Annotated in this window: 56 protein-coding genes and 1 pseudogene (1 of these 57 only partly in view); 42 read left to right on the forward strand and 15 right to left on the reverse strand. The window is 69.3% G+C overall.

Annotation, left to right across the window (positions count from 1 at the left end; genetic code table 11):
• Nucleotides 1-182: 182 nt before the first annotated feature.
• Together KBZ13_RS00605 and KBZ13_RS00610 are read left to right on the forward strand one after the other, a co-directional pair.
• A complete protein-coding gene (locus KBZ13_RS00605; RefSeq protein ID WP_255005053.1) occupies nucleotides 183-2402 on the forward strand; it encodes a beta-glucosidase family protein in 2220 nt (739 codons plus the stop codon).
• Nucleotides 2403-2438: 36 nt separating this feature from the next.
• Complete coding sequence (locus KBZ13_RS00610) at nucleotides 2439-2636, forward strand: hypothetical protein (RefSeq protein ID WP_255005054.1); 198 nt, start codon at nucleotides 2439-2441, stop codon at nucleotides 2634-2636.
• A gap of 18 nt (nucleotides 2637-2654) precedes the next feature.
• On the opposite strand, the gene hslO is transcribed toward KBZ13_RS00610, so the two are convergent.
• Nucleotides 2655-3590: an Hsp33 family molecular chaperone HslO gene (gene hslO, locus KBZ13_RS00615; protein WP_255005055.1), complete on the reverse strand. Its 936-nt coding sequence runs from the start codon at nucleotides 3588-3590 to the stop codon at nucleotides 2655-2657.
• 15 nt (nucleotides 3591-3605) lie between these two features.
• Nucleotides 3606-4253, reverse strand: a complete 648-nt coding sequence (locus tag KBZ13_RS00620; protein WP_255005056.1) for an ABC transporter ATP-binding protein — start codon at nucleotides 4251-4253, stop codon at nucleotides 3606-3608.
• 70 nt (nucleotides 4254-4323) lie between these two features.
• On the opposite strand from KBZ13_RS00620, the pseudogene KBZ13_RS00625 reads away from it, so the two are divergent.
• From KBZ13_RS00625 to KBZ13_RS00645, 5 genes and pseudogenes are all read left to right on the forward strand, one after another.
• Nucleotides 4324-4758, forward strand: a pseudogene (locus tag KBZ13_RS00625) (DUF3531 family protein); the annotation flags it as partial.
• A 122-nt stretch (nucleotides 4759-4880) separates the two neighbouring features.
• Nucleotides 4881-5678, forward strand: coding sequence for a 16S rRNA (uracil(1498)-N(3))-methyltransferase (locus KBZ13_RS00630; protein WP_255005057.1), 798 nt, complete (start codon nucleotides 4881-4883; stop codon nucleotides 5676-5678).
• Nucleotides 5675-6844, forward strand: coding sequence for a phosphotransferase enzyme family protein (locus tag KBZ13_RS00635; RefSeq protein ID WP_255005058.1), 1170 nt, complete (start codon nucleotides 5675-5677; stop codon nucleotides 6842-6844). The genes KBZ13_RS00630 and KBZ13_RS00635 overlap by 4 nt, the downstream gene beginning before the upstream one ends.
• Nucleotides 6841-7407 carry a DOMON-like domain-containing protein gene (locus KBZ13_RS00640; RefSeq protein ID WP_255005059.1) on the forward strand — a complete coding sequence of 189 codons (567 nt, stop codon included), beginning with the start codon at nucleotides 6841-6843 and terminating at the stop codon, nucleotides 7405-7407. Before KBZ13_RS00635 ends, KBZ13_RS00640 begins: the two co-directional genes overlap by 4 nt.
• 27 nt (nucleotides 7408-7434) lie before the next feature.
• On the forward strand, nucleotides 7435-8193 hold the full coding sequence (locus tag KBZ13_RS00645) for a hypothetical protein (RefSeq protein WP_255005903.1): 759 nt from the start codon (nucleotides 7435-7437) through the stop codon (nucleotides 8191-8193).
• 24 nt (nucleotides 8194-8217) lie between these two features.
• On the opposite strand, the gene KBZ13_RS00650 is transcribed toward KBZ13_RS00645, so the two are convergent.
• Nucleotides 8218-9042 carry a carbohydrate ABC transporter permease gene (locus tag KBZ13_RS00650; protein WP_255005060.1) on the reverse strand — a complete coding sequence of 275 codons (825 nt, stop codon included), beginning with the start codon at nucleotides 9040-9042 and terminating at the stop codon, nucleotides 8218-8220.
• A 59-nt stretch (nucleotides 9043-9101) separates the two neighbouring features.
• Entirely contained in the window at nucleotides 9102-10778 is a 1677-nt protein-coding gene (locus KBZ13_RS00655; RefSeq protein WP_255005061.1) for a 2-isopropylmalate synthase, read from the reverse strand.
• A gap of 113 nt (nucleotides 10779-10891) precedes the next feature.
• Here KBZ13_RS00655 and KBZ13_RS00660 point away from each other — a divergent pair, with 113 nt between their 5' ends.
• The 3 genes from KBZ13_RS00660 to KBZ13_RS00670 are packed head-to-tail and all read left to right on the forward strand — an operon-like array spanning nucleotide 10892 to nucleotide 14516.
• Nucleotides 10892-12454 (forward strand): glycoside hydrolase family 57 protein, encoded by a 1563-nt coding sequence (locus KBZ13_RS00660; RefSeq protein ID WP_255005062.1) that lies wholly within the window; start codon nucleotides 10892-10894, stop codon nucleotides 12452-12454.
• Nucleotides 12454-13488, forward strand: a complete 1035-nt coding sequence (arsS, locus tag KBZ13_RS00665) for an arsenosugar biosynthesis radical SAM (seleno)protein ArsS (RefSeq protein ID WP_255005063.1) — start codon at nucleotides 12454-12456, stop codon at nucleotides 13486-13488. Before KBZ13_RS00660 ends, arsS begins: the two co-directional genes overlap by 1 nt.
• Nucleotides 13485-14516 carry an acyltransferase family protein gene (locus KBZ13_RS00670; RefSeq protein WP_255005064.1) on the forward strand — a complete coding sequence of 344 codons (1032 nt, stop codon included), beginning with the start codon at nucleotides 13485-13487 and terminating at the stop codon, nucleotides 14514-14516. The genes arsS and KBZ13_RS00670 overlap by 4 nt, the downstream gene beginning before the upstream one ends.
• Here KBZ13_RS00670 and crtL read toward each other — a convergent pair.
• A complete protein-coding gene (gene crtL / locus KBZ13_RS00675; protein ID WP_255005065.1) occupies nucleotides 14506-15786 on the reverse strand; it encodes a lycopene beta cyclase in 1281 nt (426 codons plus the stop codon). The genes KBZ13_RS00670 and crtL overlap by 11 nt on opposite strands.
• A gap of 11 nt (nucleotides 15787-15797) precedes the next feature.
• The gene (gene gyrA / locus KBZ13_RS00680) at nucleotides 15798-18482 is read right to left on the reverse strand and encodes a DNA gyrase subunit A (RefSeq protein ID WP_255005066.1); all 2685 of its coding nucleotides are present in this window, start codon (nucleotides 18480-18482) and stop codon (nucleotides 15798-15800) included.
• Nucleotides 18483-18528: 46 nt separating this feature from the next.
• On the opposite strand from gyrA, the gene KBZ13_RS00685 reads away from it, so the two are divergent.
• The 7 genes from KBZ13_RS00685 to rsmD all read left to right on the forward strand — a co-directional run bounded on the left by KBZ13_RS00685 (nucleotide 18529) and on the right by rsmD (nucleotide 24392).
• Nucleotides 18529-19683 (forward strand): homocysteine biosynthesis protein, encoded by a 1155-nt coding sequence (locus KBZ13_RS00685; RefSeq protein WP_255005067.1) that lies wholly within the window; start codon nucleotides 18529-18531, stop codon nucleotides 19681-19683.
• Between the two features lie 66 nt (nucleotides 19684-19749).
• On the forward strand, nucleotides 19750-20376 hold the full coding sequence (locus KBZ13_RS00690; RefSeq protein ID WP_255005068.1) for a CAAD domain-containing protein: 627 nt from the start codon (nucleotides 19750-19752) through the stop codon (nucleotides 20374-20376).
• 80 nt (nucleotides 20377-20456) lie between these two features.
• Nucleotides 20457-21620 carry a GuaB3 family IMP dehydrogenase-related protein gene (locus tag KBZ13_RS00695; RefSeq protein WP_255005825.1) on the forward strand — a complete coding sequence of 388 codons (1164 nt, stop codon included), beginning with the start codon at nucleotides 20457-20459 and terminating at the stop codon, nucleotides 21618-21620.
• A 189-nt stretch (nucleotides 21621-21809) separates the two neighbouring features.
• The gene (trxA, locus tag KBZ13_RS00700) at nucleotides 21810-22133 is read left to right on the forward strand and encodes a thioredoxin (protein WP_255005069.1); all 324 of its coding nucleotides are present in this window, start codon (nucleotides 21810-21812) and stop codon (nucleotides 22131-22133) included.
• Between the two features lie 62 nt (nucleotides 22134-22195).
• Complete coding sequence (locus KBZ13_RS00705; protein ID WP_255005070.1) at nucleotides 22196-23206, forward strand: LOG family protein; 1011 nt, start codon at nucleotides 22196-22198, stop codon at nucleotides 23204-23206.
• Nucleotides 23203-23841: an imidazole glycerol phosphate synthase subunit HisH gene (gene hisH / locus KBZ13_RS00710; RefSeq protein WP_255005071.1), complete on the forward strand. Its 639-nt coding sequence runs from the start codon at nucleotides 23203-23205 to the stop codon at nucleotides 23839-23841. The genes KBZ13_RS00705 and hisH overlap by 4 nt, the downstream gene beginning before the upstream one ends.
• A complete protein-coding gene (gene rsmD, locus KBZ13_RS00715; RefSeq protein ID WP_255005072.1) occupies nucleotides 23838-24392 on the forward strand; it encodes a 16S rRNA (guanine(966)-N(2))-methyltransferase RsmD in 555 nt (184 codons plus the stop codon). Before hisH ends, rsmD begins: the two co-directional genes overlap by 4 nt.
• Before the next feature lie 45 nt (nucleotides 24393-24437).
• Here rsmD and petG read toward each other — a convergent pair whose 3' ends face one another.
• On the reverse strand, nucleotides 24438-24551 hold the full coding sequence (gene petG, locus KBZ13_RS00720; protein WP_006041770.1) for a cytochrome b6-f complex subunit V: 114 nt from the start codon (nucleotides 24549-24551) through the stop codon (nucleotides 24438-24440).
• Nucleotides 24552-24627: 76 nt separating this feature from the next.
• On the opposite strand from petG, the gene KBZ13_RS00725 reads away from it, so the two are divergent.
• The 14 genes from KBZ13_RS00725 (at nucleotide 24628) to KBZ13_RS00790 (ending at nucleotide 36265) form a co-directional block, all read left to right on the forward strand.
• The gene (locus KBZ13_RS00725; RefSeq protein WP_255005073.1) at nucleotides 24628-25014 is read left to right on the forward strand and encodes a c-type cytochrome; all 387 of its coding nucleotides are present in this window, start codon (nucleotides 24628-24630) and stop codon (nucleotides 25012-25014) included.
• Nucleotides 25011-25769: an RNA methyltransferase gene (locus tag KBZ13_RS00730; RefSeq protein WP_255005074.1), complete on the forward strand. Its 759-nt coding sequence runs from the start codon at nucleotides 25011-25013 to the stop codon at nucleotides 25767-25769. Before KBZ13_RS00725 ends, KBZ13_RS00730 begins: the two co-directional genes overlap by 4 nt.
• 32 nt (nucleotides 25770-25801) lie before the next feature.
• Complete coding sequence (locus KBZ13_RS00735; RefSeq protein WP_255005075.1) at nucleotides 25802-26908, forward strand: serine hydrolase; 1107 nt, start codon at nucleotides 25802-25804, stop codon at nucleotides 26906-26908.
• Nucleotides 26905-28395: a DUF3370 domain-containing protein gene (locus tag KBZ13_RS00740; protein ID WP_255005076.1), complete on the forward strand. Its 1491-nt coding sequence runs from the start codon at nucleotides 26905-26907 to the stop codon at nucleotides 28393-28395. Before KBZ13_RS00735 ends, KBZ13_RS00740 begins: the two co-directional genes overlap by 4 nt.
• Nucleotides 28392-29480: a magnesium chelatase ATPase subunit I gene (gene bchI, locus KBZ13_RS00745; RefSeq protein ID WP_255005077.1), complete on the forward strand. Its 1089-nt coding sequence runs from the start codon at nucleotides 28392-28394 to the stop codon at nucleotides 29478-29480. The genes KBZ13_RS00740 and bchI overlap by 4 nt, the downstream gene beginning before the upstream one ends.
• 16 nt (nucleotides 29481-29496) lie before the next feature.
• A complete protein-coding gene (gene ruvC, locus KBZ13_RS00750; protein WP_255005078.1) occupies nucleotides 29497-29961 on the forward strand; it encodes a crossover junction endodeoxyribonuclease RuvC in 465 nt (154 codons plus the stop codon).
• The gene (locus KBZ13_RS00755) at nucleotides 29958-30557 is read left to right on the forward strand and encodes a 5-formyltetrahydrofolate cyclo-ligase (RefSeq protein ID WP_255005079.1); all 600 of its coding nucleotides are present in this window, start codon (nucleotides 29958-29960) and stop codon (nucleotides 30555-30557) included. Before ruvC ends, KBZ13_RS00755 begins: the two co-directional genes overlap by 4 nt.
• A 57-nt stretch (nucleotides 30558-30614) precedes the next feature.
• A complete protein-coding gene (locus tag KBZ13_RS00760) occupies nucleotides 30615-30836 on the forward strand; it encodes a hypothetical protein (RefSeq protein ID WP_255005080.1) in 222 nt (73 codons plus the stop codon).
• Nucleotides 30837-30978: 142 nt separating this feature from the next.
• Nucleotides 30979-31446: a hypothetical protein gene (locus KBZ13_RS00765; protein WP_255005081.1), complete on the forward strand. Its 468-nt coding sequence runs from the start codon at nucleotides 30979-30981 to the stop codon at nucleotides 31444-31446.
• 3 nt (nucleotides 31447-31449) lie between these two features.
• A complete protein-coding gene (locus KBZ13_RS00770; RefSeq protein ID WP_255005082.1) occupies nucleotides 31450-31872 on the forward strand; it encodes a SufE family protein in 423 nt (140 codons plus the stop codon).
• A 62-nt stretch (nucleotides 31873-31934) separates the two neighbouring features.
• Nucleotides 31935-33239, forward strand: coding sequence for a homoserine dehydrogenase (locus KBZ13_RS00775; protein ID WP_255005083.1), 1305 nt, complete (start codon nucleotides 31935-31937; stop codon nucleotides 33237-33239).
• A gap of 188 nt (nucleotides 33240-33427) precedes the next feature.
• A complete protein-coding gene (locus KBZ13_RS00780) occupies nucleotides 33428-33631 on the forward strand; it encodes a hypothetical protein (RefSeq protein WP_255005084.1) in 204 nt (67 codons plus the stop codon).
• Nucleotides 33632-33683: 52 nt separating this feature from the next.
• A complete protein-coding gene (locus KBZ13_RS00785) occupies nucleotides 33684-35249 on the forward strand; it encodes an ABC transporter substrate-binding protein (RefSeq protein WP_409995596.1) in 1566 nt (521 codons plus the stop codon).
• A complete protein-coding gene (locus KBZ13_RS00790; RefSeq protein ID WP_255005085.1) occupies nucleotides 35246-36265 on the forward strand; it encodes an ABC transporter permease in 1020 nt (339 codons plus the stop codon). Before KBZ13_RS00785 ends, KBZ13_RS00790 begins: the two co-directional genes overlap by 4 nt.
• Before the next feature lie 3 nt (nucleotides 36266-36268).
• Here the strand turns inward: KBZ13_RS00790 and KBZ13_RS00795 are convergent, their stop codons facing one another.
• Complete coding sequence (locus KBZ13_RS00795) at nucleotides 36269-37852, reverse strand: alpha/beta fold hydrolase (protein ID WP_255005086.1); 1584 nt, start codon at nucleotides 37850-37852, stop codon at nucleotides 36269-36271.
• A 47-nt stretch (nucleotides 37853-37899) separates the two neighbouring features.
• Here KBZ13_RS00795 and KBZ13_RS00800 point away from each other — a divergent pair, with 47 nt between their 5' ends.
• On the forward strand, nucleotides 37900-39066 hold the full coding sequence (locus KBZ13_RS00800) for an MFS transporter (RefSeq protein WP_255005087.1): 1167 nt from the start codon (nucleotides 37900-37902) through the stop codon (nucleotides 39064-39066).
• On the opposite strand, the gene KBZ13_RS00805 is transcribed toward KBZ13_RS00800, so the two are convergent.
• Nucleotides 39037-39249: a hypothetical protein gene (locus tag KBZ13_RS00805; protein WP_255005088.1), complete on the reverse strand. Its 213-nt coding sequence runs from the start codon at nucleotides 39247-39249 to the stop codon at nucleotides 39037-39039. The genes KBZ13_RS00800 and KBZ13_RS00805 overlap by 30 nt on opposite strands.
• A 72-nt stretch (nucleotides 39250-39321) precedes the next feature.
• On the opposite strand from KBZ13_RS00805, the gene KBZ13_RS00810 reads away from it, so the two are divergent.
• A complete protein-coding gene (locus tag KBZ13_RS00810; RefSeq protein WP_255005089.1) occupies nucleotides 39322-40635 on the forward strand; it encodes a glycoside hydrolase family 1 protein in 1314 nt (437 codons plus the stop codon).
• A gap of 87 nt (nucleotides 40636-40722) precedes the next feature.
• Nucleotides 40723-42918 carry a catalase/peroxidase HPI gene (katG, locus tag KBZ13_RS00815; protein WP_255005090.1) on the forward strand — a complete coding sequence of 732 codons (2196 nt, stop codon included), beginning with the start codon at nucleotides 40723-40725 and terminating at the stop codon, nucleotides 42916-42918.
• Nucleotides 42919-42934: 16 nt separating this feature from the next.
• Here katG and ychF read toward each other — a convergent pair whose 3' ends face one another.
• Nucleotides 42935-44026 (reverse strand): redox-regulated ATPase YchF, encoded by a 1092-nt coding sequence (gene ychF / locus KBZ13_RS00820; protein ID WP_255005091.1) that lies wholly within the window; start codon nucleotides 44024-44026, stop codon nucleotides 42935-42937.
• Nucleotides 44027-44132: 106 nt separating this feature from the next.
• Between ychF and KBZ13_RS00825 the strand changes: the two genes are divergently transcribed.
• Nucleotides 44133-45302, forward strand: coding sequence for an efflux RND transporter periplasmic adaptor subunit (locus KBZ13_RS00825; protein ID WP_255005092.1), 1170 nt, complete (start codon nucleotides 44133-44135; stop codon nucleotides 45300-45302).
• On the opposite strand, the gene wecB is transcribed toward KBZ13_RS00825, so the two are convergent.
• Nucleotides 45280-46332: a non-hydrolyzing UDP-N-acetylglucosamine 2-epimerase gene (gene wecB / locus KBZ13_RS00830; protein ID WP_409995597.1), complete on the reverse strand. Its 1053-nt coding sequence runs from the start codon at nucleotides 46330-46332 to the stop codon at nucleotides 45280-45282. The genes KBZ13_RS00825 and wecB overlap by 23 nt on opposite strands.
• A gap of 176 nt (nucleotides 46333-46508) precedes the next feature.
• Here wecB and KBZ13_RS00835 point away from each other — a divergent pair, with 176 nt between their 5' ends.
• Complete coding sequence (locus KBZ13_RS00835; protein WP_255005094.1) at nucleotides 46509-47759, forward strand: type IV pilus twitching motility protein PilT; 1251 nt, start codon at nucleotides 46509-46511, stop codon at nucleotides 47757-47759.
• Here KBZ13_RS00835 and KBZ13_RS00840 read toward each other — a convergent pair.
• Nucleotides 47739-47936, reverse strand: coding sequence for a high light inducible protein (locus KBZ13_RS00840; RefSeq protein ID WP_255005095.1), 198 nt, complete (start codon nucleotides 47934-47936; stop codon nucleotides 47739-47741). The genes KBZ13_RS00835 and KBZ13_RS00840 overlap by 21 nt on opposite strands.
• Before the next feature lie 25 nt (nucleotides 47937-47961).
• Nucleotides 47962-49038, reverse strand: a complete 1077-nt coding sequence (gene tsaD, locus KBZ13_RS00845; protein ID WP_255005096.1) for a tRNA (adenosine(37)-N6)-threonylcarbamoyltransferase complex transferase subunit TsaD — start codon at nucleotides 49036-49038, stop codon at nucleotides 47962-47964.
• A gap of 76 nt (nucleotides 49039-49114) precedes the next feature.
• Between tsaD and KBZ13_RS00850 the strand changes: the two genes are divergently transcribed.
• Together KBZ13_RS00850 and psaJ are read left to right on the forward strand one after the other, a co-directional pair.
• On the forward strand, nucleotides 49115-49594 hold the full coding sequence (locus KBZ13_RS00850; protein ID WP_255005097.1) for a Photosystem I reaction center subunit III: 480 nt from the start codon (nucleotides 49115-49117) through the stop codon (nucleotides 49592-49594).
• An 11-nt stretch (nucleotides 49595-49605) separates the two neighbouring features.
• Complete coding sequence (gene psaJ / locus KBZ13_RS00855) at nucleotides 49606-49722, forward strand: photosystem I reaction center subunit IX (RefSeq protein ID WP_255005098.1); 117 nt, start codon at nucleotides 49606-49608, stop codon at nucleotides 49720-49722.
• A gap of 83 nt (nucleotides 49723-49805) precedes the next feature.
• Here the strand turns inward: psaJ and gmk are convergent, their stop codons facing one another.
• A complete protein-coding gene (gene gmk, locus KBZ13_RS00860; RefSeq protein ID WP_409995598.1) occupies nucleotides 49806-50402 on the reverse strand; it encodes a guanylate kinase in 597 nt (198 codons plus the stop codon).
• A gap of 32 nt (nucleotides 50403-50434) precedes the next feature.
• Between gmk and KBZ13_RS00865 the strand changes: the two genes are divergently transcribed.
• Both KBZ13_RS00865 and tatC read left to right on the forward strand, forming a co-directional pair.
• On the forward strand, nucleotides 50435-52234 hold the full coding sequence (locus KBZ13_RS00865; RefSeq protein WP_255005100.1) for an NFACT family protein: 1800 nt from the start codon (nucleotides 50435-50437) through the stop codon (nucleotides 52232-52234).
• Complete coding sequence (gene tatC, locus KBZ13_RS00870; RefSeq protein ID WP_255005106.1) at nucleotides 52231-53118, forward strand: twin-arginine translocase subunit TatC; 888 nt, start codon at nucleotides 52231-52233, stop codon at nucleotides 53116-53118. The genes KBZ13_RS00865 and tatC overlap by 4 nt, the downstream gene beginning before the upstream one ends.
• Here tatC and KBZ13_RS00875 read toward each other — a convergent pair.
• A complete protein-coding gene (locus KBZ13_RS00875; RefSeq protein WP_255005109.1) occupies nucleotides 53115-53459 on the reverse strand; it encodes a DUF3067 family protein in 345 nt (114 codons plus the stop codon). The two genes, tatC and KBZ13_RS00875, sit on opposite strands and share 4 nt — an antisense overlap.
• Nucleotides 53460-53586: 127 nt before the next feature.
• Between KBZ13_RS00875 and petC the strand changes: the two genes are divergently transcribed.
• A complete protein-coding gene (petC, locus tag KBZ13_RS00880) occupies nucleotides 53587-54123 on the forward strand; it encodes a cytochrome b6-f complex iron-sulfur subunit (protein WP_255005114.1) in 537 nt (178 codons plus the stop codon).
• A 47-nt stretch (nucleotides 54124-54170) separates the two neighbouring features.
• Nucleotides 54171-54559, forward strand: partial view of a cytochrome f gene (petA, locus tag KBZ13_RS00885; protein WP_255005116.1) — the 5' end (the start) only. It continues 547 nt past the right edge of the window; only the first 389 of its 936 coding nucleotides appear in the window; it begins with the start codon at nucleotides 54171-54173; the stop codon falls past the right edge of the window.

Raw genomic sequence — 54559 nt, forward strand, 5'->3', positions numbered from 1 at the left:
CCCAACGGTTCAGGCGCCTCGATCCGAGCAGCGGATCTCAACCCGGGAACTGCTTTCAGTCCCAAGCCGGTCCGCGGAAGCCGCCAGCCTGCGCTCCACCGGCACAAACCCAAGCCAGCCTGGCTATGCCTGGGCCAGGCCCCACGCCCCTCCACCCACCACCGGGCTTTCTACGCTGAAACGTGAGCTCCACCACCATCCGCTCGGGCGCCCCGCTGGCCTCCATCGAGGCTGAAGCCCTCCGCCTGCTGGAGCAGCTGAGCCTCAGCGAAAAGCTCGCCATGCTCGATGGCGGCACCTCCTTCTGGCGGGGGATGGAGGCGATCATCCGCCGCGATGCGGGTCATCGCCAGAGCTGGCCCGCTGGCGTGGTGCCGCGCCTGGGGATCGGCGGGTTGCATTTCGTCGACGGACCACGCGGCGTGATCCTCGAAGGCGGCGCCACCACCTTTCCGGCCAGCATCAGCCGCGGCGCCTGCTGGGATCCGGAGCTCGAAGAGCGCATCGGAGCGGCCATGGGCCGGGAGGCCCGCAGCTTTGGCGCCAACCTGTTCGGCGGGGTATGTGTCAACGTGCTGCGCCACCCCGGCTGGGGCCGGGCCCAGGAGACCTACGGCGAAGATCCGCTGCACGTGGGATCGATGGGGGCGGCCCTGAGCCGCGGCGTGCAGCGCCACGCCATCGCCTGCGTCAAGCACTTCGCCCTCAACTCGATCGACAGTGCCCGCTTCCGCGTCGACGTGAGCGCCCGCGCGCGGGTGCTGCACGAGCTGTATCTGCCCCAGTTCCGCGCCTGCATCGAGGCTGGAGCGATGGCGGTGATGAGCGCCTACAACAGTGTCAATGGTCAGTGGTGCGGCCAGCACCCGGAGCTGCTCAGCACCATCCTCAAGCGGCGCTGGGGGTTCCGGGGATTCGTGCTCACCGACTTCATCTTCGGCCTGCGCGATGGGCCCGGGGCCGTGCTGGCCGGCCTCGACCTGGAGATGCCCTTCAAGATGGTGCTGGCCGCCAGCCTGGCCGAAGCGGTGGCCCAGGGAACGGTGCCGATCAGCCGCATCGACGATGCGGTCTTGCGCCAACTGCGCGCCCAGCTCGCCGTTCCCGCCGGTGACTACCCGCCCTCCCTGCGGGGCTGCGCCGCCCACCGCGCCCTGGCCCGGGAAGCCGCCACCAAGGCGATCGTGCTGCTCCGAAATCAAGACGCGGCGCTGCCGTTCAGCGGACTGCGCTCCCTGGCGGTGCTGGGCCGGCTGGCGGCCGTGCCCAACCTGGGCGATCACGGCTCCTCCGACACCCGACCGGCTTCGGTGCTGACGCCGCTGGAGGGTCTGCGGGCCGCCAATCCAGCCACGGCGATCCGTTACGACGACGGCTCAGAGCGGCAACGGGCCGCCGCCCTGGCCGCGGGGTGCGAGGCGGCGGTGGTGGTGGTCGGTCTGAACTGGAACGACGAGGGCGAGCACTTCAACCCCGGCGACATCGCCCCGATCCTCCAGCACCTGCCACCCCCGGGGCTCTTGCTGCGCTGGTTCGGGCGCGCCCGGCTGGCGCCGGTGTGGTCGCGCATCGCCCGGGCGATCGCCGCCTTCACTCACCACGGCTCCGGCCATGCGATTCCCGGCTTCGCCGCCGGCGATCGCACCGAGCTGGGCCTGGCGCCGGAGCAAGAAGCGCTGATCCTGACCGTGGCGGCCGCGAACCCGCGCACGGTCGTGGTGCTGATGGGCGGCGGCGCGATCCTCTGTGAACGCTGGCGATTGGCGGTGCCCGCGATCGTGCTGCTCGGCTACCCCGGCATGGAGGGGGGCGCGGCCCTCGCCGATGTGCTCTTCGGCCAGGTGTCCCCCTCGGGCCGCCTGCCCTTCAGCGTGCCCACCGACCACGACCATCTTCCCGACTTCGATCCCCGCGCCCAGCGGATCACCTACGACCTCTGGCACGGCTACCGGCGCCTGGGGCGCGATGGCCACACCGCGGCTTTCCCGTTCGGCTTCGGGCTCTCCTATGTCGGCTTCGAGCACACCGACGTGGTGGTGACGCTCGAGAGCAACGAGGCGTGCAACGACGGCTCCACCAGGCAGCTGAAGGTGGAGCTGACGGTGCGCAACACCGGCCTGATGGCGGCCGATGAGGTGGTGCAGGTCTACGCAGGCGTCCCCGCCCTGGCGGTGGAGCGTCCCAGACGGATGCTGGTGGGCTTCCAGCGGCTGCGGCTGGAGGCCGGCACAGCCGAGCGGGTGGTGGTGCTGATCCCCCTGCGGCACCTGGCCTACTTCGATGAGGGGCGCGATGCCTTCGTGGTCGAGGCCGGCCGACACCGGCTGCGCGTGTGCCGCCACGTCGAGGACGACGGCATCGGCGCCGACCTGGAGCTGACCGAGATGGTGCTGGGCCGCTGAGGGGAAGGCACTGGGGCGATGGCCGATGATCGCCCGATGGCGACCCCTTCCCTCGATCTCGATCCCGCCGACTGGCGCCGGGTGCGCGACGCGCTGCGCTACCTCGGCCGGGATCTGCACCACCGCTCCTATGGCGTCGAGGCCAGCCGGCGGGAGCTGCTCTGGGCCGAAATGGACGCCTGCCTCGCCCTGGCGGAGCGGATCGAGGCCGCCCAGCCGCAGGACCCCGGCTGAACGCCTCAACTCAACTGGTCAGGTCACTGAGGGCTCCAGCTCGGCGATCAGCTCGCGCAGCTCGCCTTCGTCCACCCGGTAGACCTCGTTGCAGAAATGGCAGGTGAGCTCGGCGTGGCCCTCATCGCGGAGCATCTCGCCGAGTTCATCACGGCCCAGCAACTTGAGGGCGTTGACGCTGCGGCGGCGGGTGCAGGGGCAGTGAAAACTCACGGCCTGCTGAGCCTCGGCGTCCTCCAGCAGCTGGGGATCCAGGTCGGGAAAGATGTCTTCCAGCAGGCGCTGCAGATCACCGGTGCTGGCGGCCAGCCGGGCACTGAAATCGCGGATCTCGCGGCAGCGGTCTTCCAGCAGGGCCACCAGGGCCGGCTCCTGGGCTGCCTTGGGCAGCACCTGCACCAGCACCCCGCCAGCACAGCGCACACCACTGCTGTCGATCTGCTCGCCCACGAACAGGGCCGAGGGGGTCTGCTCGGAGTGCAGCAGGTAGGAAGCCACGTCGTCGCCGATGCCGCCGCTCACCAGCTCCACCGTGCTGCTGAACGGTTCACCCGTGCCCAGATCCCGCACCACGTGCAGGTAGCCAGTGCCGGTGGCCTTGCGGAAATCGAAACGCACCGGCCCCTCGCCGTTCTCCCCTGCGGGGGACTCCACCAGGTCGAGCTCCAGGCCGGGGTTGCCCACATGGCCGCGCACCGTGCCATCGCGGCCCGCATCCACCGTCAGCCCCCGCAGCGGCCCATCCGACTGGATGCGCAGGTTCACCCTCCCGTGGCGCACCTTCATCGAGCTGGCCAGCAGCAGGCCGGCGGTCATTGCCCGGCCCAGCAGGACTGTGGCCAGGAACGAGAGCCCATGGCGGCGGCGGGCGTAGCGGCTGGTGACCGTGGTGTTGGCGGCCACCAGGCGGATCCCGCCACCGGCCGCGGTGGCCCGCACCAACTGATCCGCCATCGACGCTGCCCGCTCTCAGGGCATCGTACGGAGCGCCGGCAGGGGCCTGAGCGCTCCGCCCCGCAGCTCCCAGCCCCGCTCGATCAGTCCCCGGAACAGCTCCGGCTCGTGGGTCACCACCAGCAGCACCCGGCCGCTGCTGAGCTTCCCGATCAGCTGCAGCACCTCATCGCGCACCGACCAATCGAGGCCGGCGGTGGGCTCATCGAGCAGCAGCACCTTGGGCTCGCGCAGCAACTGCACCGCCAGGGCCAGCCGCCGCTGCTGGCCGCCGCTGAGCCGCTCCGGCGCCTGCTGCAGCGAGAGCGCCCCCAGCCCCACCTGCTCGAGCACCTCCTGCACGCGCTCGCTGGCCAGGCGCCGCTGGCCGAGCTTCAGCTCCTGGCCCACCGTGAGCCCGAGGAAATGGCGTTCGGGGAACTGAAACACCAGGCCGCAGAGCCAGCGCCGCTGGCGGCCCTTGAGGGCCTCGCCGTTCCAGAGGATCGAGCCGCTGCTGGGCTCCGCCAGGCCGCTGAGCAGCTCCAGCAGGGTGGTCTTGCCGCTGCCGCTGCGACCCGCCACCAGGGCCGGCTCCCCCTCTTGGAGCGTCAGGTTCAGGCCGGCGAGCACGGGCTCAGCCGCGGTGGCCGGGTGGTAACCCACCGAACGCAGTTCGAGCATGGCGCGGCCGTCGTGGTCCCAGCTTGCCTGCCGGCCGTGTTGGAGTGGGGGGCGCTGCCGATGCCCCGCCGTGGAGGTCCGCTTCCGCTCGATCGATCCGTTCAACTGCTGGCTGTGGCTGCGCTTTGAGCACCCGCCTGGCTCCGGAGAGCGCGGTTACCTCGACACCGTGTTCGACAGCTGGTTCGTGCTCGGCAAGCTCGGCGGCTTCAACGCCGAGACCCTGCAGGCCCACGAGGAGGGGGTCGACCTGGGCTGGATGGCCTACGACAACGACGAAGCTGAAGCGGCCCTGCCGGCCCTGATGCACAACCTGGGGCCCCTGGAGTACCGGGATAACTGGGGCCGCTGCTGGGTGGACCTGGGCACCAGTGACGCCCTGGCCCTCGATGTGCTGTTCAACGTGCTGCGCCAGCTCGACAACGACCTGGTGCGGATCGAGGAGCTGGTGGTCGGCGGCGTCAACGAGGACTGGCCGGTGGAGGACCAGCCCGACAGCCCCTTCATCGGCCTGAACCCGCGCTCGGACGAGGACCAGGACGAGAACGACGACGACGACGAGAACGACGACGATGACGAGCCAGGCACCGCCGGCGCTGCCAACCGCAACAGCGACCAGGGCTGAGCGTGGCCCGTGAACTGCGGCGCCTGCTGATCGATCCAGCGCGGCTCGCCCCCGAGCTGCCGCTCAGGCCTGAGGAAATCCGTTACCTGACGCGGGTGCTGCGCTATAGCCCGGGCGATCGGGTCGAACTCACGGATGGGGCCGGCGGCCTCTGGAGCGCGGTCCTGATCGGCAAGGATCGCCTGGCTCTGGAGCAGCCGCTCGGGCGGCCCCTGCGCCGGGAACCGCCGCCGGCCCTGCGCCTGGAGCTGGCGATCGCGGTTCCCAAGCGGGACATGGACCTGGTGGTGCGCATGGCCTGTGAGCTGGGGGTGGACCGGCTGCAGCCCCTGCGGGCGGAGAACAGCGCCCTGGTGGGCAGCCAAAAAAGCGAGCGCTGGGAGGCGATCCTGCGGGAGGCCAGCGAGCAGTGCGAGCGGCTCTGGTTGCCCGAGCTGGCGCCACCCGTGCCGGCTGCCCCCTGGCTGGGGGCCGCGGCCCAAGGGGGTGCGCTGCGCCTGCTGAGCACCACCCGTCAGCAGGGGTTGCCGCTGCTGGGTGAGGTGCTGAGTGAGCTTGGGCCGCAGCCTCCCGCCACCCTCTCCCTGGCCTGCGGACCGGAGGGGGGCTGGAGTGGGGCCGAAGAGGCGGCCGCCGGCGCCAGCGGCTGGCGGTTCGTGAGCCTGGGGCCCCGCATCCTGCGCTGCTCCACCGCGGCGGTGGCGGGCCTGGCCGTTCTCGACCACTGGCGTGCCGGAGCGGGCACGAGCCGGGGCGAAGACTGGGGCGAGAACAGGGGCGATCCAGCGGCGCTGCGATGATCCAGGCTCCGATCTCCGAGCGCAGCGCAGCCATGGCCGGGCCAGGGTCAGGATCCGTCGACCAGCAGGGCGCCCAGCTCCGGCGGATCGCCGCACGCTTTGCCCTCGGGGGCGCCATCGCCGCGATCGAGCCCCTGGGCAACGGCAACGTCAACGACACCTACCGCGTCACCCTGAGCGGGGACCGCGCGCGCCGTTTCGTGCTGCAGCGCCTGAACACCACGGTGTTCCCCCATCCGGAGCGGGTGATGGGCAACATCGCGGCCCTGGGGAACCACCTGGAGGGCCGCCTGGCCCAGGAGGCTGCCGGCCCCGGCCGCCGCTGGGAGGTGCCGCGGCTGATCGCCCCCCTTGGCGCAGAGAAGCACTGGGTGCAGGACGGCGACGACGTCTGGCGCCTCACCACCTACATCGAAGGCGCCCAAAGCCTGGAGACCGTGGCCACCGAGGCCCAGGCCTGGCAGCTGGGCTTCGGTCTGGGCACCTTCCATCGGCTGCTGAGCGATCTGCCGATCGAGGCTCTGGCCGACACCCTCGAAGGCTTCCACATCACCCCCGCGTACCTGGCGGCCTACGAACGGGCCCTGGCCTGCAGTACGGCGGCCTCCTGCGAGGAACTCAGCTTCTGCCAGGCCTTCGTGGCCGAGCGCAGCGCCCTGGCAGGGGTGCTCGAGACCGCCAAGGACCAAGGCGTCCTTCGGCTGCGGCCGATCCACGGCGATCCGAAGGTCAACAACGTGATGCTGGATACGGCCAGCGGCGCGGCCATCGCCCTGGTGGACCTGGACACGGTCAAACCCGGTCTGATCCACTACGACATCGGCGACTGCTGCCGCTCGGGCTGCAACCCCCTGGGGGAGGAAACCAAGGACTGGCAAGCCGTGTGTTTCGATCCCGGCCGCTGCGAGGCGATCCTGGCGGGCTACCTCAACGCCGCCCGGGGCTCCCTCACCACTGGGGACATCGCCTACCTGTTCGATGCGATCCGCCTGATCGCCTTCGAGCTGGGCCTGCGCTTCCTCACCGATCACCTGCAAGGCGACGTCTACTTCAAGACGCGAGAGGCGGGGCAGAATCTCGATCGAGCCCTGGTGCAATTTCAGCTCACCGCCAGCATTGAGGCCCAGGAGGAGGCGATTCGCTCCCTGATCGAGCGGCTGCGATGAGCGAGCTTTCCTTCCAGCTCCAGCGCTTCGACGATGGCCTGTCGTTCCCCTCGCTCGCGATCAGCGGCCAACTTCGGTGTGAGGGCCCCGATCTCTCCGTACGGTTCCTGCTCCGCGGTGACCTTGCTGAGCTCGTGATCGCCCCGAGTGCCGCCCGGCCCGAGCGCCGCGATGGCCTCTGGCAGACCACCTGCCTGGAGGTCTTCCTGGCCGCGGCGGGGCAGGAGCCCTACTGGGAGTTCAACCTCTCGCCCGGCGGCGATTGGAACGTCTACCGCCTGGAGGGCTACCGGCGCGATCTCAAACCAGAGGCGACCTTCAGCACCTTCCCCTTCGAAGTCAGCCACAGGGAAGAAAGTCTGGAACTGACGCTGAACTGCACGCTGCCTGAGCCTTTGGCCGCCCCGGTCCAGCTGGAGGCGGCGATCTGCGCCGTGATCGAGCCCCATTCGGGCCCGATCGGCTACTGGGCCCTGGCCCACCCAGCCCCTGAGCCCGATTTCCATCGCCGCGAAGCATTTCGGCTTCTCACTTCGCCTCCCACCAGCCCGATACCCGGCTAGGACGAAGGAAGAACCGTAGGCCGTGCCATGAGGATCCCCACCGCATTCACCTGCTGGAGAACCCTGACCCTGGCCGCCCTGGTGGCCAGCTTCTGTGCGCCGATCGCCGTCCAGGCCCGCGGGGGCGGGGGGAGAGGCGGCGGCGGTGCGGGTGTTGGCGGAGGCAGGGGCGTCAACCCAGGAGGGTTGGGAGGTCCGGCCTCAGGCGCTGGTGTGCGGCCAGGCGCGGGCGTTGGCGCCCCCGGTGCCGGATTCACCCGGGCCCCTGGCGTCAACCCTGGCGGTCTGGGCGGACCGGCCTCAGGCGCTGGGGTGCGACCCGGTGCGGGCTTCGGTGCACCGGGGGTGGGGCTCACCCGGGCGCCCGGGGCCCGGGGCGCCTGGAATCCCGCCTGGGGCCAGAGGGGGTATTGGGGCTCCCGGCCCTGGAGGGTCGGCTGGTATCGGGTGAATCCAGTGGCCTGGAACTGGTGGGGACCCAGTTCCCTCACCTGGGGCGCCACCAGTTTGGCGACCGCCGCCGCGGTCAGTTCCATGGTGGATCAGGCGGTGGCGGCCCAGGCCACCGCCTTCACGGTGCCCAGCACGAGCTATCAGCTTGACTACGCCTCCCTGCAGGCGGTGGCCCCCTACGGCGCCAGCTTCACCTACCTGGAGGGGGGGGCTCCCCTTGCCGGGCAGGTGGACTGCCAGCAGGGGTGGCTCAATGGCGCGCCACCGAGCTCGGCCGATCAGGCCCAGCTTCTCAATGCCGCCTGCCTGGTGGCCTACGGCAACGGCAGCTGAGGCCGGAAGCTCAGCCCTTCAGCCTCAGCCTTTGACCGCATCGCCGCTGGCGCTGGGCAGGATGAACCGCTGCAGGCCGATGAACAGCGCCAGCACCGGCAGGATCGAGACCACCGCACCGGCGGCCACCAGACGCCAATCGAGCGAAAAGCTGCTGGCCAGCTGCTGCAGTCCCAGGGGCAGGGTGTAGAGCTTGGGATCATCCAGGATGATCAGCGGCCAGAGGAAATCACTCCAGGTGCCGATGAACACGAACATCGCCAGGGTGATCAGATCGGCCCGGGCCGCCGGGATCATCACGTTCCACCATTCCCCCAGGGGCGTGCAGCCATCGATCCGGGCCGCCTCCTCCAGCTCCACCGGCACCCCCATGAAGCTCTGGCGCAGCAGGAAGATGCCGAAGGCGGTGGCCGCCTGGGGCAGGATCAGGGCCCAGAGCGTGTTGCGCAGCCCCAGCTGCACCATCAGCAGATAGAGCGGGATCATCACCACCTGAAAGGGAATCAGGATCGTCGCCACCACCAGGGCCAGCACCAGGCCGCGCCCCTTGAAGCGCAACCTCGCCAGGGGGTAGGCCGCCAGGGAGCAGAACAACAGATTGGCGATCACCGCTAGGGCGCTGACCACCGTGCTGTTGAGCAGGTACTGGCCCAGGGGGTTGTCGTTGAAGAGGCGGCCGTAGGCCTCCAGGCTGGGCTGCTGCGGCAGCAGGGCCGGCGGAGTGGTGAAGATGTCTTCGGCTGGACCCTTGAGCGAGGTGCTCAGCAGCCACAGCAGCGGCAACAGCATCAGCAGCGCCACCAGCAGCAGCGCCACCAACTGCAGGGCCCGGCCCAGGCTCGTGCCCATGCGCACCCCTCCCGACTGACCCGCTCGCAACTGACTCGACCCGATCCGGCCCGTCCCCATCAGACCCCCTGGCGCTCGGCCACGGGCAAGGGCGCTTTCTGGGGATGGAGTGGAACGCTCTGCTGACCCTGGACCAGCCGGTTGAGGGCGTTCACGAAGGCCTGGGCCGCCGCCACCACGATGTCGGTGTCGGCGGCGTGGCCGGAGTAGAGCACCCCCTGGTGCCGGAGGCGGATCGTCACCTCGCCCATGGCGTCGATGCCTTCGGTGACGCTCTTGACCGAGAACTCCACCAGCTCATTGGGCACCCGCGCCAGGGAATTCAGAGCCTGACAGACCGCATCCACGGGGCCGGTGCCGATCGAGGCCTCGGTGAGCTCGGCGCCATCGCTGGTGATCAGGGTGACGGTGGCGGTGGGCTGCAGGTTGGTACCCGTGCTCACCTGCACCAGCTTGAGGGTGAAACGTGCCTCGGCCTGCTGGATGTGCTCGCTGACGATCGCCTCAAGGTCGCGGTCGGTGATCTCGCGCTTGCGGTCGGCCAGCTCCTTGAAACGGGCAAAGGCGTCATCGAGGTCATCGCGCTCCAGGTTGTAGCCGAGCTCCTCCAGGCGGGCCCGGAAGGCGCTGCGGCCGCTGAGCTTGCCCAGCGACAGGCGGTTATCGGCCAGGCCGATGGTGCGGGCGTCGATGATCTCGTAGGTGAGGCGGTTCTTGAGCACCCCGTCCTGATGGATGCCCGACTCGTGGGCGAAGGCATTGGCGCCCACGATCGCCTTGTTGGGCTGCACCGCCATGCCGGTGAGGTTCGACACCAGCCGCGAGGTCTTGTAGATCTCCTCGGTGCGCACGCCCGTGAGCGGTTCAGTGCTGGTTTCGCTGCGGCCGAAGTAGGGGTTGAAGTAGGAACGGCGCACATGCAGCGCCATCACCAGCTCCTCGAGCGAGGCGTTGCCGGCCCGCTCGCCGATGCCGTTGATCGTGCACTCCAGCTGGCGGGCGCCGTTCTTGACAGCCTCCAGAAAATTGGCCACCGCCAGCCCCAGGTCGTTGTGACCATGGACGGAGATCACGGCCCCACCGATGTTGGGCACATGGCGGTCGATGCCGGCGATCAGGGCGCCGAACTCAGCCGGGGTGGCGTAACCGACCGTGTCGGGGATGTTGATCGTGGTGGCCCCAGCGGCGATCGCCGCCTCGATCACCTCGTACATGAACTCCGGATCGCTGCGGCCGGCGTCCTCGCAGGAGAACTCCACGTCGTCGACGAGGGAGCGGGCGTAGGCCACCATCTCGGGCACGATCGCCAGCACCTCGGCGCGGCTTTTGCGCAGCTTGTGCTCCAGGTGGATGTCGCTGGTGGCCAGAAAGGTGTGAATGCGCCTGCGGGCGGCCGGGGCGACGGCATCGGCGCAGGCCTTGATGTCGCCACGGGCGGCCCGGGCCAGGCCGCAGATCACAGGACCCTCCGGGGTGCCGACAGTGGCGGCGATGCGCTGCACGGCATTGAAATCGCCCGGGCTGGCGAAGGGAAACCCGGCCTCGATGATGTCCACCTTGAGGCGGGCGAGCTGCTGGGCGATCGCCAGCTTTTCTTCAAGATTGAGGCTGGCACCGGGGGACTGCTCGCCGTCGCGCAGGGTGGTGTCGAAGATCAACACCCGGCCTGGATCGCGGGCCCGGGGCGGCGCGAAGCCAGTGGGGCCAGGGGAGCTGGAGGCAACAGCGGAAGCCATGACCGCTACAAGTCGAAGTGAGTATGAGTTAAGTCAGTCTAGGGGCCGGTGGGCGCCCCGAAACCGGCCCCGGTCCGGGCGCCCTTAAAGTGCAGACCCTGCAACGGATGTCCATGGCCGCAGGCGATCTGGCCCTGGTCCTCCACGCCCATCTCCCCTACGTGCGCTCCAGTGAGCCCGGCTCCCTGGAGGAGGACTGGTACTTCCAGGCCCTGTTGGAAAGCTACCTGCCCCTGCTGGAGGTGCTCGAAGCCAGCGCCGCCGACCGTGCCCAAGCCCCGCGCCTCAGCCTCGGGCTCTCGCCCACGCTGCTCTCACTGCTGTCTGCCCCCGACCTGCGCGAGCGCTTCACCCCCTGGCTGAAACGGCGCCTGGAGTTGCTCAAGCGGGCCCCCGCCCAGCACCACGGGGCCGCCAGCGCCCTGGCGGCGCAGCTGGAGCGCAGCGTCCGCCAGTGGCGCGCCTGCAAGGGCGACCTGCTGCCGCGTTTCCGGCGTCTGCAGCGCCAGGGCGTGCTCGATCTGCTCACCTGCGCCGCCACCCACGGCTACCTGCCGCTGCTGCGCCACACCCCCGAGGCGGTACGCGCCCAACTGCTCAACGCCGTGCGGGAACACGAGCGCCTGCTCGGGGTACCCCCCCAGGGGATCTGGTTGCCGGAATGCGCCTACTACGAGGGTCTCGACCAGCTGCTCGCCAGCTGCGGCCTGCGCTACGCCGTGCTCGACGCCCACGGCCTGCTGCACGGCCTGCCCCGACCGCGCTATGGGGTCTATGCCCCCATCTGCTCCCCCGGCGGCGTCGCCTTCTTCGCCCGTGACGGCGACTCCACCCTGCCGGTCTGGTCCGCCAGCAGCGGCTACCCCGGCGATGGTGCCTACCGGGAGTTCCACCGCGACCTGGGCTGGGACCTCAGCGACGCGGTTCTGGCGGAGCAGGGCATCACCAGCCGCCGCCCCCTGGGGCTCAAGCTGCACCGGGTCACCGCCCAGGGTTGTCCGCTCGATCAGAAGCAGCCCTACGACCCCGCCGCCGCCCAGGCCAAGGCCGCCGACCACGCCGCCCGCTACCTGGCCGGACGCGCCGAGCAGCTGGCAGGATTACGGCAGGCCATGGAACGGCCGCCCGTGCTGGTGGCACCCTTTGACGCCGAGCTGTTCGGTCACTGGTGGTACGAGGGCCCCAGCTTTCTCGCCGAGCTGTTCCGGCAGGCCCCGGCCGCCGGCGTGGGCCTGGTGACCCTGCGACAGGTGCTGGAGCGCTCCAGTGATCTGCAGCTCTGCCGCCCCTCACCCTCGAGCTGGGGCCAGGGGGGCTACCACCACTACTGGCTCAATGAGAGCAACGCCTGGGTGGTGCCGGAATGGCACCGGGCGTCGGGCGCCATGGTCAGTCGGGTGAACCGCGGGGTGCGCAACGTCCGCGAGCAGGAACTGCTCGCCCAGGCGGGCCGGGAGCTGCTGCTGGCCCAGAGCTCCGACTGGAGCTTCATCCTGCGGGCGGGCACCACCACCGAGCTGGCGCGCACGCGGATCCAGCGCCACCTCGATCGCTTCTGGCGGTTGCTGGATGCGATCGAACGGGGTGTGGATCCACCGGCCCAGTGGCTGAAAGCCGTGAAGGCCGAGGACAGCCTTTTCCCGCTGCTCAGCGGCGCCGACTGGGCCAGCCACTGATGCGCCGTTCTCCCGCCCTCGAAGCCAACCAGCAGCGCCAGCTGCTGCGGGACGCGCTGCCGCAGGAAGCGAGCTTCACGGCCAACCTCGCCGGCCGTGATCTGGAGCCCCCCCGACGGGGAGGGCTGCGGGTGCTGCAGCTCAATCTGGGCCGCCTCTGCAACATGCACTGCCACCACTGCCACGTGGATGCGGGGCCCGATCAGGGCCACACCCAGATGGGCGATGCGGTCGTGGAGCAGTGCCTTTCGGCGATCGAGCGCCTGCGCCCCGAGGTGGTGGACCTCACCGGCGGTGCCCCGGAACTGCACGGCCGCTTCCGCGATCTGGTGCGTGCGGCCCGCTCCCTGGGCTGCCACGTGATCGACCGCTGCAACCTGACGGTGCTGCTGCTGCCGGCCATGGCGGATCTGGGGGCGTTCCTGGCGGCGCAATCGGTGGAGATCGTGGCCAGCCTGCCGGATCCCGAGGCCGGTCCCACCGACGCCCAGCGGGGCGAAGGCACCTGGGCCGCCTCGATCGAGGCGCTCCAGAAATTGAACGCCCTCGGCTACGGCCAGGGCGATCCCGCCCGGGCGCTCACCTTGATGAGCAACCCAGCGGGCACCCGGCTGCAGCAGCTCACATCCTGTGACGAGCAACGCTGGCAGCGCCAGCTGCTCGAGGCCCATGGGGTGCGCTTCGATCGCCTGATCGGCCTCAACAACATGCCGATCGCCCGTTTCCTGCAGCAGCTGCAGCGCGATGGCCACGTCAACTGCTACCTGAAGCTGCTGCAGGGGGCCTTCAACCCCGGGGCCCTGGGCGGCCTGATGTGCCGCGACACCCTCTCGGTGGCCCCCGATGGCCGCCTCCACGACTGCGACTTCAACCAGATGCTCGACCTGCCCCGCGCCGCTGACGGGAAGGGCGGAACCAGCCTCGCTTCGATCACCAACGCCGAGTTGGAGGGGAGCCCGATCACCTGGGGCAACCACTGCTATGGCTGCACCGCCGGCCAGGGCAGCTCCTGCGCCGGCGCCACGGCGGCATGACGACCCAAGGAGCAAGGAACCCGGGGATCGACCTGATCCGCAGCGTCTGCATCCTCTACATCGTGGGCTTCTGGCACCTGCTCGGCTACGCCCCTGCCATCGACGGCTACAAGAACGATCTGACCCATCGCCTGACCCTGGTGGTCCTCGGGCTCTTCATGTTCGTTTCTGGCCATCTGATCGGACGATCGAGAAACGCTGCAGCCAAAGGTTGGAGCTCGATTCCCAAGTTCTACAAGCGTCGACTGATCAGGATTTATCCCCCATATCTGCTGGCCCTGTTGCTGTTCAAGTTATGCGGCCTTCTTGAGAGTGGCCAGCTCCTTCCAGCTGTCTTTTTGGTCTCCAGTCTGATCGGCCACCAGCTGCGAACCCTCTGGTTCGTTGAGGTTCTGGTGGTGTTCTATCTGCTGGCTCCCTTTCTTCTGCTCCTGAGGCAAAGCACTGGTGCTGGAGCGTCACGGCTGAAGGGTGCTGCCCTACTGATGATGCTCATCGGCGCCGATGTACTGCTATCCAGAATGATCCCTCATTCGGATCCAAGGTTGTTCTTTTATTTCCCCGCCTTCGCCACTGGAGTGATCAGCGCCAGCTGGCCATCCACACAACCAATCGATGGCCCCTTACCTACAAGGATCAGCACCCTGACCTACATCATTCCTGCCTGCATCGCTGCGGTGGTGGTGTCGTTCGGGCATGGGGATTTTAACGAAAACAATCTGGCCATCTTCCCCCTGGCTCTGTTCGGACCTTGGGCCCTGTTCCTTGTTGTCAACCGCCTGGAAACGAGGCTTCGATTGCCGGGATTTCTTCTACAGCTGAGCCTTTCGAGTTACTTCCTCTATCTCTTCCACCGGCCGGTCTTCTGGGTGTTCACCTCCCTGATCTCTCCCTCAGGCGCCACGCTGCAACTGATCTATCTGTTGGTCGTCTGCTTGCCGGCGGCGATCACGACCGCCTGGCTGGGCCAGCGGCTCTACGACCGACTGTTGCGCCGGATCCAGGGATCTCCATCGATCACGGTTTAAGGACCCTACCCAGCAAGGCCAGCTCCCGCCCCTTCGCTTCCAGCAACCCCCAGCGCACGGAACCCGGGGCGCTGGCGAACAGCCGCAGCATCGCCGCCACCAGGGCCGGCAGGGGCAGGCTGTTGGTGAGAAACCCATACCACTGCTCGGCTGGCAGGGCGAAGAAGGTGGCGAAGAAAGCCCGCAGCTCACCCTCGGGGTAGCGCATCAACTTCTCCAGCCCGAAGCGGTAGAGGGCATGCTTGCGCCGCATCTCCAGCGGCCAGAGCCCCGCCCAGGCCCTGCGTGCTAACTCAGCGGTGGGCCGCTGGGGATCGGCCAGCCCCTCAGCGATCGCGCCGGCCAGGTCGGGGGCCCGCCGCAGCAGGGCGCCCACCAGGTAGCCGGAGGCAGGGTGCACCATCGAGGCCGCCCCACCGAAGCCCACCACAGGCTGATGCAGATCCGGCAGGGGCAGATTCATCGGAAACAGGCAGTGCTCCTCGTGCTGCACCTCCAGCACCTCCACCCCCCGGGCCGCCAGACGTCGCCTCAACCGCTCCTTCAGCGCGGCGAAGGGCAGCGGTGGGGCCAGGGCCAGGGAGGTTTCCTCCACGAAGTACACCCCATCGCCGTAATCCATGGCGTACAGGAAGGTGGGGGGCTCAAGGCGCTCGGCTGGGGTGAGGTGGCCGGTGCGGAAATCCATCAGCACGAACTGCCCCGGCTCCACCGGCGGCGCCGAGAAGCGCCCGACGATGCCGTAGGCGGCCTGGCCCGCCACCGGGCCCTCGCTGGGCCTGTGCACGAAGACCGGATCATGGCCGCTGGCATCCACCACCAATCGCGCCGAGAGCTCTTTGCCCTCTGCGGTGGTGACCACGGAATGGCATGGGGCGTGGTGAATCGACGCCGCCCGGCCCCGGTGCCAGACCAGCCCCGCCTCCTCACCCCGCTCCAGCCAGTGGCGCTGCAGCTTGTCCTTGTCGAAGAGGCCGTAGTCGCGGCCATGGGGACATGGGGTCTCTGCGAACCAGCTGAGGGTGTTCGACCAACGGTGGCCGAGCAGATGGGCCAGCCCCAGCCGGTCCACCTCCTCACCCCAGATGCCGTAGGTGTTGGGCCAGGGCGCCCTGGGATCCCCGAGCGCGAGTGCCGCCACGGTGACGCCCCGCTCCAGCAGGGCCGTGGCGATGGCCAGGGCCGCGGGTCCCGCCCCCACCACAAGCACATCGGCCCCAGCGGATTGATCGCCGTTGGTGGCGGGAGCCCCTGGGGCGTTTGAGCTCAAGGCCTGGATGCTCAGGCGTCCGGCAACGCGTCAGGGTCCTGGGAACCGCTGGGCTCGCCATCGGTGGCCCCAGGATCCATCGGCCCAGCCACCGTCGCCTCGTCACCTGTGGCTTCGCCGCCCGCGGCCTCGCCGGGCTCCTCCTCGGCCGCCGGGGGCACCAGCACCACCTCGGAGAGCCGGTCGCCGGAATCGAGCCGTTGCAGACGCACGCCGGTGGCCGCCCGCGACTGCTGTGGCACCGCATCGGCCTGCATGCGCACAATCACACCCTTCTCACTCACCAGCAGCAATTCCTCGCCGGCCCCCAGCACCTTGAGCCCCACCAGCACGTCACCGTCGCGGCGGAACTTGATCGCCCGCAGACCCAGTCCTGCGCGCTTCTGCAAACGGAACTGGTTCACCGGCACACGCTTGCCCAGGCCGCTGGCACTGGCCACCAGCACCCAGGGCCCCTCACTGGCGGTCGTCTCTTCAGACTCGCCATCAAGCTCCTCATCGGCTCCATCGCCGGAGCTGTTGGCAATCTGATCGGCGAGTTCCACCGGGAGCACATCCATGCTCACCAGTTCATCCCCCGGCCGCAGGGCCATGGCCCGCACCCCCCGCGCCGTGCGCCCCAGGGGCCGCAATTCTTCGTCGGTGATGCGGAAATGGATCGTCATCCCTTTGACCGAGCCGATCAGCACGCTGTCGCCGGGGAGGGCCAGGCGCACCCAGCGCAGGTCATCGCCCTCCTCAAGACCAATGGCGATCAGACCGTTGGAGCGGATGTTGGCAAAGGCCGACAGGCGCGTGCGCTTGATGTACCCGCCGCTGGTGAGCATCAGCAGTTGCACGTTGTCTTCGAAGGCAGTCACCGCCAGCAAGGACGTGATCTGCTCCTCGCGCGGGATCGGCAGCAGCTGAACGATCGGGGTGCCCTTGGCGGCGCGACTGGAGAAGGGCACCCGGTAGGCGGGCAGGGCATAGGCCACGCCGCGGTCGGAGAAGAGCAGCAAGGTGTCGTGGTCGTTGCAGCTGATGAACAGCCGCACCGCCTCCTCCCCCTGGCTCTTGGTGCCGGCCTTGCCGCGGGTGCCGCGGCTGGTGGCCTCGAACTCGCTCACCGGCATGCGCTTGAGGTAGCCGTTTTCGGTGAGCAGCACCACCGAACGCTCGTTGGCGATCAGGTCGATGTCTTCGAGGCCGCCTTCGAGATCCAGGATCTCCGTGCGGCGGGGGGAGTCGTAGCGGCTGCGGATCTGGCCCAGTTCCTCGGTGATCAGCCCCAGCACCCGTTCCCGGCGGCCGAGGATGTCGGTGTAGTCGGCGATCTTGGCGACCAGATCCGCGTGTTCCAGACGGATCTTGTCGGCCTCGAGGGCCGTGAGCCGTCGCAGCTGCATCTGCAGGATGGCGTCGGCCTGGATTTCGCTGAGGCCGTGGCGTTCCTGCAGCTGTTTCCGCGCTGTGGCGGTGTCGGCGGCGGCGCGGATCAGGGCGATGATCGGATCGAGTTGCTCGAGGGCCAGCAGCAGGCCCAGCAGAATGTGGTCGCGCTCCTCGGCCTTGCGCAGGAAATAACGCGTGCGCCGCTCGATGGTGGTGATGCGGAAATCGAGGAACACCTCGAGCATCTTGCGCAGGGTGAGCAGTACCGGCTCGCTGTTGACCAGCGCCAGCAGATGGGCCGAAAAATTGTTCTGCAGCGGGGTGAGCTTGAACAGGTTGTTCAGCACCACCTGGGGGTAGGCATCGCGGCGCAGTTCGATCACGATCCGCATGCCGTCGCGGTCGCTCTCATCACGGATGTCGGAGATGCCATCGAGCTTCTTGTCGTTGACCATCTCGGCGATGCGCTCGATCAGCGAAGCCTTGTTGGTTTGATAAGGGAGTTCGGTGATGATCACCGCGTCGCGGTCGGGGCGCCCTGGGACCTCAATCGTTTCGATCGCTGCCACCCCGCGCATGGTCACCGAGCCGCGGCCGGTCAGGTAGGTCTCGCGGATGCCTCGGCGCCCCAGGATCTGGCCGCCGGTCGGAAAATCGGGGCCGGGAATGATCGCCATCAAGGTGCGATCGTCGAGCTCCGGATTCTCAATCAAGGCCAGCAGGCCGTCGATCAGTTCGGTGAGGTTGTGGGGGGGAATGTTGGTGGCCATCCCCACGGCAATGCCGGAGGAGCCGTTGAGCAGCAGGTGGGGCACCCGCGCCGGCATCACGGTGGGTTCCTGCTGGGAACCATCGAAGTTGTCGATGTAATCGACCGTTTCAGCTTCGATGTCTTCAAGCAGGCTGTCGGTGGTGAGGGCCTGCAGGCGGGATTCCGTGTACCGCATCGCGGCTGGGGGATCGTTGTCGACCGAGCCGAAATTGCCGTGCCCATCGATCAGGGGCATGCGCATGGAGAAGTCCTGGGCCATGCGCACCAGGGCGTCGTAGACGGCTGTGTCTCCGTGGGGGTGGTACTTGCCGAGCACTTCGCCCACCACCCGGGCGCATTTCCGGTAGGGGCGATCACTGGTGAGGCCCAGTTCGTACATCGCATAGAGAATGCGGCGATGCACGGGTTTGAGGCCGTCGCGGGCATCGGGCAAGGCCCGTCCAACGATCACACTCATCGCATACTCCAGATAGGAGCGCGACATCTCAATGCGAAGGTCGGTCTGGATGATCCGCCCGTCGGATTCGCCGGGACCGGTTGGATCCGCCATGCATGACCATCTGAACCAACGATCAGTTTAACGAAACCCTGCGCCGATGCCTTTGCTGCCCCGCACGGAAGCCGAACTGCAGGAGCGCCAGCGCCGAGGGGATCTGCAGGTGCGTCCGGCGGCCGCCTACCGCGCCCTGGTGGCCGAGCTGGGGCTGGAGCAGGCCTACGCCAGCACCGATGTGGTCGTGGCCAGCAACGCGGAATTCACCGACCAGGCCACGCTGCAGCTCAGCCTGGGGCCCACGGACCCGCCGATTCGGGTGCGCGCGTTCCGCCTCGGCAATGTGGAGGGAGGGGGTGGCCATGGCGGCACCGACCTGCTGCTGCCGATCGGTGGAGGACTCAGCGAGCCCCAGCGACAGGGCGGTGCCCAGGTGCTGGCGGCCCTGCTGGCCGGTGAGGAGCTGGAACTGCTGGCCAGCGGCGAGGCCACGGCCCTCCATCCCCGCCGGGAACTGGAAACCCGCCTGAGCCTGGAGCGCATCGGCGCCGGCCGGCTGCTGCTGCATCGGGCGATCGGCGAGAACGGGGTGGTGGCGGTGAGCAGCGCCGAGGGGATCACCCGCAGCCCGTTCGGCCCCCTGCTGGGCCCCTACATCACGGCCCTCTACAGCTGTGGGGGAAGCGGCAGCATCGGTCTGACCATGCCGGGGCTGTCGTTGCTGGGGCCGGGCTCGCCGGTGCTGGTGGGTGGTGCCCTGGGCTGGGTGAGCGGCGCCGGCAGCGGCCATCTGCCGGACACCCGGCGGCTGCCCAGCGGCCACGCCCGCGTGCCCGGCGCCGTGGCGGCCGTGAGCGCCGACCTGCACGAGCTGCGCGCCGAATGGGTGCGGCCCACCTTCTTCGAGGGCCACGGCAGCGGCCTGCTGGTGGCGATCGCCGCCCCCGTCCCCTTGATCAACGCCACCGTGGCGCTGCAGGCGGCGGCGGAGAACGACCAGCTGGAAGCCCCGGTGCTGGATTTCTCGATCCCGCGGCGGGTCAAACCCGGTTTTGGCGGACTGCCCTACAGCCAGCTGCTCACGGGCCGGATTCAGGTGGATGGCCATGAGCTCAGCTGTGCCCCAGCCCACAGCCCGCGACTCGCCGAGGGCATTGCCGCCGAGCTGATCGAACGGCTGCGGGCGGGGCACTTCCCCCTGCGACTGCCGGCATGGCCGCTGAGCCGTCGCTCGGCCCTGATCCCCCTGGAAAGCTGATCCATGGCCGGGGGCCAAAGCGGGGAAACGCCGTAAGCTCCCCGGCGACGGCACCCCAGGCGACCGATGGTCGAATCCAGCGCCCCCGGGAACGGGGAGTCCACTCCGCCCACCTCCCCCTCGACGCCCTCCCCAACGCCCGCCACCCCAGAAATCGAATCCGTCGAAGCGGCAGACCCTGGCCAACCCCTGGCCGGCACCCATGGGGGCACCGCGACCGCCCCTGAAGCGACCACCGCTGAGCCGACGGGTGAACCGCCGATCGAGCCCGAAGCCGAATCCCCCGGCCTCCAGGTCAGCCCGGAGCCAGTCGCCACGGGCGAACCCACCTTCATCAGCAGCATCGAGGTGCCCGCCAGCCCCACGGCCGTTGGCGAGGGGGGCGAATGGGAGCTGTTGACCAGCAAGATCAGCCAGTGGTTGGAGGGCGGCCAACTACAGAGAAGCCTCCAAAGCGCGCGCACCCCCCTGCTGGCCCTTGGGGCCTTGATGGGCCTGGTGCTGGTGCTGCGGGTCTATGGGGCCCTGCTGGGGGCGATTGAGAGCCTGCCCCTGGTGAGCGGTCTGCTGGAGCTCGCCGGCGTGATCTGGCTGGCCCGCTTCGCCGCCGCCAACCTGGTGCGCAGCAGCGAACGCCAGAGGCTCCTGAGCGGGCTGCAGCGGCGCTGGAAGGCGTTTTTCGGCAACGACTGAGGCGTCCAGCCGCATCGGTTGCCTTGCGATTTGTAGCCAGGCCGGTTGATAGCTTGGCGCGACTGTCACAGCGCGCACCGGTGGACATTCAGCTAGGTCGTTCGCGAACCGTGCGTCGTGCCTATGGCATCGACGAAATCGCCCTTGTGCCGGGCGGACGGACCGTTGACCCCGAGGTCACCGACAGCCATTGGAGCATCGGCGGCTTCCGGCGGGAGATTCCGATCATCGCCAGCGCCATGGATGGCGTGGTCGATGTGGCCGTGGCCATCGAGCTCTCCCGCCTCGGTGCCCTGGGTGTCCTCAACATTGAGGGCGTCCAGACCCGCTACGACGATCCCAACCCCGTCCTGGATCGGATCGCGGCGGTGGGCAAGGAGGAGTTCGTGCCTCTGATGCAGGAGCTGTACAGCCAACCCGTGCGCGAAGACCTGATTCGTAAGCGCATCGCCGACATCAAGGCCGGTGGTGGCATTGCCGCCGTCAGCGCCACCCCCGTGGCCGCCCTGCGCTTCGGCCAGGCCATCGCCGAGGCCGGCGCCGACCTGCTGTTCGTGCAGGCCACGGTGGTCTCCACCGAGCACATCGGTCCCGAGGGCCGGGAAACCCTCGACCTGAGTGCTCTCTGCCGCGACCTGGGCGTCCCGGTGGCGATCGGCAACTGCGTCACCTACGAGGTGGCCCTGCAACTGATGCGAGCGGGAGCTGCGGCGGTGCTGGTCGGCATCGGCCCCGGAGCCGCCTGCACCTCCCGCGGGGTGCTCGGCGTGGGCATCCCCCAGGCCACGGCCGTAGCCGACTGCGCCTCCGCCCGAGACGATTACGAGCGCGAGAGCGGCCGCTACGTGCCGGTGATCGCCGATGGCGGCATCGTCACCGGGGGCGACATCTGCAAGTGCATCGCCTGCGGCGCCGACGCGGTGATGATCGGCTCCCCGATCGCCCGGGCGAGCGAAGCCCCCGGTCGGGGCTTCCACTGGGGCATGGCCACCCCCAGTCCGGTGCTGCCCAGGGGCACCCGCATCAAGGTGGGCACCACGGGCTCGCTGGAGAAAATCCTGCGCGGCCCGGCCGGCCTCGACGACGGCACCCAGAACCTGCTGGGGGCGCTGCGCACCTCCATGGGCACCCTGGGGGCCCGAAACCTTAAGGAGATGCAACAGGTGGAGGTGGTGGTGGCGCCATCACTGCTCACCGAAGGCAAGGTGTATCAGAAGGCCCAGCAACTGGGCATGGGCAAGTGATCCTCACCCAAAGACAGCTTCTAAACCACACGAGACGGGCGTAACCTGAGGACGTGGGGGCTACGGCTCGCACACTCCTCACACCCCCCAGCCCGGCGCGTCCGGGCCTTTTGTCTTTCACCTTGGCACCGGCGCGGGGATCTGCGGATAGGGGGTTGCTAGATTCGCGAAACCCTGATCTCCCCTCGGATGTCCAGCGCTGCTGCCGTCACCGACGCCTCCTTTGAGCTCGACGTGCTCAAGAGTGATGTGCCCGTGCTGGTGGACTTCTGGGCCCCCTGGTGTGGCCCCTGCCGCATGGTGGCTCCGATCGTCGAGGAGATCGCCAAGGAGTTCGAAGGCCGGATCAAGGTGTTCAAGCTCAACACCGACGAAAACCCCAACGTCGCCAGCCAGTACGGCATCCGCAGCATCCCCACCCTGATGGTCTTCAAGGGCGGCCAGAAGGTCGACACCGTCGTCGGGGCCGTGCCCAAGACCACCCTCTCCGGCACCATCTCCAAATACCTCTGAGTTCCCTCTCCACCCCGCCCCTGCCGCCCGGCCAGGGCCCCCTTGAGGCCCTGGACCGCCAGTTGCGGGGTCACCCCCAGCGCCGGCTGATCGAGCGGGCCCTGGTGAGCTTGCTTGAGATCAGCCGCGGTGAGTCCGACGAAGACAGCTGGCGCCTGATCAGTGGCGCCCTCGCCGACATCAGCGAGGCCCTTGCGGTCTTCCACTCCCGGCGAGCCACCCGCAAGATCACCGTGTTCGGCTCGGCCCGCACCGGGCCCAGCGATCCCGCCTATGCCGTCGCCGAAGAGCTGGCGGCGGCGGCGGTGGCTGAGGGTTTCGAGGTGATGACCGGTGCCGGCGGCGGCGTGATGGAGGCGGCCAACCGGGGGGCGGGCTGTGAGAGCAGCATCGGCCTGAACGTGGATCTGCCCTTCGAGCAGCACGCCAACCGCTACGTCAGTGGCTGCGATGGCCGCCTGCTGCACTTCCGCTATTTCTTCACCCGCAAGCTCTTCTTCCTGCGCGAGAGCGATGCCCTGGTGGTGCTCCCGGGGGGCTACGGCACTCTCGATGAACTGTTCGAGTCCCTCACCTTGATCCAGACGGGCCGCACCCCGCCGATCCCCCTGGTGCTCCTGGCCCCGGCGGGGGACGATTTCTGGGAAGGCTGGGAACAGCACATGCACGAAGGCCTCGCCAAGCGGGGGCTGATCTCCCCCGAGGACCACTCCCTGCTGATGCGGGCCCGCACCGCCCCCGAGGCGATCGCGCTGATCTGCCGCTTCTACCGGGTCTTCCATGCGGCCCAGTTCGGCGCTGATCGGCTGGAGTTGCTGCTGCACGTGCCCTTCCCCACGGCCCTGCTCCCCCCGTTGAACCACGCCTTCGCCGACCTGCTCGAGGAGGGATCGATCCAGGCCGGCGAGAGCTGCGACGACCGCGGCATCCTGCGGCCCTGCCTGCGGCTGCACATCGACAAGCGCCGCATCGGCCGGCTCTACCAGCTGATCGACCACCTCAATGCCCTGGATCTGCCCCCCAGCCAGGCGCTGGAGCATCCTGGCGAGCGCCTCTGCGCCGTCGAGTCATGAGCCGGATCGGCTTGATCGACTACGGCATGGGCAACCTCCATTCCGTCACCCGGGCCTTCGAGCGCCTCGGGGCCGAGGTGGTGCCGCTGCAGCGGGCCGAAGCCTTCGCGCACTGCCAGGCGCTGATCCTGCCGGGGGTGGGGGCCTTCGATCCGGCCATGGAGCGATTGCACCGCTCGGGCCTGGTGCCGGCCCTGGAGGCCTGGACCAGCGCCGGCCGCCCCTTGCTGGGGATCTGTCTGGGGCTGCAGCTGCTGTTCGAGGGCAGCGATGAAGGACAAGCCAAGGGCCTCGGTCTGATCAAGGGACGGGTGCGGGCCCTGCCCCGCAGCCCCGGCCACCCCGTGCCCCACATGGGCTGGGCGCCCCTGATTCCGGCGACCCCAAGCCCGCTGCTGCCAGCGGGGGGCGCAGCTGAGTGGGTCTACTTCGTGCATTCCTACGCCGCCGACCCCAGCGAGGCCTCCTGCGTCACCGCCCGGGTGGCCTTTGGCGAAACCCAGGTGACCGCGGCGCTCTGGCAGGGCCCGATAGCCGCCTGCCAGTTTCACCCGGAAAAATCCTCCAGCGATGGCCAGGCCCTGCTGCGGCGCTGGCTCGACTGGGTGGAGCGGTCCACAGCTGAAGCCCGATGAGTCTGCGGCTCAGTGGCGGCCGCAAGCTGATCAGTCCCCCGGGGGAGATCGCCCGCCCCACCACCGCGCGGGTGCGCCTGGCGGTGATGAACCTGCTGGCGCCGGATCTGGCCGGGGCCCGTTGGCTGGATCTGTTCTGCGGCAGCGGCGTGATGGGCTGCGAGGCCCTGCAGCGGGGGGCCGCCGCCGTGGTGGGGATCGAGCGCGACCGGCGGGTGGCCGCCGCCGCCCGCCGCAATCTGGAGGCGGTGGCGCTCGCTCGCTCGCTCGCGAGCGAACCCCCCTCCACCCAACTGGTGGCGCAGGAGGCCCTGGGCTGGCTGGAATCAGCGCCGGTCGCCCCCTTTGATCTGATCTATGCCGATCCGCCCTACGCAACGGAGCTCTACGGGCCCGTGGCGGAATGGGTGGCCCGGCGCGGCTGGCTGGTGGAGGGGGGGCGAATGCTGTGGGAATGCTCCAGCAAGGCGATCCCCGAGCTACCGAAGGGCTGGACGCTGCAGGACCAACGCCGCTATGGCGGCACCAGCGTGCTGATCCTCAGCCGCTGAAGTGGACTGCGGCGGAACCAGACGAGCGGAATCCAGACCAGGAGATCAGCCGCCCAGGGCACTGCCCCGGCGGTACTGGTTCCAGGCGGCCACGAACAGCCCCAGCAGGGTCACGGGGATCAGACCGAGCACGATGCCGCAGAGCAGGGGTTCGATCATGGAGGCGGCCGGTGAGGTCTTCGGTCCACAATTCTTCCATGGCCGAGGCAGGCTTGTCCCCTAGACCCGCGCAACTGTGACCAGCCCACCCGTCGCCGCTCCCTTGCCGCCGCAGCGTCGGGGCCTGATCGCCGCCCTGGTGCTGCTCGCCACCACCGCCTGCATCCTGTTGGTGATCGTGGTGCTGCCCGCCGCCCGCAGGGACCCCTACACCGTGAGCACCCTGGAGCTCAGCGGCTCGGCTGAGAATGGCGGCCGCCTGTTTTTGATCAACTGCGCCGGCTGCCATGGCATCGCCGCCCAGGGGGTGGTCGGGCCCAACCTGCACGGGGTCAGCCAGAGGCGCACCGACGCCAGATTGATCCGCCAGGTGGTCAGCGGCAGCACCCCACCCATGCCCAAGTTCCAGCCCGAACCCCAGGCCATGGCCGACCTGCTGGCCTACCTGCACAGCCTGGTTTGAGCAGCGCGGCCCAACCGCTGCTGGTGCTGGTGGAGCCGGCCGGTCCGTTGAACGTGGGCAGCGTCGCCCGCCTGGCGGCCAACTTCGGGCTCCAGCAGCTGCGTCTGGTGGCTCCCCGCTGCGATCACCTGGGGGAGGAGGCGCGCCGGATGGCGGTCCATGCCCAGCCGCTGCTGGAGCGCGCCCAGCTTTTCGCTGATCTGTCCGCCGCCCTGGCCGACTGCCGTCGGGTGGTGGCCTGCAGCGGGCGAGTGGATTCCGACGCCGTGCCGATGGAACCACCGTCGGGCGCCCTGACCTGGCTGCTGGCGGCCGAGGAAGCCGCCCCCACCGCCCTGGTGTTCGGCCGCGAAGATCGGGGCCTGAGCACCGATGAGCTGCTGCTGGCCGGGCGCGTGCTTCAGCTCTCCACCGACGACGGTTATCCCTCGCTGAATCTCTCCCACGCCGTGGCGATCGCCCTGCACGAACTGCGGCGCCTCGCGGCGGTGGACCCCGCTGCGCCGGCGGCGGCCCATGGCGGGGCTGAACCTGACACCAGCGACCCCGCCCTGCGGGGGGATCTGGAGGCCTCCTTGAGCGATGCCGAAGAGTTGTTGCTGGAGGTGGGGTTTCTGCTGCCCCACACCCGCCATGCCCGCATGGCCAAGGTGCGCGCCCTGCTGCAGAGGGCCCGGATCACCAGTGAGGAAGTGGCCCTGGTCCGGGGCATGGTCCGGCAACTGCGCTGGGCGAGCCGCAGGCCAACCTCTTAGGGTCGCCCCAGTTCCTGGCAACCTCTTCGCCCGTGAGTTCCGGCCGCCCCACCCGCCCTGGATCCGGAAGCTGGGGACGCCCCCTGCGCCTGGTGCTGAGGCTCCTGGTGATCGGGGTCGGTCTGGGGGTGATCACCGGCACCGCCCTGAAGCTGCTGGCACCGCGGCTGGCCAAGGGGGGGCTGGGGGGAATCGGTGCGCTGACGACAACCAAACTCCCGCCCGTGTCCGGGGCCCTGCAGGGCCTGCAGCGGGGTCTCCCCCTGGGCCGCTTCGAGCCCAGAACCGAACTCACCGCCCTGAGCCAAAGCTGGGCCGCCCTGGCCGCCGCCCAGAAGGACCTGAAGGTCTCGGGCTACCTGCTGGTGCTCGATGACGGGCGCTACGCCCAGCTCAATGCCGACACCCCCCTGCCGGCCGCCAGTTCGATCAAAAGCCCGGTCCTGCTGGCGGCCCTGGAGGATCTCGATGCCGGAAAGCTGCGCTGGAACGAGCCCCTGATCCTCAGCAAGGAGGTGATCGGCGCCGGCGCCGGCTGGATGGCGAACAAACCGCTGGGCACGCGCTTCCCCTTCTATGAGGCGGCCACCGAGATGATCCGGGTGAGCGACAACAGCGCCACCAACCTTCTGATCAAGCGGCTGGGGGGCAAGCTGGCCGTCAACGCCCGCTTCCAGGGGCTGGGGCTGGGGGCCTCGGTGATCAACAACTGGCTGCCGGATCTCGATGGCACCAACACCACCAGTGCCCACGACCTGGCCCGCACCATCGCCCTGGTGGACACCGGAGACAAACTCAGCCCCCGGGCCCGGGACCTCTTCCGGGAAATCATGGGGAAATCCCGCACCAACACCTTGATCCCCCTGGGGGTGCTGCAGGGTCTGGGGGGAGATTCTTCCGACCCTGACGGCGAGCTGCTGGCCAAGGGCATCACCATCTACAACAAGACCGGCGACATCGGCATCGCCTACGCCGATGCCGGCCTGATCGAATTGCCCAACGGCCAGCGGGCGGTGGCCGCCTTCATGGTCAAGGGCCCCTTCAACGATCCCCGCTCCACCGACCTGATCCGCGCCATGGCCGCCGCCGCCGCCAAAGCGCTGGTGGGGCCTGCCGCAGCCACCGCCGCGACCCCATGACCTGGCGCCTCCTGACTCCAGGGCTGCTGCTGGCCCTGCTGCCGGCGTCCCTGACGGGCCCGCCCGGCGCCGCGGCCCAGGGCACCCTTGCCGTGGCCCCGGCGAAGGCTCCGCCCGAGGTGGTGCTGCGCCCCCAGCAGGTGCGGCCGCTGCCGGGCGGCCTCGATTCGGTGCTGGTGCTGAACGACAACAACCCCGAACTGATCCGCAGCCAGGGGATCCTGCTCTCCAGCTTCGAGCCGAAGGCCGTGATCGCCGGGCAGCCCCTCGCGGTGCCCGGTGCCCACCTGGATCTGCCGTTGCAGGGCCGCTTCGAGCTCTTCAGTCACCATGTCTATGCCGGCCGGCCGGAAAGCGCCGATTCCACCCTCTGGCTGGGGGTGGTGGCCGCCCCCCGGGGCACCCGACCCGTTCGCCTGCGGCTGGTGGCCGGGGCCACGGCGTTGTCCCAGTCGAATGATCCACGCCAACCGGCCGCCCCTTTCCTGCCCCTGCCCCCCCTGCTGAGCCAGAACGGCGAGGGCCCCTACGCCGGTCCCGGCAGCCGTGTGGCGGGCGAACTGCTGACCCGTCAGCCCCGCAACCCGCTGCTGAGCGAGCAGTGGACGCTGCTGCCGGGTCAGCTCACCACCCTGCTGGCCCTGCCCCTGCCGGTGCGGGGCCTCGATCCCCTGCTCAACGGCCGCAACCTGCAGCTGCGCCTGGAGAGTGACGGACCGGTGTCGGTGGCCACCCTGGCCAGCCTGGGCGGGGATCAACCGCCGGCCGAAGCGGAGTGGGCGCTGCTGCTGCAGGGGGATCTGAGCCCCAAGGAGCATCCCCCCTCCCCCCTGGGCAGCCCTGGGCCGATCATCTATTCGCGCGTCAGTGGCCTCCAGCAGGGCAGCCTCTGGCGCGCCAGCCTCAGCGATCCGGGCAAGACCACCCTGTCGGTGCGCAGCGCGCCGGTGTCCTGGCCGATCAGCAGCCTGGAACGGGGCCGGCTGGGCAGCGGCCAGGTGCAGACCGCCCTCCTGAAACGCCGCTACCCCGAGACCGCCTGGGCCGCCCACGGCAACTACGGCATCGAATACGACCTCACCCTGCCCCTGCTCAACGACACCAGCGCCCCGGTGCGCCTACAGCTGGCCCTCGACTCCCCCCTCAAGGGGGATGCCCCGATCGGCGGCCTGCGCTTCAACGTCAGCCCGCCACGGGCGGTCACCTTCCGGGGCCTGATCGAGGTGCAGGGCCTCGATGGACCCTCCGGCCGCGCCAGTGGTCCCAAGGGGTTCCATCTGGTGCTGCGCCAGGGCCAGAGCGGGCCAGCCCTGGGCACGGTCAGCCTGGCGCCCCGGGAGCTGCGGCGCCTGCGCGTGCGCCTGATCTACCCCGCCGATGCCACCCCGCCCCAGGCGCTGACGTTGCTGCCGATCGCTGAGTCGCCCCCGGCCGGAGAACCAAGGCCGGCTGTGAAACAATCCGGAGTTTCTCCAGGCACGCCGTGAGTCCGAACCGGAAGCGCAGGGTCTTCCCCTTCACCGCCATCGTCGGGCAGGAGGAGATGAAGCTGGCGCTGCTGCTGAACGTGATCGATCCCCGCATCGGCGGCGTGATGATCATGGGAGACCGGGGCACGGGCAAATCCACGGCGATCCGGGCCCTGGCCGACCTGCTTCCCGAGATCGACGTGGTGGCGGGCGATCCCTACAACAGCTCGCCCACGGATCCCGATCTGCAGAGCGCCGAGGTGCGCCAGCGGGCCGAGAACGGCGAAACCCTGGCCGTGGAGCCCCGTCAGGTGCCGATGGTGGACCTGCCCCTGGGGGCCACCGAAGACCGGCTCTGCGGCACCATCGACATCGAAAAGGCCCTGAGCGAGGGCATCCGCGCCTTCGAGCCCGGTCTGCTGGCCAAGGCCAACCGCGGCCTGCTCTACGTCGATGAGGTGAACCTGCTCGATGACCACCTGGTGGATGTGCTGCTGGATTCAGCGGCCTCGGGGTGGAACACGGTGGAGCGCGAAGGGGTCTCCGTGCGCCACCCCGCCCGGTTCGTGCTGATCGGCTCGGGCAACCCCGAGGAGGGGGAACTCAGGCCCCAGCTGCTGGATCGCTTCGGCATGAGCGTGGAGGTGCGCACCGTGCGCGATCCGGAATTGCGGGTGCAGGTGGTGGACCAGCGCACGGGTTTCGACGCCGACCCCGACGGCTTCAACGACCTGGTGCAACCCAACCAGGACGCCCTGCAGCAAAGGGTGGTGGAGGCCCAGCAACGGTTGCCCCTGGTGGCCCTTGACCCCGACCTGCGCATCCGCATCTCGTCGGTCTGCGGCGAGCTGGACGTGGACGGCCTGCGCGGTGACATCGTCACCAACCGCGCGGCCCGGGCCCTGGCCGCCTTCGAGGGGCGCACCGAGGTGACCGACGACGACGTGGCCCGGGTGGTGGCCTGCTGCCTGCGCCACCGCCTGCGCAAGGACCCGCTGGAGCAGATCGACTCGGGCGATCGGGTGGTGAAGGTGTTCTGCAAGGTGTTCGAGCGGCCCGAACCCAGCGACCGCAGCGCCTTCAGCCTCGTGCTGACGGGGTGAAGGCCCCTGTGGTGGCGTGAGGATCCTGGGCATCGACCCCGGCCTGGCCCGGGTCGGCTACGGGGTCATCGACACCGGCGGCGGCCGCCAGGCCCTGGTGGATTGCGGTGTGATCCAGACCCTGCCCGGTCGGCCGGAGGGGGAAAGGCTGGTGGAGATCGCCCGGGACCTGCGCTCCCTGGTGCGCACCTGGCGCCCCGAGCTGGCGGCGGTGGAGAAGTTCTTCTTTTACCGCTCGAGCACCACGATCTCCGTGGTGCAGGCCCGGGGGGTGGTGATGATGACCCTGGCCCGCCTGAACGTGCCGGCGGTGGAGTTTCCCCCCATGCAGGTGAAGCTGGCCCTCACCGGCTCCGGCCACGCCGATAAAGATGAGGTGCTCGAAGCGGTGATGCGGGAGCTGAGTCTTCAGGAACCCCCCCGCCCGGATGATGCCGCCGACGCCCTGGCGGTGGCCCTCACCGGCTGGTTCCAGCGATGAGCGAGGGCCCGCCGCTGGCCGGCGCCTCCGGCAAAGCCGCGCTGCGCCGGGAGTGGCGATCGCGCCGGCTGGCCCTGGTGGCGGAAGCCCAGGAGGCGTTGTTGAACGTCGCGATGGCCCTGGTGCCGCCCCTGGTGGGGCCGGGCCGGCGCCTGGGGCTCTACTGGCCCCTGGCCGGGGAGCCCGATCTGCGGCCCCTGGCGGATCAGCTGAGCGGGCGCCTGGCCCTGCCGGCGGTGGTTCAAGGAAATTCGGAGTCCGAACGGCAGCTCATCTACCGCACCTGGGACCCCACGACGCCGCTCGCCGCGGATGCCTGCCGCGTGCCGGCCCCGGCTAGGGGGATGGCCCTGGGGGCGGATGAACTCGCCCTGCTGCTGGTGCCGGCGCTGGCCTTGGATCGCCGCGGCCTGCGCCTCGGCACGGGCGGCGGCTGGTATGACCGCCTGCGCCAGGACCCCAGCTGGCGCGGCGTTCCCGCCCTGATCGTCGCCCCCTCGCTCTGCCGACTGGCTGCGCTGCCGGCCGATCCATGGGATGTGCCCTTCGATGGCTGGCTGGACGAAACGGGGCTCCATTGGTTGCAACCTGTGTAACTGCTGGTGGCCCAGCGGCGCTTGGGCCCGACATTTGCCAAGATCGTGGCTGCACGAATGGTTTCCTCTGTGGATTCACCGTCGGTCGATCCGAAGCTTTCCCCGGCCGCCCGCATCTCCACAGCCTTCAGCGGCATGGGTTCGGTCGCCGATCGCGTGATCGCCTCGGAACTGCGCCACCGGGATCAGACCAGCGAAGCGCTCTCGATGATGGTGAGCTCCATGGTGCGCATGGTGCAGGCCGGCAAGACCAGCAACGGCCGTTGGTCCACCTCCTGAGCTGCGCTTGACTGGTTCAAGGAACAGCGTGAGCCGCCCGATGTCCCGCCCATCATCATTGGTCGGATCGTTTTGCCACGGAGTCAGCCCTGGCGGCCCACCTCGCGTTGGCCCCGGCCTGATCAACGTCCTGGTCCTGGGGGTGGCCCTGATCACGGCGGTGGAAGGCGGGGCCGCCCGGGCCCACGCGATTGAAAGCAGTCTGGAGCGCCTGCAGTCGGTGCGCGATGGGCTCACCCTGCAGAGCCACTTCTCCAGTGGCGAACCCACCGCGAATGCCCTGGTGCGGTTGGTGCCCCCCGATGGTGCCGAGGCCGTGGAGGTGGGCCGCACCGACGCCAGTGGCCGCCTCAGCTTCGCCCTGCCCAAGGGGAGCAACGGCACCTGGGAGGTGCAGGTGGATGGAGGGCCCGGCCACCGCGACTACCTCGAACTGCCGGTGCGCAAGGGTCAGGCCCAGCTCGATCGACTCAGCCAGCAGCCCAACCCAGCCGGCGGTCCCTTCGGTCTCTCGCCCCTGCATGGCCTGCTGATGCTGGGCGGTCTGGGCAGCCTCGGGGGCGTGCTGATCGCCCATCGCCAGGGGCGCCGGTCGTCCCCCCGCGCCTGAGCGATGGCCACCGGCAGTGAGGCTCTCGATCAGATCGTGGCGCGGCTCAAGGGCAGCACGGACCCCAAACGTCGCTACGAATACGTGCTCTGGCTGGCGCGCAAGCTCGCCCCCTTCCCCGAGGAGTTGCGTCAGGAGGTCTTCAAGGTGCGCGGCTGCGTCTCCCAGGTGTACGTGGTGGCCCAGCTGGTGGACGGCCGTCTGCACTGGCAGGGGGATGCGGACGCCCAGATCACCAAGGGGCTGCTGGCCCTGTTGATGGCGGGGCTCGAGGGCCTCAGCCCAGCCGAGGCGGCGGCGATCGACCCCGCCTTCCTGGCCGAGACCGGCCTGCAGGCGAGCCTCACCCCCTCAAGGGCCAACGGCTTTCTGAACATCCTCAAGCTGATGCAGGCCCAGGCCCGTGGCCTGGAATCGGTCGCCTGAGCCGCTGGGCTTCCCACCGGCCGGTCGATTTCTAGGATCAGGGGCTTGAAGGCTCCACAGGCATGACCATCGGCGTCGGATTGCTCGGTCTTGGCACGGTGGGAGCCGGCGTGGCCGACATCCTGCTGAACCCCTCCGGGCGCCATCCGCTGGTGGAGCAGCTGGAGCTGCGCCGGGTGGCCGTGCGTGATCCGGGTCGGGCCAGGCCCCTGGCGCTGGACGAGCACCTGCTCAGCACCGACGCCGAGGCGGTGGTGGACGATCCCGCCGTGGAGATTGTGGTGGAGCTGATCGGTGGGCTGGAGCCGGCCCGCAGCCTGATCCTGCGCGCGATCGCCGCCGGCAAACCGGTGGTGACCGCCAACAAGGCCGTGATCGCCCGGTACGGCCAGGAGATCGCCGCCGCCGCCGCCGCTCGCGGGGTCTACGTGCTGATCGAGGCCGCCGTGGGCGGCGGCATCCCGATCATCGAACCGCTGAAGCAATCGCTCGGGGCCAACCGCATTCAGAGGGTGAGCGGCATCATCAACGGCACCACCAACTACATCCTCAGCCGCATGGCCGCCGAAGGGGCGGCCTATGGCGAGGTGCTGGCCGATGCCCAGCGGCTGGGGTACGCCGAGGCCGACCCCGCCGCCGATGTGGAAGGGGGCGACGCCGCCGACAAGATCTCGATCCTGGCCGGCCTGGCCTACGGGGGCAGCATCGAGCGCAGCGCCATTCCCACGGAGGGCATCAGCCGCCTGGAGGGCCGTGATGTGGACTACGCCGCCCAGCTGGGGTTCGTGGTCAAGCTGCTGGCGGTGGCCGAGCACCTGGGCAGTGACCCCGACGGCACCCAGAGGCTGGACGTGCGTGTCCATCCCACCCTGCTGCCCAAGGAGCACCCCCTGGCGGGGGTCGATGGGGTCAACAACGCCATCCTTGTGGAGGGGGATCCCGTGGGCCGGGTGATGTTCTACGGGCCCGGGGCCGGCGCCGGGCCCACGGCATCGGCGGTGGTGGCGGACATCTTGAACATCGCCGGCATCCGTCAGGCCTCCGGAGCGGACGGTGCCCTCGATCCATTGCTGGCGGCCGGAAGCTGGCGCCAGTGCCGACTGGTGGACAGCGGCAGCACCCAGCACCGCAACTACGTGCGCCTGCAAACCAGCGACGAGGCGGGGGTGATCGGGCAGATCGGCACCTGTTTCGGCCGCGAGCAGGTCTCGATCCAGTCGATTGTGCAGTTCGAAACCTCTGGCGGGGCCGCCGAAATCGTCGTGATCACCCATGAGGTGAGCGAGGCCCGCTTCCGCTCCGCCCTGAGCGCCATCGACGAGCTTCCGGAGGTGCAGGCGGTGGCCGCAACGCTCAGGACTCTCTGACATAAGGCGCCTGGAGTGGCCGCCCTCCCAGGTCGTGGGGCACGATGGAAGCAATCCTTAAGAGTTCGTTGACAAGCCCCGGTCCGTTCAACGGTCCCGCCGCCGAACGACCCACCCGGCCTTAGCACTCTCTACCCCGTTCCCGTCCACCCACCCACGAGCCCAGGCTCTTTTGCGCGACGCGCCCTATGACGCTCCACCAAGGCGATTGCATCCGCCTCCACTCCGACGACCAGCTGTACCAGGTGATCGGCGTCGATGACCGCCACGACCGTTGCTGGGTCCGCGCCTGGCCCCTGGCCCCCGACGGGTCGCCCGTGTTTGAAATTTCCCTGCAACAGCTGGCCAACGAACGCCACCCCCTGCCCCGCCGCAGCCTGCAGCCGTCTTGAATGGCGGCCTGTTGAACCTCCGGGCTTGCGCGCGCTGAACAGGCTGGCCCGAATGGCCATGGTGGGGGCCTTGCTCGTCCCCTTGGCGGCCTGCCAGACCCCGCGCAGTTCCGGTCGGCTGGTGGTGGCCAGCAAGAACCGCATCGACTCGGTGGATCCGGCCCAGGCCTACAGCTTCGGGGCCATGCAACTGCTCAGTGCGATTGGTGATCCCCTGTATGTGATCACGGCCGAGGGCCGGATCGAGCCCCGGCTGGCCACGGCCCTGCCGCGGCTGAGCGCCGATGGCCTCACCGCCTGGGTGCCCCTGCGCCGGGGCGTGAGCTTCCACGACGGCAGCCGTTTCGATGCCGCCGCCATGGTGTTCACGCTGAAGCGGTTCATGGCGATCGGCAAGCTCAGTTACCTGGTGGGCGATCGGCTCACCGCCGTGCGCGCCAGTGGGCCCTACGAACTGGAGCTGCGGCTGAAGCGGCCGTTCTCGGCCCTGCCGGAGCTGCTCAGCGCCATCAACCTCACGCCCCTCTCACCCGCCGCCTACGGGCCGTTGGGCCAACGCTTCCTCAACGACCGCTTCGTCGGCACGGGCCCCTACAAGCTCACCAGCGCCAACGACCAGCAGCAACGGCTGGAGCCTTTTGAGCACTACTGGGGCCAGCGTCCCGCCAATGGGGGCCTGGATCTGGTCAGCCTCGCCAACTCCACCGCCCTCTATGGCGCCCTGCGCAGCGGCGAGGTGGATGTGCTGCTCTCCACCAGCCTCGACGGGGACCAGCAGATGGCCCTGCACCACTCCGCCCAGCGGGGCCAGCTGAACGAGGGGGTGGGGCCCGCCCTGGAGATCGGCTACCTGAGCCTGCTCACCGACCATCCCCCCCTCGACAACCCCAGCCTGCGCCAGGCAGTGGCCCTGAGCCTGGATCGGAGGCTGATCAGCGAACGGGTCAGCCAGGGCCTGCGTGCCCCCCTGCGGGACCTCGTGCCGCCGAGCCTGAAAGGTTCCAGCCCCCGGGCCTGGCCCAGCTACGACCCGGCCAGGGCGCGCCGGCTCTACCGCCAGGCGGGCTACTGCGGCGGACGGGCCCTGGCCCTGCCCCTCACCTTCCGCTCCAACGTCCCCTCCGATCGCCTGTTCGCCCTGATCTGGCAGGCCCAGCTGCAGCGTGATCTGGGCGACTGCGTGCGCCTGGAGATCACGGGCATGGAGGCCACCACCGCCTACCGCCAGCTGGGGGATGGGGCGTTCACCATGATCCTGCTGGATTGGATGGGGGATTTCCCCGATGCGGGCAACTACCTGACCCCCCTGCTGGGCTGCGATCAGGCCCAGGGCAACCGCTGCCTGAAGGGGGCCAGCGCCGCCAGCGGCAGCTTCTGGACCCGGCCCGGCCTCGACGCTGACCTGCGCCGCAGCGAAGGGCTCACGGGGCCGACGCGGGCGGTCTTGTTGCGCTCGATCCAGGCCGAGGCCGCCGCGGCCGTGCCCTACCTGCCGGTGTGGCTGGTGTCACCACGGGCCTGGAGCCTGCCGCGGATCAGCGCGCCGGAGTTCGATGGCTCCGGCCGGGTGGTGCTCAGCCGCCTGCAGAGACGCGGGCCTGGAGGGTCCCCGCCATGAGCCGCCGCCGGGAACTGCTGCGCTACGTCGGCGCCCGCCTGGCGCTGGCGCCGGTGATGCTGTGGCTGATCGCCAGCCTCGTGTTCCTGCTCCTGCGGGTGGCCCCGGGCGACCCGATCGATGCCTTGCTGGGCACCCGCGCCCCGGAGGCGGCCCGGGCCGCGTTGCGGCACCAGCTGGGGCTTGATCAACCGCTGCTGGTGCAGTACGGCCATTTCCTGGCCGATCTGGTGCAGGGCAACCTGGGCGAATCGCTCACCAACCAGACCCCCGTGGCCGAGGTGATCCGCCAGAGCCTGCCCGCCAGCCTGGAGCTGGGGGTGGTGGCGCTGCTGATCGCGGCGGTGCTGGGTCTGGCGGCCGGCTTCAGCGGCATCGCCAGGCCGGAGGGCAAGCTCGATCTGGCCGGCCGGTTGTATGGCATCGGCACCTATGCCCTGCCTCCCTTCTGGGCCGCCATGGTGGTGCAGTTGATCTTTGCGGTGGGCCTGGGTTGGTTTCCCGTGGGCGGCCGCTTCTCCCCCACCCTGGTGCCCCCCAGTGGCACGGGCTTCTACCTGCTGGACAGCCTGCTGGCGGGCAACGGCCCACAGCTGCTCGGCAGCCTGCGCCACCTGGTGCTGCCGGCGGCCACCCTCGGACTGCTGCTCAGCGGCATCTTTGACAACGCCCTGCGCCTGAATCTGCGCCGCGCCCTGCGCTCCGACTACGTGGAGGCGGCCCGCAGCCGGGGGATCGGGGAGTTGCAGGTGGTGCTGCGCCATGCCCTGCCCAACGCCCTGCTGCCCGTGCTCACGATCACCGGCATCACCGTGGCCTCACTGATCGGCGGCGCCCTGCTGATCGAGGTCACCTTCTCCTGGCCGGGCATCGCCTTCCGTCTGCAGGAGGCGATCAGCCAGCGGGACTACAACCTGGTGCAGGGGATCGTGGTGGTGGTGGCGGCTCTGGTGGTGCTGGTGAGCGTGGCGGTGGATGTGCTCGTGGCCCTGCTGGATCCGCGCATCCGCTTCTGAGGCTCAGAGCCCCTGACGCCAACGCTGGGCGGCCCCAGCATCGAGCACGTAGGCCGTCACGGACTCCCGTTGAAGCTTCTGGGCGGGCAGGGGCTGGCCGAGCTCCAGGCCCGCAAGGAAATCACCGGTGAGCTGCAGCATCAGGGCCTGGGCCTGCCGGGGTTCCACCCCCACGAAGGCGTCACCGATCTTGAACAGGGCCTGATCCGCGGAGGGGAGGCGCACGGGCGAAAAGTGGCTGGCCCCATCCACCAGCACCAGCCGGCTGAGGGGATGGTTGCCGGGCAGGAACTGATCCAGCTGCTCGGACACGGGCGGAGTGACCAGATCGAGGCTGCCCCCCAGCAGCAGCAGCGGCACCGGAAGGCGCTCCAGGCCGTGATGGGGCCAGAGCAGGCTGCCGAAACTGTTGAAGGCCACCACCCCCGCCACCGGCACGGTCGACCTGGCTGGCGGCAGGCTGACCTGATTCAGCTGGCACTGCAGCAGCCTCGAGAGGTTGATCAGCGGGATCGAGTTCAGGGCCCGACGGCAGCGGCGGCCCAGGCCCGGTTCCGGACGCAGGCCCGCCGCCAGCAGCGCGGAGAGACCGCCGAGGGAATGGCCCATCAACACCACCGAGTCGCCGAGCCGGGGCAGCCGGCCGCTGCGCTCGGCGGAAAGCACCGCCTCCAGGTCCGCCAGACGATCGGGCAGGGTTTCCGCCCCAGGCAGGGGCCGGCGACCATCCAGCAGCTCCTTGACGGCCTTTTGATCGCTGCCGGGGTGCTCCAAGGCCAGCACCGACCAGCCCCGGGCGGCCAGTTCAGCCCCCAGCCAGCCCATCTGCTCGGCGCTGCCACCCAGCCCAGGCATGAGCACCACCCAGCTGCGATGGCGGGTGCTCTGGGCGCGCCAGAGCTCCAGGGGCAGGGGCACCGCCCGGTGGGCCACGGGCAGCAGCAGCCGCTCCGGCTGCCGGGGGGCTACAGCCTGGCGTCCCTGGCCCTGCGGGCGGGGAACACCGGCGGGTTCCAAGGGAGCCTCGGCAAGGGCGGGGGCCGCCGGCAGGGGCAGCTGGCGCAGCCGCTCCATGGCCCGTCCCTGGTCGCGCAACTGTTGGCGCCACTCGGCCGCCAGAACGATCAAACCATCGAGCTGCAGCGTCAGCCGGTTCACCGGCACCGCCCGCAGCAGATCGAGCACGTTCACCTCCGCCTGGCGCCCCAACAGCTCCCGCAACGAGGACAGCAGCACGTCACCGCCGCCGTCGCCCTCGGCGCTGATCAGCTCCCCCACCTCCGCCGCCACCTGGCGTCCCGCCCAGCTCTGCAGCAGTTGCTGGCCGAAGGTGCGATCCCGCAGCAAGGGCGCCCGCAGCAGCCGTGCCAGGTCCTGGCGGCTGCGGGCGTCCAGAACCTCCATCCACACCCCCAGATCCCCCTGGCGGCTGTCGGGGGAGCGGCTCCAGGCCTCCAGCTGACGCAGGTCCAGGGGCAGGGTGAGCCCATCGAGGCGCACATCGAGATGCTCGGCGGCCCCTGCGGGCGAGCCCCCCAGCAGCAGACTGCTGAGCGCGATAGGCAGCCAGCGGGAGCGGTTTGACACAGCCTCATGCGGGAACCAGGGCCAGGGCCTGGTGGTCCCAGTTTCCCGTGCCGCTGCGTGAAGTCGCCCTGATCCGACTGATCGCCAGTGTGGGGGCGGGCGGGGTGCTTTATCTGACGCCGATGGTGTTCCACGCCGTGCGCGTCTCCGCCACCGGCGTGGGCAGCGGTCTGGCGGCGGCGGCCCTGGCCGGCACCCTGAGCCGATTCTTCAGTGGCTGGTTGCTGGACCGGGGTCTCAACGGCGCCGTGCCGGTGCAGCTGGCGGCGCTGCTCTCCCTGCTGGCGGACACGCAACTGCTGCTGGCCGACGGGTTCGGCGGTTACCTGCGCGGTCAGCTGCTGCTGGGGGTGGCCATGGGGCTCTACTGGCCCGCGATCGAACTGGCCGTCGCCCAGAGCTGTGGATCCTTCCCCTCCAGCCGGGGCTTCGCCCTCGCCCGCAGCGCCGATGCCGCCGGCATCGCCACGGGGGCACTGGCGGGGGCACTGCTGTCGCAGCTCGGGAAGCTGCGGGGCATCTACCTGGTGGACATCGCCTGCATGGTGGTGCTGATCCTGGTGCTGGCCCTGCGGCCCCTGCCTGTGGCCCAACCCCTGGCCGCCGCCGCCGGCCGTTCAGGGCGCTGGTGGTTGGCGCTGCTGCCGATGCTGGGGGTGACGGTGCTGGCCACAGCGATGCCGGTCCTGCTGCAGAGCGCCCTGCCCCTCGACCTGCTGCGCGGCGGGCTTGCGCGTGCACCGATGGCCGAGCAGTTGGGCAGCCTGCTGATCGGACTGCAACTGGTCCTGCTGCTGCTGCTCCAGTGGCCGGTGGGCCGTGCCCTGGCGGACCGGCCGGTGCGCTTCGGCCTGGGACTGAGCCTGATCTGTTTCGCCCTCGGCAATGGCCTGCTGGCCCTCTCCGCCTTTGGGCAGGCCAGCACCGCGGTGCTGCTGCTGGCCCAGCTGCCCCTGGCCCTGGGGGAGGCGGCGTTCCTCCCCACCGCCACCGAGGCGGTGGTGGAACTCAGCCCGCCGGAGCACAAGGGTCTGGCGATGGCCCTGTTCTCCCAGTGCTTTGCCCTCAGTGCCTTCGTGGCGCCCCTGGTGGCCGGCCAACTGCTGGACCGCCAGGGCCACGGGGTGGGGCTCTGGTCGCTGATGGGGGTGCTTTGTCTGGCGGGGCTGGGGCTGGTGAGGCAGTTACGCCCCAGGGTCAGGCTTGGCACCTGAACCAGGCACCCAGGCTTCGTGGGGCAGCGGTTCGGTGCCGTACTCCCAGTCGTCGTAATCGGGGTCGTTGCGGATGCGCTGGTGCAGTTCCTTCTGCACCTCGAAGTTGTGGGGATGCTCTTCCGGGGCAGCGGGTTCGGAGGCAGCTGATCTGGACGCAGCGGGTTCGTGATTCACACTCATGGCCAGCCGGGATCTGTTGCACCGATTCTCACCGACGATCGGCGCCATCCGCAGGCGTGAAGCATTCAGGTCATGGACGATCCCTCCTTTCAGTCGATTCCGGCCAACCCCTTCATCACACCGGTCCCAACGGACTTCCTCTGGGGCGTGGCCACGGCGGCTTATCAGGTGGAGGGTCACACCAGCGGCAATGACTGGGCCCGCTTCGAGACGATTCCAGGAATGATCAAGGGCGGCGCCCGCAGTGGAGCCGCCGCCGACCATTGGAACCGTGTCTCCGAAGACGTCGGGCTGATCAAGGCGCTGGGGGCCAATGCCCACCGGTTCTCGATCGAGTGGAGCCGCCTTGAGCCCGCCCCCGGCCACTGGGATCAGCGGGCCTGGGACCACTACGCCGACGAGATCGCCCAGTTGCGTGCGGTTGGCATCGAGCCGATGCTCACCCTGCTGCACTTCACCCTGCCCGGATGGCTGGCGGAGCGCGGCGGGCTGGTGGCTGAGGAGTTTCCCCAGCGCCTGGAGAGCTTCGCCGCCGAGGCCGGGCGTCGCCTCGGTGCGGACGTGCGCTTCTGGTGCACCCTCAACGAGCCGAATGTGCAGATGTTCTACGGCTATGTGAACGGCCTATGGCCGCCGGGTCTGCGGGATAAAGCCCTGGCGGTCCGGGCCTTCGCCGGTCTGCTGCGGGGCCATGCCCTCGCCGCCCGTGCCCTGCGGGCGGCCTGCCCTGGGGCGCAGATCGGCGCCGCCATGCATCTGGTGGTCGCGGAGCCCCTTCGGCGCTGGTGGCCGCTGGATCGCCTGGCGACGCGCCTGCTGGAAACCGGCTTCAACTGGGCCTTCTACGACTCGATCCAGCGGGGTGCCCTGCAGCTGAGGCTGCCGGGATTCCCCGTGCTCGATGAGGCGATGGCCGAGCTCGCCGGTTCCGCCGATTTCGTGGGCGTCAACTTCTACCGGCGCCACCTGGTGCGCTTCGCTCCTGAGGCCCCGACGATGGTGGAGTTGCGATCGGGCCCGGGACCGCTCAGCGACGCCGGCGTCGAGATCCATCCCCAGGGGTTGCTGACGATCCTGCGGCGGGTCTGGAACCGTTACCAGCTGCCGGTGATGATCACCGAAAACGGCGTGGCCGATGCCGCCGGCCGCCTGCGGGGCCCCTACCTGCGCTCCCATGCCTACGCCATGGCCTGGGCGATGGCGGAAGGAATCCCGGTCAAGGGCTACTTCCACTGGTCGCTGCTCGACAACTTCGAGTGGACCGATGGCTACACGCTGCGCTTCGGTCTGTATGGCGTCGACTTCGCCACCCAGGAGCGGCGGTGGGGCCCCGGCGCTGAGGAATTTCGGCGCTTGGCGGCCCTGCTGGCGGCCCAGCGCCCTTGAGGGATGTGACACCGGCCTGACTGCGCCGGGGGGTCTGCCTACGGTCCAGGCAGCGGACGATTCCTCCGCCCCAGAGGACCCAGAACGATGACCGCCATCAGTCCGTGCCCCTTCAGCGGCCATGGGGGAGGCAGCGCCGCCGGCCGGGGCCCCTCGAACCGCGACTGGTGGCCGCAGCAGCTGAATCTGAGCATCCTTCACCAGCACGCCCCCGCCTCCAATCCCCTGGGGCGCGACTTCGACTACGCCGAAGCCTTCAAAAGCCTCGATTACGCCGCCCTCAAACGCGATCTGGTGGCGCTGATGACCGACTCCCAGGACTGGTGGCCGGCGGACTGGGGCCACTACGGCGGTCTGTTCATCCGCATGGCCTGGCACAGCGCCGGCACCTACCGCACCGCCGATGGCCGCGGCGGCGCCGGCACCGGCAACCAGCGCTTCGCACCGATCAACAGCTGGCCTGACAACGGCAACCTCGACAAGGCCCGCCGGCTGCTCTGGCCGATCAAACAGGCCTATGGGAATGCCATCTCCTGGGCCGATCTGATCATCCTGGCCGGCAACTGCGCCCTCGAATCGATGGGTTTGGCGACCTTCGGCTTCGGCGGCGGCCGCGTTGACATCTGGCAGCCCGAGGAGGACATCTTCTGGGGCAACGAGACCACCTGGCTGGGCGATCAGCGCTACAGCGGCGACCGCGATCTGGAGCGGCCCCTGGCCGCCGTGCAGATGGGATTGATCTACGTCAACCCGGAAGGCCCGAATGGGGTGCCCGACCCGGTGGCCTCGGGCCGCGATGTGCGCGAAACCTTCAAGCGCATGGCCATGAACGACGAAGAAACCGTCGCGCTCACCGCCGGCGGGCACACCTTCGGCAAGGCCCACGGCGCCGGCTCCACCGAGCTGGTGGGCCCGGCGCCGGAGGGGGCGCCGCTGGAGGAGCAGGGCCTGGGCTGGCGCAACCGCCACGGCAGCGGCAAGGGTGCCGACACCACCACCAGCGGCCTCGAAGGGGCCTGGAAACCCAACCCCACCCGCTGGGACCGGGGCTACTTCGAGATGCTGTTCGGTTACGAGTGGGAGCTGACCAAAAGCCCCGCCGGCGCCTGGCAATGGCAGGCCAGGGACGTGAGCGAGGCGCACCTGATCCCCGACGCCCACGACCCCGGCATCAAGCACCGGCCCATGATGACCACGGCCGACCTCTCGCTGCGCTTCGATCCGATCTACGAGCCGATCGCCCGCCGCTTTCACCAGGATCAGCAGGCCTTCGCCGACGCTTTCGCCCGCGCCTGGTTCAAGCTCACCCACCGCGATCTGGGACCCAAGACGCTCTACCTCGGCCCGGAGGTTCCCGCCGAAGTGCTGCTCTGGCAGGACCCGATCCCCGCCGTCGATCACCCCCTGATCGATGCCGCCGGCCTCACCGGGCTAAAAGCCCAGCTGCTGGCCTCGGGGCTGTCGGTGGGCGAGCTGGTGGCCACCGCCTGGGCCTCGGCCTCCACCTTCCGGGGCTCCGACAAGCGCGGCGGTGCCAACGGCGCCCGCCTGCGTCTGGCGCCCCAGAAAGACTGGGCCGTCAACCAGCCCGGGCAGCTGAAGCGGGTGCTCGGGGTGCTCGAAACCATCCAAGCGGCGTTCAACGGCGCCCAGGGCGATGGCACCAGGGTCTCCCTGGCCGATCTGATCGTGCTGGCCGGTGATGCCGCCGTGGAAGCGGCCGCCCGGGCCGCTGGCCACAGCCTGGAGCTGCCCTTCAGTCCTGGCCGCAGCGACGCCACCCAGGAGCAGACGGATGTGGACTCCTTCGCGCTGCTCGAGCCCCAGGCCGATGGCTTCCGCAATTACCAACAACGGGCCTTCAGCGTGGCGGCGGAGCACCTGCTGATCGATCGGGCCCAGCTGCTCACCCTCAGCGCCCCCGAGCTGACCGTGCTGATCGGTGGTCTGCGGGTGCTGGGGGCGAACACAGAGGCCTCCCCCCATGGGGTGTTCACCGATCGGCCCGGTGTGCTCAGCAACGATTTCTTCGTGAACCTGCTCGACATCGGCACCGTCTGGAGCCCCACATCGGAGGCCGGCGATCTGTTCGAGGGGCGTGACCGCCGCAGCGGCGAACTCCGCTGGAGCGGCACCCGCGTGGATCTGGTGTTCGGCTCCAACTCCCAGCTACGCGCCCTGGCGGAGGTCTATGCCCAGGCCGATGCGGGCGCGAAGTTCGTGCGCGATTTCGGCGCCGCCTGGGGCAAGGTGATGAACCTGGATCGCTTCGACAGGAGCTGAGCCGGCCGCGGCCGACTCAGACGTTGAACAGAAACTCCATCACATCTCCTTCGGCCACCACGTACTCCTTGCCCTCGCTGCGCAACCAGCCGCGGTTGCGGGCCTCGGCCAGGGAACCGGCCTCGATCAGCTGCTCGTAGGCCACGGTCTGGGCGCGAATGAAGCCCCGCTCGAAATCGGTGTGGATCACGCCGGCGGCCTGGGGGGCGGTCATGCCCGCGTGGATCGTCCAGGCCCGGGTTTCCTTCTCGCCGGTGGTGAAGTACGTGCGCAGGCCCAGCAGCTGGTAGGTGGCGCGGATCAGGCTCTTGAGCCCCCCCTCGCTCACCCCCAGGCCCGCCAGGTAATCGGCGCGCTCCTCCTCGCCCAGATCCACCAGTTCGGCCTCCACCTGGGCGGAGATGCGCACGGATTCGGCCCCCTCACGGCCCGCCAGTTCCAGCACCGCGCGGCTGTGGTCGTTGCCGGCCGCCAGGTCGTCTTCGCTGACGTTGGTGGCGTAGATGATCGGCTTGAGGGTGAGCAGCCCCAGGGGCCGGATCAGGCTCTGCTCCTCCTCGCTCAGCCCCAGGCTGCGGGCGGCGCCCCCCTGCTCCAGCACCAGCTGGATGCGCCCCAGCAGGGCATCCTCGGCCTGGGCCTCCTTGCTGGTGCGGGCCTGCTTCTTGAGTCGCTCGCGCCGTTTCTCCACCTGGGCCAGGTCCGAGAGGCCCAGCTCCAGGTTGATCACCTCGGCATCCCGCACCGGCTGAACGCTGCCGGAAACGTGGATCACGTCGTCGTCCTCAAAGCAGCGCACCACGTGCACGATCGCGTCCACCTCGCGGATGTTGGCGAGGAACTTGTTGCCCAGACCCTCCCCCTGGCTGGCGCCGGCCACCAGCCCGGCGATGTCCACGAACTCCACCCGGGTGGGGATCAGCTCCTTGGAGCGGGAGATCGCCGAGAGCTTGGCCAGGCGCGCATCCGGCAGGGCCACGATGCCCACGTTCGGCTCGATCGTGCAGAAGGGAAAGTTGGCGGCCTGGGCCTGGGCGTTGGCCACCAGAGCGTTGAAGAGGGTGGATTTGCCCACGTTGGGCAGCCCCACGATTCCGGCTTTGAGCATGGGCCGGAATCTAAACGGGTCGGTCTTCGCCACCTTCGGGCTCGCCATTCGCGGCCGGAACCATCAAGACTGGGGCCACCGCCGCATCCGACCCATTCCTTCCTCCATGCTCCAACCAGCCCCGAGGGTCGCTGGGGAGACCAAGCCAACGGGTCCGATCAAGCGCCCTCGCCGGCAACGCCAACGTGTCTGGGCCGCCGGCGCCCTGGCCCTGGCGGTCGCCATCGGCGGCTTCAGCCTCTGGTCGAGCCGGCGCAGCGCTGAGCGCTCCAAAAACCTCAGCACTTACACCGTGAGCGCCGAGCGCGGCAGCCTGCCCGGCATCGTCAGCGCCAGCGGTGAACTGAAGGCCGTGCGCAGCGTCAACGTCAGCCCCAAGCGCGGTGGCGTGCTGCAGACCCTTTTCATCGACGAGGGTGAGCGGGTGAAGGCGGGCCAGCCCATCGCCCTGATGGACAGCGGCGATCTCCAGGACCGCGAAAGCGAATTCCAGGCCCAGGTGCGCCAGGCGCAGGCGGAATACCGCCGCAGCCGCTCGGAGTTCGAACGGCGGCGCAAGCTCTACGCCCAGGGCGCCATCAGCCAGGACGACTTCATCTCCTTCAACACCCGCCTGGCCACCAGCCAGGCCGCCCTCGACGCCGCCCGGCAGCGGAGCGGCCAACGCGGCGTGGAACGCTCCGAACTGACCATCCGCGCCCCCTTCGACGGGGTGATCACCCAGCGCTTCGCCGATCCTGGCGCCTTCGTCACCCCGACCACGGCGGCCTCGGCCAACGCCGGGGCCAGCAGCTCCTCGGTGGTGGAACTGGCCCAGGGCCTCGAGGCGGTGGCCAAGGTGCCCGAGAACGACATCGGACGCATCCGGGTGGGTCAGGCGGCCAGCCTGCGGGTGGATGCCTTCCCCGACCGGCGTTTCGCCGCCCAGGTCAAACAGATCGCCCCGCGGGCGGTCAAGACCAACAACGTCACCTCCTTCGAGGTGAAGCTTCAGCTGATCAATCCGCCGCCGGAGCTGCGCATCGGCATGACCGCCGACATCGACTTCCAGACCGGCCAGCTAGCGGTGCGCACCCTGGTGCCCACCGTGGCCGTGGTCACCGAAGGCGGCAAGCCGGGGGTGCTGCTGGTGGGCAAGGGCAACGAACCCACCTTCCAGCCCGTGGAACTGGGTAACAGCAGCGGCCGGAACACCCAGATCCTCAGCGGCCTGAACCCCGGCACGAAGGTGTTCATCGACCTGCCGCCCTGGGCTAAGAAGCGACCCGGGAGTTGAGCAGCGCCCGGCTGGCCTCCAGGATCCTGCCGCTGGCCTGGCCATCGCCGAAGGGGTTGTGGGCCTGGGCCATCGCCGCGTAGGCGGCCGGATCCTCCAGCAGCTGTGAGGCTTCGCGCACGATGTCGGCGGTGTCGGTGCCGATCAGGCGGGCGGTGCCTGAATCGACCGCCTCAGGCCGCTCCGTGGTGCGCCGCAGCACCAGCACGGGCTTGCCCAGGGCCGGTGCCTCCTCCTGCAGACCACCGGAATCTGTGAGCAGCAGCGTGCAGCCACGGATCGCCGCCACCAGACGGTCGTAGTCGAGCGGTTCGGTGAGGAAGGCCCTGGGGTGGCTGCCCAGCAGCGCTTCGAGTGGTTCCCGCACGGTGGGATTGCGGTGCAGGGGCAGCAGCAGGGCGGTGTCGGGGAAGCGCTCCAGCAGCTCCAGGAAGCCATGGCCGATGTCCTGCAGACGGGGGCCCCAGTTCTCGCGCCGGTGCACCGTGGCCAGGATCACCCGCTGCCGCTGCCAGTCGAGGCCGGGGATCACCAGCTGGGGGGCGCGCTCGGCCATCAGCAGCAGGGCATCGATCACCGTGTTGCCGGTGACCAGCACGCGCCCCACCACGCCGGAGGCCCTGAGATTGGCCTCAGAGACGCGGGTGGGAGCGAAATGCAGCTGGGCCACCTGGGAGATCAAACGTCGGTTGGCCTCCTCGGGGAAGGGATCCAGCAGGTTGTCCGTGCGCAGGCCCGCCTCCACGTGGCCCACGGGGATCTGCTCGTAGAAAGCGGCCAGGGCCGAGGCGAAGGCGGTGGTGGTGTCCCCCTGCACCAGCACCAGATCGGGCCGATGGGCCGTGAACTCCTCACGCAGCCCCTGCAAGGCCGCACAGGTGACGTGGGTGAGGGTCTGCTTCGGGGCCATCAGCGCCAGGTCCAGATCGGCCGTGAGCCCGAACAGATCCATCACCTGGCTCACCATCTCCCTGTGCTGGCCGGTCAGCACCACCCGGGTGCGCAGATCAGTGGCCGCGCGGAAGGCCATGATCACCGGCGCCAGTTTGATCGCCTCTGGCCGGGTGCCGAGCACGATGGTGACCAGGGGAAGAGGGGTCAAAACGGCGCAGCAATCGGGCGGATCCTAAAGATGGGCGCCGCAGACCCATGACAACGGCGCGAATTCAAGCAAAGCTTGGTGCAACGACTGAGCACGCCGTCACCATGTCCGCCAACGAACCAGGGGCTCCCTCCTCCCTCTTCCCCCCCCTGGCGGCGCCGACCGTGCCGGATCTGCCGCCCATTCCCTCCATCCCGGCGATCCCCTCCCCGGCCGCGCCGCTCCCCGAGGCGGTCTCCACTCAGGCCATCACCTCCAGCGAGGAAGCGTCCAAGGGTCTCGACCTGCCCCCTGAGCCCAGCAACCTGCAGGAGATCGTGCGCATCGCCCACGAACGCAATTTCTCCGACGTCCACCTCGGGGTGGGGGAAGAACCCCGTTACCGGGTGCGGGGTGACATGCGGCACACCGGCTGGCCTGTGGCTGATCAGGCCACCTTCAACGGCTGGCTTCGGGAGATGCTCACTCCGGTGGAAATCGATCGATTCCAGAACGACAAGGAATTTGACGGTTCCTTCGCGTTCCCCTTCGTGCGGGTGCGGATCAACCTGCTGGAAACCCTGCTTGGGCCGGCGATGGTGCTGCGGCTGATCCCCCAGAAAATCGCCACAATCCAGGACCTCAACCTGCCCGATGTGCTTGAGGAGGTCTGTCAGCGGCCCAAGGGCCTGGTGCTGGTGACCGGGCCCACCGGTTCGGGCAAGAGCACCACCTTGGCGGCGATGATCGACTGGATCAACCGCAACCAGAAACGTCACATCGTCACGATCGAGGATCCGATCGAATTCGTCCACCAGAGCAAGAGCTCCATGGTGCGCCAGCGGGAAGTGGGGCACCACACAAAGCTGTTCCACAATGCCCTTCGGGCAGTCCTGCGGGAGGATCCCGATGTGATCCTGATCGGTGAAATCAGGGACAGGGAAACACTCACCACCGCCCTTGAAGCCTCCCAGACCGGTCACCTGGTGTTTGGGACCCTCCACACCAACTCCGCCGTGCGCACGGTGGAACGGGTGCTGGGCATGTACCCCCCTGAAGACCAGGACAATGTGCGCCGCTCCGTCTCCGAAGCCTTGCTGGCGGTGATTTCCCAGGGGCTGATCAAAACCACTGACGGCAAACGGGCCGCCTTCCACGACATCCTCATCAACACCGATGCCTGCCGGGATTACATCCAGCAGGCCAAGATGGACGAGGTGGAGCAGATCATGGAGCGCAGTGCCTTCGACGGCATGCAGAGCGCCAACCAGGCGCTGCTGAAACTGGTGCAAACCGGAAAAGTCGACCCTGAAGACGCCCTGGCCCAGAGCCTCAAACCGAACGAACTGGCCCAGTCACTTCGCGGCCGTCAGTGAGCTGCTCAGCAGGCGCACCAGCAGCAGCACCCCGATGCCCAACGACAGACCCAGCATCGCCAGCCGGCCATTCCAGATCTCGGCCTGGGGGGTGAATCCCCGCCGCCAGGCGTTCAGCTCGTCCCGTCCCACGGGAGTGGGGCCCTCGCCGTTCTCACGCATGTCAGCAGGGGCCATGGGGCCGGCCGCAGGGTTGGCAGATTCACCCTAAGGGGATGGGCAAGGAAAGGCCCGTGGGTGGTTCGTAAAGGTCATCGGCCTGCTCCAGGGCCAGCCGCGGGGTCACCCCGAGCTTGAGCGAGCTGCGCGACCCGGCCGCCAGCCGCTGGGCCGCCGCCACCCCCACCATGGCCGCGTTGTCGGTGCAGTAGGCCAGGGGGGCCACACGCCAGAGCAGCCCCAGAGCAGCGCAACGCTTCTCCATCAAGGCGCGCAGGCGCTGGTTGGCCGCCACGCCACCCACCATCACCACGGTGCCGAGGCCCTGGTCGCGGGCACAGCGGCAGCTGCGTTCCACCAGCACCTCAGCCACCACCTGCTCGAAGCTGGCCGCCAGGTCAGCCACCGGCAGCGGCCCGCCCGCGGCATCCAGCGATTGCACCAGCCGCAGCACCGCCGTCTTGAGGCCGCTGAAACTGAAGTCATAGGGATGGAAGCCGCCCTGGGGCAGGGAGACCCTCCCCTTGGGCAGGGGGAAGCGGTGGGGGTCGCCGCCGGCAGCGGCCGCCTGGATCGCCGGACCACCGGGGTAGCCCAGGCCCAGCAAGCGGGCCACCTTGTCGAAGGCCTCGCCGGCCGCATCATCGCGGCTGCGGCCCAGGCGCTCGTAGCGACCCGGACCATCGATCCGGATCAGTTCGGTGTGGCCACCGCTCACCAGCAGCACCAGGGCGGGCCCCGGCGGCAGGGGGTCCCCCAGATGCACGGAGCAGAGGTGGCCCTCCAGGTGATGCACCCCCACAAACGGCAGCCCATGGAGGGCGGCCAGGGTGCGCCCGGTGACCGAACCCACCAGCAACGCCCCCACCAGCCCGGGGGCCACCGTGGCGGCGATGCCGTCCAGATCGCCGAAGCCCAGACCGCTCTCGGCCATCACCTGCTCGATCAGCAGCGGCAGGGCTTCCACATGGCGGCGGGAGGCGATTTCAGGCACCACCCCACCCCAGAGTGCGTGCTCCTCGACCTGAGAAGCGACGGCACTGGCGAGCACCGTCTGGTCGCGCACGATCGCCGCAGCGGACTCGTCACAACTTGTTTCGACGGCCAGGAGGGTCGGCATCGGCTCTTGAGATGTCCCCTACTGTCCGCAAGTGACATCCTGCCTTCCCGCAGGTCTTTCCCCAGCACCGGACACGATGCGCCGTCTCTTTGCTGTTCTGATCTCAGCCTTCCTGATCTTCGGCTTCGCCCCCGTGGCCCACGCCGATATCGCGGGGCTGACCCCCTGTGCTGAGAGCCCCCGCTTCCAGCAGCGGGCGAGCCAAGCCACCACGGACCAGGCCAAGGCCCGGTTCTCGAACTACAGCCAGGCCCTCTGTGGCACCGATGGCCTGCCCCACCTGATCGTCGATGGCCGCTTCAGCCATGCCGGTGATTTCCTGATTCCGAGCATTGCCTTCCTCTACATCACCGGCACGATCGGCTGGGCCGGCCGCTCCTACCTGATGGCCATCCGCGGCAGCAAGGACGCCACCATGCGGGAAATCCAGATCGACATGCCCCTGGCGTTCAAATCCACCCTCTCCGCCGCCGCCTGGCCCCTGGCGGCCTTCAAGGAGTTCGCCGGCGGAAAAATGCTGGAAGACGACTCCAAAGTCACCGTTTCCCCCCGCTGATTACTGGAACCATGAAGAAATTCCTCACCACCGCCCCCGTCGTCGCAGCCGTCTGGTTCACCCTCACGGCCGGAATCATGATCGAGTTCAATCGGTTTTTCCCCGATCTGCTCTTCCACCCCCTCTGAGCCGGGAAACCCATCCCTTTCAGGCGGCCCAAGGGCCGCTTTTTTATGGGCTGACCACCCGCCGCCATCCCGACCAGCCCCCCTCAGGCACTGGGGGCAACCGCCGGCTCTGCGCCAAGGCCCATCAACGCCTCCAGTTGGAGCAGGGCCTGATCGAGATCTCCGTTCACCAGCACCGCATCGAACTCCGCCTCGGCCTCCAGCTCCACCCGCGCCCGCTGCAGCCGCCGGGCGATCGCCTCCTCGCTGTCGGTGCCGCGACCGCGGATGCGCCGCTCCAACTCCTCGAAGGAAGGGGGTTTGAGGAAGATCTGAAAGCCCTCGGGAAAGCTGCGCCGCACCTGGCGCGCCCCCTCCAGCTCGATCTCCAGCAGCACCGGATGTCCTGCGGCCAGGTGGCGCTCCACAGGTTCGCGCGGCGTTCCATAGCGATGGCCGGCGAATTCGGCCCACTCCAGCAGTCCCCCCGCCTCCAGCTGACGGTCGAAGCGTTCGCGGCTGAGGAAGAAGTAGTGCTCCCCGTCCACCTCCCCGGCGCGGGGCGAGCGTGTGGTGGCCGACACCGACAGCCAGATGCGGGGATGGCGCCGCAACAAGGCCGCCACCAGAGTGCCCTTGCCGACACCGCTCGGTCCGGTGATCAGCGTGAGCCGCCCGGCGGAGGAAGGGGAAGCCATCATCGGAAACACCGCCTGCCAGCAGAGTAGGGGCCATGACCGCGCCTGAGACAGCCGCTGGAACCACCAGCCGAGCGAGCCCGCAACGCCTTCCCCTTCAGGCCCTCGATGTGACCAGCCTCAAGGCGGTGTTGGCGGAATGGCGGCCCACCCTGCTGCCCTGCCGCTTCGAGAAGGCCCAGCAGAGCGCCCCCCACACCCTGCAACTGGGGCTGCGGGCGCTGGATCGACGTGTCTGGCTGGAGATCAGCTGGCAGGCGGAGGCACCGCGGTTGCTGGCGATCGAGCCGCCCCCCCGCATCGGTGCGGGCAGCACCCTGGCCCAGCAACTGCAACACGGCCTGGCCGGTCTGGCCCTGGTGGAGCTGGAGCAACGGGGCTGGGAACGGGTGGTGGAACTGCGCTTCGCCCGCCGCCCAGGCGATCCGATCAGCCGCACCCTGGTGGTGGAACTGATGGGCCGCCACAGCAACGTGTTCCTGCTCGATGAGCAGCAACGGGTGATCACCCTGGCCCGTCAGGTCAAGGAGCAGCACTCACGGCTGCGGCCGATCGGCACCGGCGATGCCTACGGTCCGCCACCGTCCCTGCAGGGGCACAGCCCCTCGCTCGAGGAGCCCTTCCCTCGCTGGAGGGGGCGCCTCAGCCTGGTGCCCATGACCCTGGGCCAGGCCCTGCGGGAGGCCTATCAGGGGATCAGTCCCGCCCTGGCTCTGCAACTGGCGGGAGATCAGCCGGAGGTCTCGAGAGCCCTGCTGGAGCAACCGGTGGCCGCCCTGGACGAGCCGCAATGGGAGCAACTCTGGCGCCGCTGGCAGCGTTGGCTGCGGGCCGTGGCCACTGGCGATTTCCAGTTCACCCCCGGCGGCGCCTGCGCCTTCCGCTGCTGGAAAGAGGCCGGTGCAGCGACCAGCGACTGCGAGGCCCACCCAGCTGGGCTGCCCATCAACGGAGCCCTCAGCCGGTATTACAGCGGCGAGCTGAACCGCCGGCTGCTGGCCGAGCGCCAGGGCGGCCTGCGCCAGCGGGGAAACCAGGCGATCGAGCGGGAGCGGCGCTTGCTGCAGCAGCAAGAGCAGCTGCTCGCACGGGTGGAGGACAGCGATGGGCTGCAGGAACGCGCCCACGCCCTGCTCAGTGGCCAGGCCCCGCGCCGGGAGCAGATCGATGAGGCCCAGCGGCTCTACCGCCAGGCCCGCAAGCTGCGGCGCTCGCAGGCGGCGATCACCCCGCGGATCGCCCACCATCGAGAGCGGCTCGAACGACTGGAGGCCAGCCTCACCTTCATGGAGCAGGCCGACGACCTGGCCCAGCTGGAGACCCTGGAGGCCGAACTGCAGGAGCTCAGCGCCGAGGGCCGGAAACCGAAACGCCCCCTGGGCGGAGGCGCCAACAGCGCGCCGGTCCCACCGCAACCCCTGGAGCTGCGCAGTGGAGGTGGCCTGAGGGTGCAGGTGGGCCGCAACCACCGCCAGAACGAGTGGATCAGCCTGCGCCAGGCCCGCCGCGGGGATCTCTGGTTCCACGCCCAGGAATGCCCGGGCAGTCACGTGGTGCTCAAGAGCTCGGAGGCGCCGGCCCAGGACGACGACCTCCAGCTGGCGGCCGATCTGGCCGCCCACTTCAGCCGGGCCCGGGGCAATGGACGGGTGGCGGTGGTGATGGTGCCCACCGATCAGTTGCAGCGCATCCCCGGTGCGGGGGCCGGCACCGTGCGCCACCGGGGTGGCGAACAGCTCTGGGCCGATCCAGGCCGCGCCGCAGCCTGGCTGAGCCGCCCGGCAGGCGGATCAGGAGCGCCGGTCCCTAGCCTCGAACCAGCGCAGCGGCCATGAGTCCCAACGATTCCCCACCGGGCCAGCCGCCCGCACCGATTCGAGTCACCCCCATCAACGCCGCAGGCCGCTGGTTAGCGAAAACGGCCCCGGGGGGGGATCCAGGCGACTTCCCGGCGGAGGTGGAGATGAGCCTGGTCGATCACCTCGAGGAACTGCGCCAGCGGGTGTTGCAGAGCCTGCTGGCTGTGGTGGTGGCCGCCGCCGCCTGCCTGGTCCTGGTCAAACCCCTGGTTCGCCTGCTGGAGGTGCCCGCCGAGGGCATGCGCTTCCTGCAGCTGGCTCCCGGGGAGTTCCTGTTCGTGTCGCTCAAGGTGGCGGGCTATGCCGGCCTCACCCTGGCACTGCCGTTCATCCTGTATCAGGGCTTGGCCTTCGTGCTCCCTGGCCTCACCCGACGGGAACGGCGGCTGGTGGCGCCGGCGGTGGCTGGATCGGCCGTGCTGTTTCTGGGGGGCCTGGCCTTCGCCTGGTGGGCCCTGGTGCCGGCGGCCCTGCGCTTTCTGGTGAGCTACGGCGCCGATGTGGTCGAGCCGATCTGGTCGATCGAGCGCTACCTGGATTTCGTCCTGCTGCTGATGGTGGCCACGGGTCTGGCCTTCCAGTTGCCCGTGCTGCAGCTGCTGCTCGGGGCCTTCGGCCTGCTGCGGGCTGAAACGATGCTGGCGGCGTGGCGCTGGGTGGTGCTGGCGGCGGCCCTGGCGGGGGCCGTGCTCACCCCCTCCACCGATCCGGTGACGATGCTGCTGCTTACCGGGGCGATCACCGCCCTCTACCTGGTGGGGGTGGCACTCGTTGCCCTGGTGCAATCGGTGCGAACCGAAGCCGGCACGGCCGGCGACGGCGTGCACGAGGCTGCGGATGGGGCCCCGGGCGAGAGCTAGAGCAGGAACTCCTTTCCCCGACCGCCCGTCTCCAGTGCCAGGCCCATGGCCTTGCCCAGCCGTGGGCGCTCAGCCGTGGTGAGCAGCCACTCACGCACCTGGCCGGCCACCCCCAGTTCGTTGAGCAGCGCGATCAGTTCCCCGATGTGTGCGGCGTAGGCCTCCGCGTCCAGGGGGAACGACTGCTGCTCCAGGTAGGCCCACATCACCTGCAGATAGAGCCGGCCCCGGCGCTGCACCAGCTGCATGTCGTAGGAGGCGCGCCAACGGGAGCGCAGCACTCCGAGCACCTCCTCAAGGCCGAGGGGCGGGGCGGGCTCCACATCGGGAGGCTCGGGCACGGGAAAGGGTCGGGTTGCGCAACAGCATGTTGCAGCAATCCACCATGGCCCCGCCGCCACAAACGGTGATGGGCAGGGCAGCGTCCATAATGGGCGGCACGTCACGTCGGCTCACTGGACCGCTCCTATGACTCAGATCCCAGCGAGCGATGTCCCCGGAATGGGTCGGCGGCAGTTCATGAATCTGCTCACCTTCGGATCGGTCACGGGCGTCGCCCTGGGGGCCCTCTATCCGGTGGTCAACTACTTCATTCCCCCCAAGGCGGTGGGCGGCTCCGGCGGGGTGAGCGCCAAGGACGAACTGGGCAATTCCGTCACCGCCAGCGGCTGGCTTTCCACCCACAACGAAGGCGACCGCAGCCTGGTGCAGGGCCTCAAGGGTGACCCCACCTACCTGACCGTGGAAGGGCCCGATGCGATTGGCAGCTACGGCATCAACGCGATCTGCACCCACCTGGGCTGCGTGGTGCCCTGGAACAGCGGCGCCAACAAGTTCATGTGCCCCTGCCACGGCAGCCAGTACGACGCCACCGGCAAGGTGGTGCGCGGCCCCGCGCCCCTTTCCCTGGCCCTGGCCCAGGTGAGCGTCGAGAACGACAACGTGTTCCTCAGCCCTTGGACGGACACCGATTTCCGCAACGGTGAGCAGCCCTGGTGGGCCTGAATCCGCTGAGCCTTCTTCCCCCCTCCCGTCGCCTGCCCGTCCGTCCCATGCGCCGCTCCCTCACCCTCCTGCTGACCACCCTGCTGACCTTCGGCGTTCTGCTGATCGCCCCCCAGAGCAGCTGGGCCTATCCCTTCTGGGCCCAACAGAACTACGAGAATCCCCGCGAAGCCACCGGCAAACTGGTGTGCGCCAACTGCCACCTGGCCAAGAAGCCCACCCACGTGGAAGTGCCCCAGGCGGTCTTCCCCGACACGGTCTTCAAGGCCACCGTCGAGATCCCCTACGACACCAGCGTGCAGCAGGTGGGCGGTGACGGCAGCCGCACCGGCCTGAACGTGGGGGCGGTGGTGATCCTTCCAGACGGTTTCACCCTCGCGCCCCCCGAGCGCCTCAGCGAGGAGCTCAAGCAGGAAACCGAAGGCGTCTACTACAC

The organism is Cyanobium sp. ATX 6F1 (genome assembly GCF_024346315.1).
Classification (GTDB): Bacteria; Cyanobacteriota; Cyanobacteriia; order PCC-6307; family Cyanobiaceae; genus ATX-6F1.

Excerpts from the sequence above, each read along its gene's own strand:
- KBZ13_RS00825 (WP_255005092.1), top strand. The coding sequence starts at position 44,133 with ATGCTCCAACCAGCCCCGAGGGTCGCTGGGGAGACCAAGCCAACGGGT.
- hisH (WP_255005071.1), top strand. The coding sequence starts at position 23,203 with ATGAGCCGGATCGGCTTGATCGACTACGGCATGGGCAACCTCCATTCC.
- trxA (WP_255005069.1), top strand. The coding sequence starts at position 21,810 with ATGTCCAGCGCTGCTGCCGTCACCGACGCCTCCTTTGAGCTCGACGTG.
- psaJ (WP_255005098.1), top strand. The coding sequence starts at position 49,606 with ATGAAGAAATTCCTCACCACCGCCCCCGTCGTCGCAGCCGTCTGGTTC.
- katG (WP_255005090.1), top strand. The coding sequence starts at position 40,723 with ATGACCGCCATCAGTCCGTGCCCCTTCAGCGGCCATGGGGGAGGCAGC.
- KBZ13_RS00640 (WP_255005059.1), top strand. The coding sequence starts at position 6,841 with ATGAGCGAGCTTTCCTTCCAGCTCCAGCGCTTCGACGATGGCCTGTCG.
- KBZ13_RS00755 (WP_255005079.1), top strand. The coding sequence starts at position 29,958 with ATGAGCGAGGGCCCGCCGCTGGCCGGCGCCTCCGGCAAAGCCGCGCTG.
- KBZ13_RS00840 (WP_255005095.1), bottom strand. The coding sequence starts at position 47,936 with ATGGCCCCTGCTGACATGCGTGAGAACGGCGAGGGCCCCACTCCCGTG.
- KBZ13_RS00645 (WP_255005903.1), top strand. The coding sequence starts at position 7,435 with ATGAGGATCCCCACCGCATTCACCTGCTGGAGAACCCTGACCCTGGCC.
- KBZ13_RS00670 (WP_255005064.1), top strand. The coding sequence starts at position 13,485 with ATGACGACCCAAGGAGCAAGGAACCCGGGGATCGACCTGATCCGCAGC.
- KBZ13_RS00805 (WP_255005088.1), bottom strand. The coding sequence starts at position 39,249 with ATGAGTGTGAATCACGAACCCGCTGCGTCCAGATCAGCTGCCTCCGAA.
- KBZ13_RS00635 (WP_255005058.1), top strand. The coding sequence starts at position 5,675 with ATGATCCAGGCTCCGATCTCCGAGCGCAGCGCAGCCATGGCCGGGCCA.
- KBZ13_RS00685 (WP_255005067.1), top strand. The coding sequence starts at position 18,529 with ATGCCTTTGCTGCCCCGCACGGAAGCCGAACTGCAGGAGCGCCAGCGC.
- KBZ13_RS00760 (WP_255005080.1), top strand. The coding sequence starts at position 30,615 with ATGGTTTCCTCTGTGGATTCACCGTCGGTCGATCCGAAGCTTTCCCCG.
- wecB (WP_409995597.1), bottom strand. The coding sequence starts at position 46,332 with ATGGCCTTCCGCGCGGCCACTGATCTGCGCACCCGGGTGGTGCTGACC.
- KBZ13_RS00655 (WP_255005061.1), bottom strand. The coding sequence starts at position 10,778 with ATGGCTTCCGCTGTTGCCTCCAGCTCCCCTGGCCCCACTGGCTTCGCG.
- KBZ13_RS00780 (WP_255005084.1), top strand. The coding sequence starts at position 33,428 with ATGACGCTCCACCAAGGCGATTGCATCCGCCTCCACTCCGACGACCAG.
- KBZ13_RS00650 (WP_255005060.1), bottom strand. The coding sequence starts at position 9,042 with ATGGGCACGAGCCTGGGCCGGGCCCTGCAGTTGGTGGCGCTGCTGCTG.
- gmk (WP_409995598.1), bottom strand. The coding sequence starts at position 50,402 with ATGATGGCTTCCCCTTCCTCCGCCGGGCGGCTCACGCTGATCACCGGA.
- KBZ13_RS00785 (WP_409995596.1), top strand. The coding sequence starts at position 33,684 with ATGGCCATGGTGGGGGCCTTGCTCGTCCCCTTGGCGGCCTGCCAGACC.
- ychF (WP_255005091.1), bottom strand. The coding sequence starts at position 44,026 with ATGCTCAAAGCCGGAATCGTGGGGCTGCCCAACGTGGGCAAATCCACC.
- KBZ13_RS00610 (WP_255005054.1), top strand. The coding sequence starts at position 2,439 with ATGGCGACCCCTTCCCTCGATCTCGATCCCGCCGACTGGCGCCGGGTG.
- rsmD (WP_255005072.1), top strand. The coding sequence starts at position 23,838 with ATGAGTCTGCGGCTCAGTGGCGGCCGCAAGCTGATCAGTCCCCCGGGG.
- KBZ13_RS00850 (WP_255005097.1), top strand. The coding sequence starts at position 49,115 with ATGCGCCGTCTCTTTGCTGTTCTGATCTCAGCCTTCCTGATCTTCGGC.
- KBZ13_RS00775 (WP_255005083.1), top strand. The coding sequence starts at position 31,935 with ATGACCATCGGCGTCGGATTGCTCGGTCTTGGCACGGTGGGAGCCGGC.
- hslO (WP_255005055.1), bottom strand. The coding sequence starts at position 3,590 with ATGGCGGATCAGTTGGTGCGGGCCACCGCGGCCGGTGGCGGGATCCGC.
- arsS (WP_255005063.1), top strand. The coding sequence starts at position 12,454 with ATGCGCCGTTCTCCCGCCCTCGAAGCCAACCAGCAGCGCCAGCTGCTG.
- KBZ13_RS00660 (WP_255005062.1), top strand. The coding sequence starts at position 10,892 with ATGGCCGCAGGCGATCTGGCCCTGGTCCTCCACGCCCATCTCCCCTAC.
- KBZ13_RS00690 (WP_255005068.1), top strand. The coding sequence starts at position 19,750 with ATGGTCGAATCCAGCGCCCCCGGGAACGGGGAGTCCACTCCGCCCACC.
- KBZ13_RS00620 (WP_255005056.1), bottom strand. The coding sequence starts at position 4,253 with ATGCTCGAACTGCGTTCGGTGGGTTACCACCCGGCCACCGCGGCTGAG.
- petG (WP_006041770.1), bottom strand. The coding sequence starts at position 24,551 with ATGATCGAACCCCTGCTCTGCGGCATCGTGCTCGGTCTGATCCCCGTG.
- petC (WP_255005114.1), top strand. The coding sequence starts at position 53,587 with ATGACTCAGATCCCAGCGAGCGATGTCCCCGGAATGGGTCGGCGGCAG.
- KBZ13_RS00865 (WP_255005100.1), top strand. The coding sequence starts at position 50,435 with ATGACCGCGCCTGAGACAGCCGCTGGAACCACCAGCCGAGCGAGCCCG.
- KBZ13_RS00810 (WP_255005089.1), top strand. The coding sequence starts at position 39,322 with ATGGACGATCCCTCCTTTCAGTCGATTCCGGCCAACCCCTTCATCACA.
- tatC (WP_255005106.1), top strand. The coding sequence starts at position 52,231 with ATGAGTCCCAACGATTCCCCACCGGGCCAGCCGCCCGCACCGATTCGA.
- KBZ13_RS00835 (WP_255005094.1), top strand. The coding sequence starts at position 46,509 with ATGTCCGCCAACGAACCAGGGGCTCCCTCCTCCCTCTTCCCCCCCCTG.
- gyrA (WP_255005066.1), bottom strand. The coding sequence starts at position 18,482 with ATGGCGGATCCAACCGGTCCCGGCGAATCCGACGGGCGGATCATCCAG.
- KBZ13_RS00740 (WP_255005076.1), top strand. The coding sequence starts at position 26,905 with ATGACCTGGCGCCTCCTGACTCCAGGGCTGCTGCTGGCCCTGCTGCCG.
- tsaD (WP_255005096.1), bottom strand. The coding sequence starts at position 49,038 with ATGCCGACCCTCCTGGCCGTCGAAACAAGTTGTGACGAGTCCGCTGCG.
- KBZ13_RS00790 (WP_255005085.1), top strand. The coding sequence starts at position 35,246 with ATGAGCCGCCGCCGGGAACTGCTGCGCTACGTCGGCGCCCGCCTGGCG.
- KBZ13_RS00770 (WP_255005082.1), top strand. The coding sequence starts at position 31,450 with ATGGCCACCGGCAGTGAGGCTCTCGATCAGATCGTGGCGCGGCTCAAG.